General features: G+C 66.2%; 49 protein-coding genes, 2 tRNA genes and 1 pseudogene (2 of these 52 only partly in view). 28 read left to right on the top strand and 24 right to left on the bottom strand.

What is annotated here, in order from left to right; all coding sequences use genetic code 11:
* Positions 1–210 carry the end of a glycine zipper 2TM domain-containing protein gene (locus OF829_RS10795; protein WP_264940020.1) on the top strand. Its footprint begins 339 nt before the window's first position, so the window shows 210 of its 549 coding nt (coding positions 340–549); its start codon lies beyond the left edge, outside the window; it ends in the stop codon at positions 208–210.
* Between the two features lie 98 nt (positions 211–308).
* Here the strand turns inward: OF829_RS10795 and OF829_RS10790 are convergent, their stop codons facing one another.
* A complete protein-coding gene (locus tag OF829_RS10790; protein ID WP_264940019.1) occupies positions 309–677 on the bottom strand; it encodes a WYL domain-containing protein in 369 nt (122 codons plus the stop codon).
* Positions 678–922: 245 nt separating this feature from the next.
* Positions 923–2,647 carry a DUF885 domain-containing protein gene (locus OF829_RS10785; protein ID WP_264940018.1) on the bottom strand — a complete coding sequence of 575 codons (1,725 nt, stop codon included), beginning with the start codon at positions 2,645–2,647 and terminating at the stop codon, positions 923–925.
* A gap of 129 nt (positions 2,648–2,776) precedes the next feature.
* On the opposite strand from OF829_RS10785, the gene OF829_RS10780 reads away from it, so the two are divergent.
* From OF829_RS10780 to OF829_RS10765, 4 genes are all read left to right on the top strand, one after another.
* Complete coding sequence (locus tag OF829_RS10780) at positions 2,777–4,066, top strand: MFS transporter (protein ID WP_264940017.1); 1,290 nt, start codon at positions 2,777–2,779, stop codon at positions 4,064–4,066.
* Positions 4,063–4,983, top strand: coding sequence for a cysteine synthase A (cysK, locus tag OF829_RS10775; protein ID WP_264940016.1), 921 nt, complete (start codon positions 4,063–4,065; stop codon positions 4,981–4,983). Before OF829_RS10780 ends, cysK begins: the two co-directional genes overlap by 4 nt.
* 77 nt (positions 4,984–5,060) lie before the next feature.
* Positions 5,061–5,372 carry a hypothetical protein gene (locus OF829_RS10770; RefSeq protein WP_264940015.1) on the top strand — a complete coding sequence of 104 codons (312 nt, stop codon included), beginning with the start codon at positions 5,061–5,063 and terminating at the stop codon, positions 5,370–5,372.
* 176 nt (positions 5,373–5,548) lie between these two features.
* Positions 5,549–6,961, top strand: a complete 1,413-nt coding sequence (locus OF829_RS10765; RefSeq protein ID WP_264940014.1) for a cell wall hydrolase — start codon at positions 5,549–5,551, stop codon at positions 6,959–6,961.
* 151 nt (positions 6,962–7,112) lie between these two features.
* On the opposite strand, the gene OF829_RS10760 is transcribed toward OF829_RS10765, so the two are convergent.
* The 4 genes from OF829_RS10760 to hisI are packed head-to-tail and all read right to left on the bottom strand — an operon-like array spanning position 7,113 to position 10,256.
* Positions 7,113–8,915 carry an acyl-CoA dehydrogenase C-terminal domain-containing protein gene (locus OF829_RS10760; protein WP_264940013.1) on the bottom strand — a complete coding sequence of 601 codons (1,803 nt, stop codon included), beginning with the start codon at positions 8,913–8,915 and terminating at the stop codon, positions 7,113–7,115.
* A gap of 9 nt (positions 8,916–8,924) precedes the next feature.
* Positions 8,925–9,353, bottom strand: a complete 429-nt coding sequence (locus OF829_RS10755) for a MerR family transcriptional regulator (protein ID WP_264940012.1) — start codon at positions 9,351–9,353, stop codon at positions 8,925–8,927.
* A gap of 43 nt (positions 9,354–9,396) precedes the next feature.
* Positions 9,397–9,906 carry a hypothetical protein gene (locus OF829_RS10750; protein WP_264940011.1) on the bottom strand — a complete coding sequence of 170 codons (510 nt, stop codon included), beginning with the start codon at positions 9,904–9,906 and terminating at the stop codon, positions 9,397–9,399.
* On the bottom strand, positions 9,903–10,256 hold the full coding sequence (gene hisI, locus OF829_RS10745) for a phosphoribosyl-AMP cyclohydrolase (protein ID WP_264940187.1): 354 nt from the start codon (positions 10,254–10,256) through the stop codon (positions 9,903–9,905). Before hisI ends, OF829_RS10750 begins: the two co-directional genes overlap by 4 nt.
* 132 nt (positions 10,257–10,388) lie before the next feature.
* Here hisI and purF point away from each other — a divergent pair, with 132 nt between their 5' ends.
* The gene (purF, locus tag OF829_RS10740; RefSeq protein WP_264940010.1) at positions 10,389–11,852 is read left to right on the top strand and encodes an amidophosphoribosyltransferase; all 1,464 of its coding nucleotides are present in this window, start codon (positions 10,389–10,391) and stop codon (positions 11,850–11,852) included.
* A gap of 10 nt (positions 11,853–11,862) precedes the next feature.
* Entirely contained in the window at positions 11,863–12,579 is a 717-nt protein-coding gene (locus tag OF829_RS10735; protein ID WP_264940008.1) for an SDR family NAD(P)-dependent oxidoreductase, read from the top strand.
* Positions 12,580–12,590: 11 nt separating this feature from the next.
* Here the strand turns inward: OF829_RS10735 and OF829_RS10730 are convergent, their stop codons facing one another.
* From OF829_RS10730 to OF829_RS10710, 5 genes are all read right to left on the bottom strand, one after another.
* Positions 12,591–13,745 carry a serine hydrolase domain-containing protein gene (locus tag OF829_RS10730; protein WP_264940007.1) on the bottom strand — a complete coding sequence of 385 codons (1,155 nt, stop codon included), beginning with the start codon at positions 13,743–13,745 and terminating at the stop codon, positions 12,591–12,593.
* Positions 13,745–14,998, bottom strand: coding sequence for an SAM-dependent methyltransferase (locus tag OF829_RS10725; protein ID WP_264940006.1), 1,254 nt, complete (start codon positions 14,996–14,998; stop codon positions 13,745–13,747). The genes OF829_RS10730 and OF829_RS10725 overlap by 1 nt, the downstream gene beginning before the upstream one ends.
* Positions 14,999–15,083: 85 nt before the next feature.
* Positions 15,084–15,317: a hypothetical protein gene (locus tag OF829_RS10720; RefSeq protein ID WP_264940005.1), complete on the bottom strand. Its 234-nt coding sequence runs from the start codon at positions 15,315–15,317 to the stop codon at positions 15,084–15,086.
* A 36-nt stretch (positions 15,318–15,353) separates the two neighbouring features.
* Positions 15,354–16,382 (bottom strand): 2-oxoacid:ferredoxin oxidoreductase subunit beta, encoded by a 1,029-nt coding sequence (locus OF829_RS10715; RefSeq protein WP_264940004.1) that lies wholly within the window; start codon positions 16,380–16,382, stop codon positions 15,354–15,356.
* A gap of 40 nt (positions 16,383–16,422) precedes the next feature.
* Positions 16,423–18,366, bottom strand: coding sequence for a 2-oxoacid:acceptor oxidoreductase subunit alpha (locus tag OF829_RS10710; protein WP_264940003.1), 1,944 nt, complete (start codon positions 18,364–18,366; stop codon positions 16,423–16,425).
* A gap of 264 nt (positions 18,367–18,630) precedes the next feature.
* Here OF829_RS10710 and OF829_RS10705 point away from each other — a divergent pair, with 264 nt between their 5' ends.
* The 13 genes from OF829_RS10705 to OF829_RS10645 all read left to right on the top strand — a co-directional run bounded on the left by OF829_RS10705 (position 18,631) and on the right by OF829_RS10645 (position 33,346).
* Entirely contained in the window at positions 18,631–19,122 is a 492-nt protein-coding gene (locus OF829_RS10705) for an RNA pyrophosphohydrolase (RefSeq protein ID WP_264940002.1), read from the top strand.
* 45 nt (positions 19,123–19,167) lie between these two features.
* On the top strand, positions 19,168–20,064 hold the full coding sequence (locus OF829_RS10700; protein ID WP_264940001.1) for a DUF481 domain-containing protein: 897 nt from the start codon (positions 19,168–19,170) through the stop codon (positions 20,062–20,064).
* A gap of 46 nt (positions 20,065–20,110) precedes the next feature.
* A complete protein-coding gene (locus tag OF829_RS10695; protein WP_264940000.1) occupies positions 20,111–21,319 on the top strand; it encodes a hydrolase in 1,209 nt (402 codons plus the stop codon).
* On the top strand, positions 21,316–22,326 hold the full coding sequence (locus tag OF829_RS10690; protein ID WP_264939999.1) for an arginine N-succinyltransferase: 1,011 nt from the start codon (positions 21,316–21,318) through the stop codon (positions 22,324–22,326). Before OF829_RS10695 ends, OF829_RS10690 begins: the two co-directional genes overlap by 4 nt.
* Complete coding sequence (locus OF829_RS10685) at positions 22,313–23,569, top strand: N-succinylarginine dihydrolase (RefSeq protein WP_264939998.1); 1,257 nt, start codon at positions 22,313–22,315, stop codon at positions 23,567–23,569. Before OF829_RS10690 ends, OF829_RS10685 begins: the two co-directional genes overlap by 14 nt.
* A 66-nt stretch (positions 23,570–23,635) precedes the next feature.
* Positions 23,636–23,848 (top strand): hypothetical protein, encoded by a 213-nt coding sequence (locus OF829_RS10680; RefSeq protein WP_264939997.1) that lies wholly within the window; start codon positions 23,636–23,638, stop codon positions 23,846–23,848.
* An 88-nt stretch (positions 23,849–23,936) separates the two neighbouring features.
* Positions 23,937–25,238, top strand: a complete 1,302-nt coding sequence (locus tag OF829_RS10675; RefSeq protein ID WP_264939996.1) for a sensor histidine kinase — start codon at positions 23,937–23,939, stop codon at positions 25,236–25,238.
* A 65-nt stretch (positions 25,239–25,303) separates the two neighbouring features.
* Entirely contained in the window at positions 25,304–25,534 is a 231-nt protein-coding gene (locus OF829_RS10670) for a hypothetical protein (RefSeq protein WP_264939995.1), read from the top strand.
* Positions 25,535–25,600: 66 nt separating this feature from the next.
* The gene (locus tag OF829_RS10665) at positions 25,601–27,196 is read left to right on the top strand and encodes a pectate lyase (protein WP_264939993.1); all 1,596 of its coding nucleotides are present in this window, start codon (positions 25,601–25,603) and stop codon (positions 27,194–27,196) included.
* 32 nt (positions 27,197–27,228) lie between these two features.
* On the top strand, positions 27,229–30,744 hold the full coding sequence (locus OF829_RS10660; protein WP_264939992.1) for a hydantoinase B/oxoprolinase family protein: 3,516 nt from the start codon (positions 27,229–27,231) through the stop codon (positions 30,742–30,744).
* Complete coding sequence (locus tag OF829_RS10655; RefSeq protein WP_264939991.1) at positions 30,744–31,415, top strand: DUF969 domain-containing protein; 672 nt, start codon at positions 30,744–30,746, stop codon at positions 31,413–31,415. The genes OF829_RS10660 and OF829_RS10655 overlap by 1 nt, the downstream gene beginning before the upstream one ends.
* Positions 31,412–32,362, top strand: a complete 951-nt coding sequence (locus OF829_RS10650; RefSeq protein ID WP_264939990.1) for a DUF979 domain-containing protein — start codon at positions 31,412–31,414, stop codon at positions 32,360–32,362. The genes OF829_RS10655 and OF829_RS10650 overlap by 4 nt, the downstream gene beginning before the upstream one ends.
* Positions 32,363–33,346 (top strand): DUF2891 domain-containing protein, encoded by a 984-nt coding sequence (locus OF829_RS10645; RefSeq protein ID WP_264939989.1) that lies wholly within the window; start codon positions 32,363–32,365, stop codon positions 33,344–33,346. It abuts the gene before it with no gap.
* 107 nt (positions 33,347–33,453) lie between these two features.
* On the opposite strand, the pseudogene OF829_RS10640 reads toward OF829_RS10645, so the two are convergent.
* A pseudogene (locus OF829_RS10640) lies at positions 33,454–33,714 on the bottom strand (TrbC/VirB2 family protein); the annotation flags it as partial.
* A 298-nt stretch (positions 33,715–34,012) separates the two neighbouring features.
* Between OF829_RS10640 and OF829_RS10635 the strand changes: the two are divergent.
* The 3 genes from OF829_RS10635 to OF829_RS10625 all read left to right on the top strand — a co-directional run bounded on the left by OF829_RS10635 (position 34,013) and on the right by OF829_RS10625 (position 39,665).
* Positions 34,013–34,255: a hypothetical protein gene (locus OF829_RS10635; RefSeq protein ID WP_264939988.1), complete on the top strand. Its 243-nt coding sequence runs from the start codon at positions 34,013–34,015 to the stop codon at positions 34,253–34,255.
* Positions 34,256–34,304: 49 nt separating this feature from the next.
* Complete coding sequence (locus OF829_RS10630; protein WP_264939986.1) at positions 34,305–38,465, top strand: RHS repeat-associated core domain-containing protein; 4,161 nt, start codon at positions 34,305–34,307, stop codon at positions 38,463–38,465.
* Positions 38,466–38,990: 525 nt separating this feature from the next.
* Positions 38,991–39,665, top strand: coding sequence for a transposase (locus tag OF829_RS10625; RefSeq protein WP_264939985.1), 675 nt, complete (start codon positions 38,991–38,993; stop codon positions 39,663–39,665).
* A gap of 271 nt (positions 39,666–39,936) precedes the next feature.
* Here OF829_RS10625 and OF829_RS10620 read toward each other — a convergent pair.
* Positions 39,937–40,013, bottom strand: a tRNA-Arg gene (locus tag OF829_RS10620).
* Positions 40,014–40,129: 116 nt separating this feature from the next.
* On the opposite strand from OF829_RS10620, the gene OF829_RS10615 reads away from it, so the two are divergent.
* Complete coding sequence (locus OF829_RS10615) at positions 40,130–40,630, top strand: hypothetical protein (protein WP_264939983.1); 501 nt, start codon at positions 40,130–40,132, stop codon at positions 40,628–40,630.
* Here the strand turns inward: OF829_RS10615 and OF829_RS10610 are convergent.
* Genes OF829_RS10610 through hemB form a run of 4 tightly spaced genes read right to left on the bottom strand, consistent with a single transcriptional unit; the run spans position 40,617 to position 45,053 of the window.
* Complete coding sequence (locus OF829_RS10610; protein WP_264939982.1) at positions 40,617–42,953, bottom strand: fused MFS/spermidine synthase; 2,337 nt, start codon at positions 42,951–42,953, stop codon at positions 40,617–40,619. The two genes, OF829_RS10615 and OF829_RS10610, sit on opposite strands and share 14 nt — an antisense overlap.
* 53 nt (positions 42,954–43,006) lie before the next feature.
* Positions 43,007–43,543 carry a GNAT family N-acetyltransferase gene (locus OF829_RS10605; RefSeq protein ID WP_264939981.1) on the bottom strand — a complete coding sequence of 179 codons (537 nt, stop codon included), beginning with the start codon at positions 43,541–43,543 and terminating at the stop codon, positions 43,007–43,009.
* A complete protein-coding gene (locus OF829_RS10600; RefSeq protein ID WP_264939980.1) occupies positions 43,540–44,070 on the bottom strand; it encodes a GNAT family N-acetyltransferase in 531 nt (176 codons plus the stop codon). The genes OF829_RS10605 and OF829_RS10600 overlap by 4 nt, the downstream gene beginning before the upstream one ends.
* Positions 44,067–45,053, bottom strand: a complete 987-nt coding sequence (gene hemB / locus OF829_RS10595; protein ID WP_264939979.1) for a porphobilinogen synthase — start codon at positions 45,051–45,053, stop codon at positions 44,067–44,069. Before hemB ends, OF829_RS10600 begins: the two co-directional genes overlap by 4 nt.
* Before the next feature lie 98 nt (positions 45,054–45,151).
* Here hemB and OF829_RS10590 point away from each other — a divergent pair, with 98 nt between their 5' ends.
* Complete coding sequence (locus OF829_RS10590) at positions 45,152–45,931, top strand: SIMPL domain-containing protein (RefSeq protein WP_264939978.1); 780 nt, start codon at positions 45,152–45,154, stop codon at positions 45,929–45,931.
* Positions 45,932–46,371: 440 nt separating this feature from the next.
* Here the strand turns inward: OF829_RS10590 and OF829_RS10585 are convergent, their stop codons facing one another.
* Together OF829_RS10585 and OF829_RS10580 are read right to left on the bottom strand one after the other, a co-directional pair.
* Positions 46,372–47,823 carry an MATE family efflux transporter gene (locus OF829_RS10585; protein ID WP_264939977.1) on the bottom strand — a complete coding sequence of 484 codons (1,452 nt, stop codon included), beginning with the start codon at positions 47,821–47,823 and terminating at the stop codon, positions 46,372–46,374.
* Between the two features lie 45 nt (positions 47,824–47,868).
* Entirely contained in the window at positions 47,869–50,589 is a 2,721-nt protein-coding gene (locus OF829_RS10580) for a valine--tRNA ligase (protein ID WP_264939976.1), read from the bottom strand.
* Positions 50,590–50,752: 163 nt separating this feature from the next.
* On the opposite strand from OF829_RS10580, the gene OF829_RS10575 reads away from it, so the two are divergent.
* Entirely contained in the window at positions 50,753–51,100 is a 348-nt protein-coding gene (locus tag OF829_RS10575) for a cupin domain-containing protein (RefSeq protein ID WP_264939975.1), read from the top strand.
* 4 nt (positions 51,101–51,104) lie between these two features.
* Here OF829_RS10575 and OF829_RS10570 read toward each other — a convergent pair whose 3' ends face one another.
* Complete coding sequence (locus OF829_RS10570; protein WP_264939974.1) at positions 51,105–53,138, bottom strand: S9 family peptidase; 2,034 nt, start codon at positions 53,136–53,138, stop codon at positions 51,105–51,107.
* Positions 53,139–53,243: 105 nt separating this feature from the next.
* On the opposite strand from OF829_RS10570, the gene OF829_RS10565 reads away from it, so the two are divergent.
* Positions 53,244–53,639 (top strand): hypothetical protein, encoded by a 396-nt coding sequence (locus OF829_RS10565; protein WP_264939973.1) that lies wholly within the window; start codon positions 53,244–53,246, stop codon positions 53,637–53,639.
* 11 nt (positions 53,640–53,650) lie between these two features.
* Here OF829_RS10565 and OF829_RS10560 read toward each other — a convergent pair whose 3' ends face one another.
* The 3 genes from OF829_RS10560 to OF829_RS10550 are packed head-to-tail and all read right to left on the bottom strand — an operon-like array spanning position 53,651 to position 56,435.
* Positions 53,651–54,154 (bottom strand): DUF2497 domain-containing protein, encoded by a 504-nt coding sequence (locus OF829_RS10560; protein WP_264939972.1) that lies wholly within the window; start codon positions 54,152–54,154, stop codon positions 53,651–53,653.
* Positions 54,155–54,191: 37 nt separating this feature from the next.
* Positions 54,192–55,727: a TolC family outer membrane protein gene (locus tag OF829_RS10555; protein ID WP_264939971.1), complete on the bottom strand. Its 1,536-nt coding sequence runs from the start codon at positions 55,725–55,727 to the stop codon at positions 54,192–54,194.
* A 15-nt stretch (positions 55,728–55,742) separates the two neighbouring features.
* Positions 55,743–56,435, bottom strand: a complete 693-nt coding sequence (locus tag OF829_RS10550) for a protein-L-isoaspartate O-methyltransferase family protein (protein ID WP_264940186.1) — start codon at positions 56,433–56,435, stop codon at positions 55,743–55,745.
* Positions 56,436–56,628: 193 nt separating this feature from the next.
* On the opposite strand from OF829_RS10550, the gene OF829_RS10545 reads away from it, so the two are divergent.
* A tRNA-Cys gene (locus tag OF829_RS10545) sits at positions 56,629–56,702 on the top strand.
* Positions 56,703–56,875: 173 nt separating this feature from the next.
* On the opposite strand, the gene OF829_RS10540 is transcribed toward OF829_RS10545, so the two are convergent.
* Positions 56,876–56,891, bottom strand: the end of a protein-coding gene (locus OF829_RS10540; protein ID WP_264939970.1) for a glycine zipper domain-containing protein. The gene runs 542 nt beyond the window's last position; only the last 16 of its 558 coding nucleotides appear in the window; its start codon lies off the right edge, out of view; it ends in the stop codon at positions 56,876–56,878.

Here is a 56,891-nt window from a genome sequence, read left to right as displayed (position 1 = left end):
GAGCGCGTCTATCGCGGTCGCGACGGCCGTTATTATTGCAAGCGCAGCGACGGCACCACCGGCCTGATCGTCGGCGCGATCGCTGGCGCGACGCTGGGTAACCTCGTCGACGGAGGCCATTCGCGCAGCGCCGGAACGCTGATCGGCGCATTGGCGGGCGCGGTTGTCGGAAACCAGATCGATCGGAACAGCCAGCTTCGCTGCCGCTGATCCTGTCGCGGTTTGGGGCGCGGTCTCGAGAGGCTGCGCCCCCGACTGCTTCACGCGGAAGCGTGATCGCGGCCTATCCGAAGCCTTGGGAAATGGCCTCAGGCGGCCTCGGCTGCCGCTTGGGGCTCGACCACCAGGATCGTCTCGCCGATATATTTCTCGGCCTCGGGCTCGAACAGCTCGGCATTGATCTCGAACTCGCGCTCGAGCACCCGCAGCTCGCTCAGGCCATCGAGCTTGAAGGTGGCAAGCTTGATCTCGCGCGGGATCATATTCTCCCGGCTGACCGTGACCGCATCGACGTGCAGCCCGCCATGGCGCGTGTAAAGGATGTGCGGAGCAAGGACCATGCGGCTGCGGTTATAGGTCGCCGATATGCAGCGGCGGCAGATGATCGCCTCGAACAGCATCATCGTCGGGGTGGGCGCGTCGGCCTGCTCGCGGTCCTGATCGGTGGTCAGCTTCATCCCCCCGTTATAGGGATTTTGTTGCGCTGCAGCAAGAACCCTCGAACGCGGAAATGTCTCGCCCGGGGATGTCTGGTCCCCGGGCGCGAACTCAGTGCCACAAGATCAGCAACAGGATGATGATCGGGATCGGAATCCCCAGCAGCCAAAGCAAAATGCCCTTGCCCATACGCCATGCTCCATCATGTTGATTTTGTTGGCGTTAGAACCCGCAGGAGCTCCCGCGGGTTCCCAGGAGCATCAAATCAGAACACCGCCTTGGCGGTCGGCTCGCCCATCATCCGCTGGCGGACCAGCGGGATCGGCGGGCCGCCGAACGACAGGAACTGGTCGTGGAAATCCTTCCACGCCGCGCGGCCGCCATGCTTGGCGGTCCAGTCGTCGCGCAGGCGCCGGATCATCAGCTTGCCCAGCGTGTAGTTGAGATAGGCCGGGTCATAGGTGCCGCGCGCCGCCTGCTGCCGGGCATTGCCCGAGTCCTGATAGCATTGCTCGCGGAACATGGTTTCGGACTGCTCCTGCGTCATCTTCCCCGTGTGCAGCCCGATCGCCGAAAGGAAGCGGCAGTTGCGCAGCAGCGCGTTGGAGAGCTGGCCGATATGCGTGGCGCTGTCGCCCGCATGGAGGCCGGCCTCCCACATCATCTCCTCGCTATAATGCGCCCAGCCCTCGGCGAACGCATAGCCGACGAAGAGCTGCCCGAACTTGTACTTCGACCGGTTCGAATGGAGGAACTGGAGGAAGTGGCCCGGCATCACCTCGTGCACCGTGGTGAACAGCAGGTCGTCCTCGCCGGGGATATAGGCGGCCTGCTCCTGCGGGCTCCAGGACGGATCGGGCGGCGAGATATAGTAGATCGACGCGACCCCGGTCTCGAGTGGCCCCGCCGGATCGATATAGGCCGAGTTCTGCCGGTTGTAGGGCGGGCTCTCGCGCACCAGCGCCTGTTCGGTGCCGGGGATCGTCACGATGTTATTCTTGACGATGAAGTCGCGGAGTTCCGGGATCTGATCGGTCGCGGCCTTGACCGGGCCGCCCTTGGGCTTTTCCGAATTCATCTTGGCCATGCAATCGACCACGGTCGCGCCGGGCGCATATTTTGCGCATTCGGCGACCAGCGCGTCCTGGTTGCGCTTGAGATCGGCCTTGCCGACCGCCTCGAGCTGCTCGAGCGGCATATCGACGCCCTCGGTCGCCATCAGCATGTGCGAGAAACGCTCGGCGCCCAGCGCGAAATCCTGCGTGGCGCCCGCCTGCTGTCCCTTCATCCAGACGGCCAGCTCGCTCATCGCCTTGCTCGCCGCCTCGCCGGCATCCTTGAGCGCCTTTTGGAGCGCGGGATCCTTGACCGAGGCGAAGGCCGCGACCGCATCGCCCTTGTAATAGCCCTCGAAGCCCTCGAACGCCGCGAGGCCGTATTTGACGAAGCTCGCCGGCATCGGCGTCTTGAGGTTGGCCTTGATGTTGGCCGCGGCCGCGGGGACCGCCTTGAGGAAGGCGGTCATCGCCTTGATGCGGACCTCGGGCGGGGCATATTCGCGCGAGACATAGGTGTTCGGATCGAGCCCGCCGCCGACATAGAAGGCGGGGTTCCGGTGCGGCGAATCGGCTTCCTCGAGCCAGAAAAGCTGCCCCTTGGCGACCTGGACCATATAGTCGCGCTCGAACGCCTCATCGGGGTTGAGCCCGGTCATGGCGCTGGCCTTCGCGATCGTGGCGCGCAGGAAATCGCCGCGCGTCTTCAGCCCCGCCGCGCTCCAATCGGGCAGCTGGCCGTCAAATTCATGCTTGCCTTCATAGACCGCGAAGGACGGATCGACCTTGAACCATTTGTCGATCGTCGCGTCGCGGAACCCAGCCCAGCCCTGCGTGGTCGGCGCCTCGGCCATGCTGTTGTTGCTCCCGCCGCTGCCCGACGAACAGGCCGCGAGCGCCAGACAGGCTGCACCCAGGAATAAAGCGACGCGCATAAGACTCTCCGATTCGTTTGATATGATGAATCGCACCATGCGCCCGCCCCGCCCGCGCGGCAACTTTAGCGCGCCCAAGCCAATCGAGCGTTGCCTCTGAGGCGAAGTCCCGCCTAGAGGCGGTCCCAGATGTCCGAACACCCCTTCCGCATCGCCAATTTCCGCGCCTATTGGGCGGCGCGCTTCACGATGACGATCGCGCAGAATGCGATGATCATCGTCATCGGCTGGCAGACCTACACGATCGCGCGGATGACGATGAGCCCGGCGGCAGCGGCCGCGCAGCTCGGGCTGATCGGGCTGCTCCAGTTCCTGCCGCTCTTCTTCACCACGCCGATCACGGGCTATCTCGCCGACCGGCTGGACCGGCGCTGGATCACGCGGATCACCGTCTCACTCCAGCTCGGCTGCACGCTGATCCTCGCCCTCGCCACGTGGCAGGGATGGATGTCGCTGCCCGTGCTGTTCACCGTCGCAGTGCTGCTCGGGCTGGCGCGTGCCTTTGCCGGGCCGGCGTTCAGCGCGCTGACGCCCAATCTGGTGCCGCGCGAGGTGCTGCCGACCGCGATCGCGCTCAGCTCGATCTCGTGGCAGGTGGGCACGATCATCGGCCCGGCGATCGGCGGTTTCGCCTATGCCCACGCCCAATCGGGCGCCTATTGGCTGGCGAGCGGACTGTTCGCTGTGGCGCTGGCCAGCCTGATGCTGATCGGCAAGGTGCCGCAGCCGCCGCGATCGAGCGCGCACCCGCTACGCCAGATCATCGATGGCATGGCCTATGTCTGGCGCAACAAGCTGGTGTTCGGAACGATCACGCTCGATCTGTTCGCGGTGTTCCTGGCCGGCACCACTGCGCTGCTGCCCATCTATGCGCACGATATCTTCAAGGTGGGCCCGCAGGGATTGAGCCTGCTCGCGGCGGCGCCGGCGGTGGGGGCCTCGGTGGTGGCGCTGTTCTTCTCGGTGCGGCCGCTCAAGACCAATGTGGGCCCCAAGATGCTGGGATCGGTGCTGATCTATGGCAGCGCGACGGTGGTCTTCGGCGTCGCCCATCTGATCGTCCCCGCCTTCGCCTTCGAAGTCGGCATCGCCGCGCTCGCGATCGCGGGCGGGGCGGACATGTTCTCGGTCTATATCCGCCAGTCGCTGATTCAGCTCTACACGCCCGACGCGATGCGCGGCCGCGTGGGCGCCGTCTCGCAGCTCACCATTTCCGCGTCCAACGAACTGGGCGAAGCCGAATCGGGCTTCCTCGCCTCGCTGCTGGGGCCGGTCGGCGCGGTGCTGGTCGGCGGCGGCGGGGCGATTGTCGTGACGATCCTGTGGACCTATCTATTCCCCGCAATCCGCAACGCGCGGACCTTCGATCCCTCGCCCGAGACGATCAAGGCCGCAACCACTCCGGAGGCCCAGACATGAAGGCGAATTCGATCCTCGAGACGATCGGCAACACCCCGCATATCCGCGTGGCCAAGCTGTTCCCCGGTGCTGAGGTGTGGATCAAGTCCGAGCGCTCGAATCCCGGCGGATCGATCAAGGACCGCATCGCGCTGTCGATGGTCGAGGCGGCCGAGAAGGACGGCAGCCTCAAGCCCGGCGGCACGATCGTCGAGCCGACCAGCGGCAATACCGGCGTGGGCCTGGCGATGGTCGCCGCGGTCAAGGGCTACAAGCTGATCCTCGTCATGCCCGAGAGCATGAGCCTCGAGCGCCGGCGCCTGATGCTCGCTTATGGCGCGAGCTTCGACCTGACCCCGCGCGAAAAGGGCATGAAGGGCGCGATCGAACGCGCGATGGAGATCGTCGCCTCGACCGAAGGCGCCTGGATGCCCCAGCAGTTCGAGAATCCCGCCAATATCGACGTCCATGTCCGCACCACCGCGCAGGAAATCCTGAGCGACTTCGCGGACAGCCCGATCGACGTCGTCATCACCGGCGTCGGCACGGGCGGGCATATCACGGGGGTCGCCGAAACCCTCAAGAAGAGCTGGCCCAATGTGAAGGTCTATGCCGTCGAGCCCGAGCTTTCCCCGGTCATTTCGGGCGGTCAGCCGGGGCCGCACCCGATCCAGGGCATCGGCGCGGGCTTCGTGCCGCGCAACCTCCATACCGACGCGATCGACGGGGTGATCAAGGTGGACGCGGGGGTCGCCAAGGAGTTCGCCCGCCGCGCCGCGCGCGAGGAAGGGCTGCTCGTCGGCATCTCGTCGGGCGCGACTCTGGCGGCGATTTCGCAGAAGCTGGCGGACCTGCCCGCGGGCAGCCGGGTGCTCGGGTTCAATTATGATACAGGTGAGCGCTATTTGAGCGTTCCGGACTTCCTTCCGGAGAGCTGAAAGACTCGCATGAACCCCAAATTAACGGTAGGATCATCGAGTCGGGGTTAAGTCGATCTTTCCGGGGGGAATTCGGCGTGCGCAACATGATGATCTGCGTCAGCGTGATGCTGGCAGTGTTTCTGGGCTGGCCGCTCGCATTTGGCGGAGGCGAGGCGACCGTCTTGCAACCGAGCCGCGCCGAAGCGCGTACCGTGGCGGTTGCCGCGACGGTGCCCGCGACCGCGGCCGCAGTGCAGGCCACGCCCGCCACCCCCAAGGCCGAGAGCTGCTACAAGCGCTATCAGCGCGAGGTGCGCCAGTGCAGCGGCGGCGCGGGCGCGGCGTGCCGGCTCAAGCAGGCCGATCATTGGGACATGTGCGAAGCCACCGGCTTCTGGCCCGAATAACCCGCCCGGCAACGCCTGACGGCGATCATTCGCAGGCGTAATGGTTCCAACTGACATGCTTCTGCGTTATGGGCGGCGGCCCCCGCCCCCATGGAGCAGTTTGTGTACCCTCGCCCGACCGCATCGTTCCCCTCCCCGCGCCCTCGGGCCGCGTGCTGAGCCCGGACGCGCGATCCATGCCCCAGATCAAATTTCCGTCGTTCGAGTCTGACGTGCCGCGTCCGATCCTTGCGATACTCGCGGCGATCGCGCTGGTCGCGGTGGTGGTGCCCGCGCTGCTGGTCGCGATCACCCCGCGCGTGGTCCAGGCCAAGGTGGTGATCGCCACCCGCGTGGTGCCCAAGACCGAGCTTCCCAAGGTCGATCCGGTCCAGCTCCAGGCGGTGAGCGTCCAGGACGCGACGACGATCAACGCCTCGATCCCCTTTTCGACCGAGCCCAATATCGCGGCGCGCGCCTTCCACCTGACCGGGGCCGAGACGACGCAGACCCGCGCGGTCGATTGCCTCGCCGCCGCGGTCTATTACGAGGCGGGCGACGACAGCGATGGCGAGCGCGCGGTGGCGCAGGTGATCCTCAACCGCACGCGGCACCCGGCCTTCCCCAAGACGGTGTGCGGGGTGGTGTTCCAGGGCTCGGAGCGTTCGACGGGGTGCCAGTTCACCTTCACCTGCGACGGCTCGATGCTCCGCCGCCTGCCCAGCGCCGAGGCCTGGACCCGCGCGCGCGCGGTCGCCCGGATGGCGCTGACCGGATCGGTCGACAAGCGCGTCGGGCTCGCGACGCATTATCACACCGACTGGGTGGTGCCCTATTGGAGCGCCAGCCTCGAAAAGATCAGCGCGATCCGGGGGAGCTACGGCACGCACCTCTTCTTCCGCTGGGCGGGCTGGTGGGGCACGCCCGCGGCCTTCAGCCGCGGCTATGCCGGGTTCGAGCCCAATATCCCGCAAATGTCGCGGCTCTCCTCGGCGCATTTCGGCGATCCGAATGCGCCCGAGACGCTGGCGGGGGCGCCGAGCGACGCGCTCGCAGTCGACCCGTCCAAGATTCCCGAGAGCCAGGTCCCGCCAGCGATCCCTGCGGACGCCAATTCCTTCCTGGTCACGCTTCCCAAGGGGATGAGCGCCAACGACTTCGCCAGCCTGGCGATCCGGACCTGCGGCGAGCGGACCTACTGCAAGTTCATGGCCTGGACCGACGGGTCGAAGACCCCCGCGCGGCTGCCGCTGAGCAGCGCGCAGGTCGCGTCGATGTCCTTCTCCTATCTGCGCGACGAGCGGCAGGGCTTCTCCAAGGCGCTGTGGAACTGCGCCCAGTTCATGCGGCCGAGCCCGGTCCAGTGCATGCGCGCCCAGCCCTTGGCGGGCCCGCCGCCGGCTCCGGCTTCGGTCGAGGCCGCGCCGGTGGATGCGAATGGGAAGCCCGTGGGACCGGCGGGGCTGACGGGCGTGCGGCGGCGGGGTGAGACCCAAGCCGCTTCGCCCATGGGCGGCACCGGCCCACGCCAGACGATGACCCTGCCGGTTGCGAGGCCCTCGACGCCCGCGCCGAGCCCCAAGCCGACGCCAACGGCGGTACGTCCCTAATCTCCTTCTCCCCCTGTGGGAGAAGGAAGGGGCCCGCCGCGAAGCGGTGGGAAGGATGAGGGGGACTCACTTGCCATCGCCCGACTCGCCCTCACCCTTCCGCAAGCTGCGCTTGCTCCCTCCCTCTCCAACAAGGGGAGAGGGAAAGAAGTCATGCCGCCCGGAACATCTCAGGATCCAAGGCCATCAGCGCGTCGCTGCCAGCTTCGATCTTGCGGCGGAGCGCGCCTGCGTCGGGGAGGATGCGTTCGGCGTAGAAGCGGGCGGTGACCAGCTTGGCTTCGTAGAATTTGGCGTCGTCGGCGCCTTCGGCCAGCGCCTGGGCGGCAGCCTTGGCCATCCGCAGCCACATCAGCCCGAGCGCGACCGTGCCGGTCAGCTGCATATAAGGATAGGCCGCCGCGCCCGCGTCGTTCGGATTCTTGAAGCCGTTGGCCGCGATCCACAGGGTCGCGGCCTGCATCTGCCCCAGCGCCTTTTCCAGCGCCTCGGCGAACGCCGCGAGCTTCGCGTCCCCCTTCGCCGCGGCGACTTCCTCGGTCACGGTCTTGAAGAAGAGTTGGACCGCGCGGCCGCCATTCAGGCCGAGCTTGCGCCCGACCAGGTCCATCGCCTGGACGCCGTTGGTGCCTTCGTAGATCATCGAAATGCGGGCATCGCGGACATATTGCTCCATCCCCCATTCGGCGATGTAGCCATGCCCGCCATAGACCTGCTGCGCGTCGGTCGCGGTCTTGTAGCCGATATCGGTGCCGAAGCCCTTGATCACCGGGGTCAGCAGCCCGACCAGATCGGCGGCAAGTGTACGCTCCTCCTCGGTGGGGGCGCCATGTTCGAGATCGACCTGGAGCGCGGCCCAGAGGCACAAGGCGCGCAGGCCCTCGGTCAGCGCCTTGGCCTCCATCAGCATCCGGCGGACATCGGGATGGACGAACAGCGTATCGGCCTTCTCGTTGGGCTCGGCCGGCCCGGTCAGCGCCCGCCCCTGCCGCCGGTCCTCGGCGTACTGAACCGCGTTCTGGAGCGCCGTCTCGCCCACCGCGAGCCCCTGCAGCCCGACGCCCAGCCGCGCGACGTTCATCATGATGAACATCGCGGCGAGGCCCTTCATCTCCTCGCCGACCAGCCAGCCCTTGGCGCCGTCATAGTTCATCACGCAGGTCGAATTGGCGTGGATGCCCATCTTGTGCTCGATCGAGCCGCACGACACCGCGTTGCGCTCGCCGAGCGAGCCGTCGTCATTGACCAGGAATTTGGGCACCACGAACAGCGAGATGCCCTTGGTGCTCTCGGGCGCGCCGGGAGTCTTGGCGAGGACGAGGTGGATGATGTTGCTCGTCAGGTCGTGCTCGCCCGACGAGATGAAGATCTTGGTGCCGGTGATGCTGTAGCTGCCGTCCGCCTGCGGCTCGGCCTTGGTCTTGATCAGGCCGAGATCGGTGCCGCACTGGGGCTCGGTCAGGTTCATCGTCCCGCCCCATTCGCCCGAAACCATCCGCGGCACGTATTTCGCCTGCTGCTCGGGGCTGCCCTTGACCAGCAGCGAGGCGATCGCGCCATGGGTGAGGCCGGGGTACATGGCGAAGGCCATGTTCGAGGAGATCATATATTCCTCGAACGCGGTCGAAACGAGGTGCGGCATCCCCTGCCCGCCGAACGCCTCGGGCGCGCCGAGCGTGCCCCAGCCGCTTTCGACATATTGGGCATAGGCTTCCTTGAAGCCCTTGGGCGTTGTGACGCTGCCATCCTCGTGGCGGGTGCAGCCCTCCTGATCGCCGCTATGGTTGAGCGGGAAAAGCACCTCGCTGACGAACCTGCCGCCCTCTTCGAGCACTGCGGTCACCACGTCGGGTGTGGCGTTCTCGAAGCCCGGCAGATTGGCGTAGCGATCGATCCCGATCACGCGATCGAGGATGAAGCGCGTGTCGCGCACGGGCGGCGTGTATTTGGGCATTTCAGGTCCTCAGTGTTCGGAATCGCTGTTCTTCATCATCGCCACGAACTGCTGCAGTTCGGCGATATGCGCATCGATATCGTGCTTCTGGTGCTCGAGCGTCTTGATCCGGTCGAGGCAGCGTTCGAGCGTCACCTGACGCTGGGTGCTGCGGCCGTCGCCGATATCGTAGAGGTCGATCATCTCGCGGATCTCGCCGAGCGAGAAGCCGACGCGCTTGCCGCGCAGGATCCAGGCGAGCCGCGCGCGGTCGCGGTGCGAATAGATGCGCTGGGTGCCGCGCCGCTCGGGCCCGATCAGCCCCTCATCCTCGTAGAAGCGCAGCGCCCGCGCGGTGACGCCGAATTCGGCGCAGAGATCGGAGATCGAGAAATGGTCGCGATCGGGGCGCGGCTCGATCGGTGCGAGCGCTTCGATGGGGAAAACCGCGGCTGGCATGGTGCGAACCTACCTTCCCTTTACGTTAACGTCAACCCTCTCGTCACTTGCCGGCGCAGAGCTGGCGCCCCTGAGAATCGCGCATTGCCGAGGCTTCGGCAACCGATTCGCTCATCCGCGCGACTTCGAGCCCCGCATAGGAGGCGCGGCGCGCGCAGAGCTTGGCGCAGGCATCGGGGACGTTGCCGGGGAAATAGATCTTGTCGCCGTCGAATTTCGCGTCGAACCCGCAGCGTTCGTCGCCCTCGCCGCCCAGATCGATCCGCAGCGTCTCGCCCGCGCGGCTGACGGTACCCTTGCCGCTGCAGGTGATGCGGTCGCCATAATCGACGAAGGCACCGATCCTGTACCCCTGCCCATCCGGCACGATGCAGACCCGGTCGGTGTCGCGCGCATAGAGGCCGGCGATCTCGGTATCCTTGGGATCGCGCACCATCCCGCGCTCGATCGCAGCGGATTCGAGGTCCTGCGGCTGGGCCGCGTTCTCGACCGGCGCGTTGCCGCCCTTGCAGGCCGACAGGACCAGCAGCAGCGCGAGCGCGGTGCGCCTCATACGCGCACCAGCCGCCCGTCCTCGGCGCGGCGATAGAAGCAGCTCGGCTCGCCGGTGTGGCACGCAGGGCCCGCCGGATCGACGATCAGCCACACCGCGTCCTGATCGCAATCGACCCGAAGTTCGCGGACCTTCAGGACATGCCCCGAAGTCTCGCCCTTCTTCCAGAGCCTGCCCCGGCTGCGCGACCAGAAATGCGCCTCACCCGTCGTTAGCGTCGCCGCCAGCGCCTCCGCGTTCATATGCGCGACCATCAGCACCGAATCGCCGTGCGTCGCAACCGCGGTGATCAGCCCGTTCGCGTCATATTTCGGATCGAGCGTGAGCCCGGTTTCGCGGTGGTTTTCGATCTTGGGGGCCATGATTTTCCCTTTACGGCGTCACCTGCCGACACGCGAACAAAAGATTTATGACGGACGGGCGACAAAACCGATCGCAGCCCCTATAGGGCCTCATCTGTAACCCGAACCCGCAGGGGTAGGATGATTACCACCAATCCGTACGACGACGACAAACTCCGCGAGGAGTGTGGAATCTTCGGTGTGTCCGGCGCGGATGGCGCCGCTGCCCTGGTCGCGCTGGGGCTCCACGCGCTCCAGCATCGCGGCCAGGAAGCCGCCGGCATCACCAGCTATGACGGCGAGCATTTCCACACCAAGCACGCGATGGGCCTGGTCGGCGAGACTTTCAACGAGAAGAACGAGACGGTAATGCGCGCGCTGCCCGGGCGCACTGCCTGCGGCCATGTCCGCTACGCCACCACCGGCGAAACCTCGCTGCGCAACGTCCAGCCGCTCTATGCCGAACTCGCCGAGGGCGGCTTCGCGGTCGCGCACAACGGCAATATCTCGAACGCGATGCGGCTTCGGCGCGACCTGATCAAGGGGGGCTCGATCTTCCAGTCGACCTCGGACACCGAGACGATCATCCATCTCGTCGCCATGTCGACCTATCATGGGCTGCTCGAGAAGATCATCGATGCGCTGCGCCGGGTCGAGGGCGCCTATTCGCTGATCTGCATGACGCCCGAAGGACTGATCGCCTGCCGCGATCCGCTGGGGGTACGCCCGCTGGTGATGGGCAAGCGCGGCGATTCGATCCTGTTCGCGAGCGAGACGGTGGCGTTCGACGTGGTCGGCGCCGAATTCGTCCGCTCGATCGATCCCGGCGAGCTGGTGATCGTGCGGGACGGCCAGATCGAATCCCACCGCCCCTTTCCGCCGCGGAGCCCACGTCCCTGCATCTTCGAATATGTCTATTTCTCACGCCCCGATTCGATCGCCGAGGACCGCTCGGTCTATTCGGTGCGCAAGGCGATCGGCGCGCAGTTGGCGATCGAGGCGCATGTCGATGCCGATATCGTCGTGCCGGTGCCCGATTCGGGCGTCCCCGCGGCGATCGGCTATGCGCAGGAATCGAAGATCCCGTTCGAGCTCGGCATCATCCGCTCGCACTATATGGGCCGCACCTTCATCCAGCCGACCGACCAGGTCCGCCACCTTGGCGTCAAGCTCAAGCACAACGCCAATAGCGAGGTGGTGAAAGGCAAGCGCGTCGTGCTGATCGACGATTCGATCGTGCGCGGCACCACCAGCCTCAAGATCGTCCAGATGATGAAGGATGCCGGCGCCGCCGAGGTCCATATGCGGATCGCCAGCCCGCCGACCACCGATCCCTGCTTCTACGGCGTCGACACGCCCGAGAAATCGGGGCTGATCGCGGCGAACCACAGCCTTGACGAGATCCGCGACATCATCAAGGCCGACAGCCTGGCCTTCGTCTCGATCGACGGTCTCTATCGCGCGCTGGGCGAGGCGGCGCGCGCCGCGGACAAGCCGCGCTACTGCGACGCCTGCTTCACCGGCGAATATCCCACCACCCTGACCGACCGCGACGAACGCGCGACCGGCGAGCAATTCTCGCTGCTCGAACGCGCCGTCGGCTGAACGAGATACCATGACCGACAAGTCACTTTCCGGGCGGATCGCGCTCGTCACCGGCGCGAGCCGCGGCATCGGTGCCGCCACCGCGCGTGCGCTGGGCGCCGCCGGCGCACACGTCATCCTCACCGCGCGAACCGCAGGGGGCCTCGAGGAAGTCGAGGAAGCGATCCATGCCGAGGGCGGCAGCGCGACCATCGCGCCGCTCGACCTGACCGAGAATGACAGCATCGCGCGGCTTGCGGGAGCGATCCAGGGGCGCTGGCCTGCGCTCGACATGCTCGTGCTCAACGCCGCGACCCTGGGCGATCTCAGCCCGGTGCCCGCGTTCGACTTCAAGGATTTCGCCAAGGTGCTGACGCTCAATGTGAGCGCGCAGGCCGCGCTGATCGCCGCGTTCGATCCGATGCTCCGCAAGGCGGCGGCCGGGCGCGTGCTCGGCGTGACCAGCCGGGTCGCCCGCAGCCCCCGTGCCTATTGGGCGATGTACGGCGCCAGCAAGGCCGCGTTCGAGCAGCTGCTGCTGAGCTATGGTGAGGAGGTCCACCAGATCTCGAACATCCGCGTGGGGCTGATCGACCCGGGCCGCACCGCCACCCGCATGCGTGCCCGCGCCTATCCCGGCGAGGACCCCGCAACGATCCAGCAGCCCGAAGCCGCCGGCGAACGCATCGCCGCTTTGCTCATGGCCGATTTCGAGAACGGCTATTACGAGGCGCCCGAGGGGGCCTGACCCGTTCCGCCCTAGCGCGCAGTCGCCGCGAACAGCCGGTCGAGAAAGGCATTGCGCGCGAGCGAATAGTCGCGGTCGGTCGCCTTGGCAGCTGCGGCGGAAATGACGATCACCGTGCGGGTCCTGGGATCGACCCGGATCGTCTGGCCGAAAATCCCCTGCGCGCCATAGCGGCCCTGGGGATAGGTCCACCATTGATAGCCATAGCCGAAGCCGGGATTGCCGATATCGGCGTGCGAGCGGGTCGCGTCTGCAAACCAACCATCCGGCACGACTCCCTTGCCGCCTTCGAGCACGAATTGCCCCATCCGGGCATAGTCGCGCAGGCTTACCGACAGGCAGCAGCCGCCAATCTCGAATCCCGAGGGATCGATCATCCACAGCGCGTCGCGTTCCATGCCGAAAGGCATCCAGATCTTCTCGCTGAGATATTCGGCGAGTCCCTTGCCCGTCGCACGGCGGACCAGCACCCCGACCAGATTGGTCTCGCCAGTCTTGTACACCCATTTGGCGCCCGGCACGCTCTCGCGCTGGAGTGTTCGCATATAGGCGACGGTTGCATCCTCGCCCGGTTTCAGCGGCATCAACAGCATGCGCGCGACGTCCGAGTTCGGATCGGTATAGTCCTCGTTCCACTTGACGCCGGAGGTCATGGTGAGCAGCTGCGCTACGGTCACGCCGTCATATCCACTACCCACCAGTTCGGGGATGTAGCGGGTCACCGGATCATCGACCGATTTGATATAACCATCCCTGATCGCCGCCCCGACCAGCGTTGAGGTAAAGGATTTCGCCACCGAGAAGCTCGTCCAGCGCCCCTCGGGTCCATAGCCTCGCGCATAACGTTCGAGCCGGACCTTGCCGTCCTGGAGCACGAGCAGGCCGGCGACATTCTGCGCAGCCATGAAGCTCTCGATATCGGCGTCCGGCACGGAAAGCGCTCTGCCCGAAGGCAGCGCGCGGACCCGCCCGCCCGCCGCAACTATATGTGTGGGGAAGAGCTTTTCCATCGCCGGAAAATTGGCGTCGCGTTGCGGCTGGCTCCAGAACAGCACCTGCGCCGCCTGCACACGCACGCGTTCGGCGTCGGCGGGACTCGGCGCTACCTGTGCCAGCGCGGGGCTGGAAAGCAAAATCGCGGCCGCGCAAATCAACTTCCTGAACATTACCCCTCCTTGACCAAGGTCACCTGCGCGACATCGATCCCGCCCCCGCGGAATCCTCCCTCGCAATACATGAGGTAGTAACGCCATAGATTGTGGAATTGGATGCGGAAGCATTCCGGCAAGCGTCCGCTCCCCACCGCAGCGTCGAAGTTCAGCCGCCATTGGCGGAGCGTCTCGGCATAGCTGAGGCCGAAATTGGCCTGATCCTGCCAGCGGAGCCCCTTCGCCTGGGCGATCGCGCGAAACTGGCTTTCCGAGAGCAGCAAGCCGCCCGGGAAGATATGGGTCTGGATGAAGTCGACGTTGCTCGCATAATCCTCGAACAACGTGTCGTCGAAGGCGATATACTGGATCGCGGCGCGGCCGCCGGGCTTGAGCACGCGCGATATGGTTTCGAGATAATGGGGCCAATATTCGCGCCCCACCGCCTCGACCATTTCGATGCTCACCACCGCGTCATAAGTCCCGGTGACGTCGCGATAGTCGGTGAGCGCGAAATCGACGCCTTCGATGCGCTGCTCGGCGATCCGGGCTTCGGCCCAGGCCTTTTGTTCCTTCGACAGGGTGATGCCGTGGAGGCGCCGCCCTGCCTTGCCCGCGGCCTCGGCGAACGAGCCCCAGCCGCAGCCGATTTCGAGGATCGTGTCGCCGGGCCCGGTGCCCGTCCGCGCCAGCATCGCATCGAGCTTCGCCGCCTGCGCCGCGTCGAGCGGCTGGCCGGGACTCTCGAAGATCGCGCTCGAATAGCTCATGCCGGGATCGAGCCAGGGCGCGTAGAAGTCGTTGCCCAGATCGTAGTGATATTCGATGTTCCGCCGCGCCCCGTCGCGATGGTTGCGCCGCAGCCAATGGGCGAAGCGCTTGACCAGCAGATGATAGCCCGAAGCCCGCGCGCCCCGCGCCAGCGTCGCGCGGTTGCGGCTGAACAGCGCAAAGATCTGGACGGGATCGGGGCTGGTCCATTCGCCCCTCGCCCAGGCCTCATACCAGCCGCCCGATCCGCCCGTTGCGAGCCGGAGCAGCGCGCGCCAGCTGTGGAGATGGACGATGGCGATCGGCCCCGCCCCGCGCCCGCCGAGCATCCGCCGCGTGCCATCGGGCAGGGTCGTTTCGAGGCTGCCGGCCTCGATCCCGCGGTCGATGCGATCGATCATCCGGCGGAAAACGGGTGCAAACAGGCCCAGCAGTCCGCCCGGGCCCCCACCCCTGCGTCCCCCCGCGACCTCGCCCGTGTTTGCCATCGGCGCGTTCATTGCGGAACGTCATGCACCTTGGCGCAACGGGAGCAAGCGCGAATCTCGGCCTGGCCGATCTCCCGTAGGCGAACGGGGTTGCACCCTAGCGCGGGGCATCCTTCGGGAGCCCGTCTTCCACCGCAACGCAGCGATAGCGGATCGGCGCCCTCATTCCCTCATGGAGCTTGTCGATCGCGTAGGTGGCGGCCTTCCGGCACGCCGCCTCCGAGTCGAACGGCGTCTCGACCAGATGGGTCATCCCGAACGTCCAGGGGCCGTTCCAATTCACGGCATCGTCCGGCGCGGCGTAGATCACCAGGATCAGCAGCCATTTCATGCGGCAAATCTCCCCAAGCCCATCGGCGCTGCAGTTTCACTCCACCCGGGGCTGCTTGTCCACCATCCAGGTCTGCCCCTTGGCGACCAGCTTCTGCAGATCGGGGGTCTTGCCCTCGCTCGCCGCCTTGTTCTGCGCGACCACCGCGCTTTCGAAGGTCGGGGCGGGATCGTCGTAGAGCACGCCGAGCGCCATCGGGAAGGGCCCAAACGGCATTTCGACCAGCATGTGCGCGATCGCGCGGTTCTTCACATTGTGGACGATCACCCCCGAGACGTCGCCATCGACCACGTCGATCACCTTGAGGGTCAGCCGCTCCATGTCGAGCGCGAGCCCCTTGGTGCCGCCCGCGAACAGCAGGGGCTGGCCTTCCTCGCACCAGAGCTGGTTAGCGAGGGCGTTGGGCTTGGCGGTAAAGGGCTCGAACACCTCGTCATTATAAACGATGCAGTTCTGGAAGATCTCGACGAACGCCGCCCCCTGGTGCGCGTGCGCGGCCTTGAGGACGCTCGGCAGGTTCTTGTTCACATCGATCCCGCGCGCGACGAAGCGCGCACCGCTCCCGAGCGCGAAGGCACAGGGCTTGACGGGGTGATCGACCGAGCCGAACGGCGTCGAGGGCGAACGCGTGCCCTCGCGGCTGGTCGGCGAGTATTGCCCCTTGGTGAGGCCATAAATCTCGTTGTTGAACAGCAGCACCTGGCAGTTCAGGTTCCGGCGCAGCAGATGCATCGTGTGGTTGCCGCCGATCGACAGCGCGTCGCCGTCGCCGGTGATGATCCACACATCGAGCTCCGGGTTCGCCAGCTTGACCCCCGTCGCCACCGCCGGCGCGCGGCCGTGGATCGTGTGGAAGCCATAGGTCTCCATATAATAGGGGAAGCGCGACGAGCAGCCGATGCCGCTGACGAACACCGTATTCTCCGGCGTCCCGCCGATTTCGGGCATGGTGCGCTGCACCGCCTTGAGGATCGCATAGTCGCCGCAGCCCGGGCACCAGCGGACCTCCTGATCGGTTTCCCAATCCCTGGGCGTGCTCGGGCGGACCGTCGTCATCTCGTTCATGGCCGGGCCTCGAAAGTTACGAAAGTTAGGGGGTCGCGCATCATGGGTTCACCGCCTCCGGGCTGGGCAGCTGGCTATCGTCGGGGCCGAGTTCCTCGGCCTTGTCACTGCCGAGGTGGCGCGTGATCGCGGCTTCGATCTCGGCGATGGTGAAGGGCTGGCCGCTGATCTTGTTGAGCGGGACCGCGTTCACCAGGAACTGGTCGCGCAGCACCGTCTTGAGCTGGCCGGTGTTCATTTCGGGTACGAGGATGTGCTCGTAACTCCTCAGAATATCGCCCAGGTTTTTCGGGAGCGGCCAGATGTGGCGGATATGGATGTGGCTGACATCCACGCCCTTCGCACGCGCGCGGCGAACCGCGGTGGTGATCGGGCCATAGGTCGAGCCCCAGCCGACCACGACGAGCTTGCCGCCCGCCTGACCTGCTTCGACCACCTGATCGGGCACATCGATATTCGCCACCTTGTCACGGCGGATATCGGTCATCGCCTGGTGGTTGCCCGGCGAATAATCGATATTGCCCGAATTGAGCGCCTTCTCGATCCCGCCGATGCGGTGGAGCAGGCCCGGGGTGCCCGGCTTGACCCAGGGGCGCGCGAGCTTTTCGTCGCGCGCATAGGGCATGAACTTCTCGCCCTCAGGGGGCAGCGCCGTGTGATGCGTCACCGGGAAGGGCTTGTAGGTGCTCATGTCGGGCACCTTCCAGGGCTCGGCGGCATTGGCGATATAGCCGTCGGTCAGGATCATCACCGGTGTCATATATTGGGTCGCGATCCGCACCGCCTCGATCGCGACATCGAAGCAATCGGCGGCCGAGCGCGAGGCGATCACCGGCATCGGCGCGTCGCCGTTGCGGCCATAGACCGCTTGATAGAGGTCCGACTGCTCGGTCTTGGTCGGCAGGCCGGTCGAGGGCCCGCCGCGCTGCGAGTTGATGATGACGAGCGGCAGCTCGGTCATGATCGCCAGCCCCATCGCCTCCCCCTTGAGCGCGATGCCCGGACCCGATGACGAGGTGACGCCCAGCGAACCCGCATATGATGCGCCCAGCGCCGAAGCGATCGCGGCGATCTCGTCCTCGGCCTGGAAGGTGGTGACGCCAAATTCCTTGTACCGCGACAGGCTGTGCAGGATCGCCGAGGCCGGCGTGATCGGATAGCCGCCGAAGAACATCGGCAGCCCGGCCAGCTGCGCCCCGGCGACCAGGCCCAGCGAGATCGAGTCGGCGCCCGTGACGGTGCGGTACAAGCCCGGCTCCGAAGGCGCGGCGGCGACGTTGCGCTGCGAGATGCCCAGCGCGCCCAACTCGGCGGTCTCGCCATAGGCATGGCCCGCATTGAGCGCGGCGATATTGGCCTCGGCCAGCTCCGGCTTCTTGGCGAACTTGTCCTTGAGCCACTGCACGAGCGGCGCGCGGTCGCGGTCGAACATCCAGAGCGCGAGCCCCAGCGTCCACATATTCTTGCAGCGCAAAGCTTCCTTGTTGCCGAGGCCGAAGGGCTTCACCGCCTCGACGGTCAGCGCCGAGATATCGAGCTTCAGAACCTGCCACTTGCCGAGCGAATCGTCCTCGAGCGGGTTGGCGGCATATTTCGCCTTGTCGAGGTTGCGCTGGCCGAATTCGCCGGTGTCGGCGATGATCAGCCCGCCGGGCTTGAGCGCATCGACATTGGTCTTGAGCGCGGCCGGGTTCATCGCGACGAGCACGTCGGGCTGGTCGCCCGCGGTCTCGATCGAGGTCGAGCCGAAATTGATCTGGAAGGCCGAGACCCCGAACAAAGTCCCCTGCGGCGCACGGATCTCGGCGGGGAAATCGGGGAAGGTCGCAAGGTCGTTTCCGGCCAGCGCGGTCGAGAGCGTGAATTGGCCCCCGGTCAGCTGCATGCCGTCGCCGGAATCTCCGGCAAATCGAACGACCACAGCTTCAGATACGGGGTTGGCCGAAGCCTCTTCGGGCGTCAGCTGATGCACGGCACTCGCCATTTAGGATGTTCCTGCTGTCACGGGTCTTTTGGTTTTATCGTTATGCGGCCCCTCTACGCCCCCCTCGGGCGACTCCCAACCTAGAAAAAAACACCGCAGTTGCAATGCAAGCTTTGCACGGCGCGCACCTTGGCTGTCCCAGGACCCGTAGTTTCACGGGCCGTCATCCCGGCGAAAGCCGGGACCCAGGAGTCACGCAGGACACCGCTTGCGACTCCTGGGTCCCGGCTTCCGCCGGGATGACGATTGGAGTAGGGCGCCGCGATGACCGACCACGCCTCCCTCCCCTATCGCCCCTGCGCCGGCGTGATGCTGGTCAACCGCGAGGGGCAGGTCCTTGTCGGGCAGCGGCTCGATTCGACGCTCGAGGCCTGGCAGATGCCGCAGGGCGGGATCGACAAGGGCGAGACGCCCTATGACGCGGCGGTGCGCGAGCTGTGGGAAGAGACCGGGGTGCGCGCCGATCTGGTCGAGCTGGTCGCCGAGGCGCCCGACGAGCTGTTCTACGACCTGCCCGACGAGCTGATCGGGGTGATCTGGAAGGGCAAGTGGCGAGGGCAGCGGCAGCGCTGGTTCCTGTTCCGCTTCCTGGGCGAGGATGAAGACGTCAACATCGCCACCGCCGAACCCGAATTCCGCGCATGGCGCTGGGCCGATCCCGCCGACCTGGTCGAGCTGATCGTCCCCTTCAAGCGTGAGCTCTATGCGAACGTTCTTGAGGCCTTTGCGGAACATCTCGCCCCGGAATCGAACTAACCCGGCCCTTTTCCAGCCCGATTGATACCGTTATCAGCGGCATTCATGCGCGCGCTGCTCCTCGCCCTCCCGCTGTTGCTCGCCAATGCGCCGAGCGATCCGGACACGATTCCGCCGCCGATCAAGGCGATGCTCGATGCCGCAATGGCCTCGGGCAACGAGAATGACGTCGCCACCGTCGTCAAATATGCCCGCGCCGCGGCGCCCGAATCCGCCGACCAGATCGCCCGGCTCGCCTCGGACTGGCGCGCCGACCGGCGCCGCAAGAACGAACAGCGCATCCGCGAGGCGGGACTGTTCGACCTCGTCAAGGGCCGCGCCGAGCTGGGCGCCTATGTCACGCAGGGCAACAGCAACAATATCGGGCTGACCGCGGTGATCGAGCTGCGGCGCGAGGCGCTCGAATGGCGGCACAAATTGCGCTTCCAGGCCGATTATCAGGAAAGCCGGGGGGTCGTGACCCGCGAGCGCTATGTCGCCGCGTACGAGCCCAACTGGAAGTTCGGCGAGCGGGCCTATATGTATGGCGCGGCACAGTTCGAGGCCGACCGGATCCTCGGCTATCGCGACCGTATCTCGGTCTCTTCGGGCATCGGCTACAGCGCGTTCAAGCGGCCGGGGCTGCGGCTCGATCTCGAGCTGGGACCGGCCTATCGCTACACCGACTTCACCGACGGGCGGACCGAGAGCAGGCCGGCGATCCGCGGCTCGGTCGATTTCGAGTGGAAGCCGGTGACGGGGATCACCATCCGCCAGAACGCATCGGCCTATGTCCAGCAGGACGCGACCAGCACGGTGACGTCGAAATCGGCGGTGCTGTCGCGGCTGATCGGGCCGCTTTCGGCGCAGCTCTCCTATACGCTCCAATATGAGAGCATGCCGCCCGCGGGCCGCAAGACCACCGACACGGTGAGCCGCGCGGCCTTGGTGGTGGATTTCTGACGCGGCGGAGATTGAGGGAAGTCGTAACCCCCGTTACGACCCCTTCATGACCTCGCTTTCCCCGATCGAAGCCGATGCGGTCGCCCGCATCACCACCGCACCGATCCTTGCGCGGACCGAGGCGTGGGTCGCGGTGAACAGCGGCACGCGCAATCTGGCGGGGCTCGGCACCATGGCCGGGATGCTGGCGGACAGTTTCTCGGTGCTGCCGGGACATCTGGCGCTGATCGATCCGGCGCCGGTGGAGACGGTGACCGGTGCGGGCGAGGTGCAGATGCTGGCGCATGGCAAGCACCTCCATCTCGCGGTGCGGCCCGAGGCGCCGGTGCAGATCCTGCTGACCGGGCATATGGATACGGTCTATCCCGCCGATCATCCGTTCCAGACGGGCGTCTGGCTGGAAGACGGGGCGTGGAACGCCCCCGGCGCGGCCGATATGAAGGGCGGACTGTCGCTGATGCTCGCGGCGCTGGAGGCCGTGGAGGCGAGCCCGCTCGCCTCGCAGATCGGCTATGAGGTGCTGATCAATTCGGACGAGGAGACGGGCAGCTTCTCCTCCGCGGCGCTGATCGCGGGTGCGGCGCAGGGCAAGGCGGCGGCCCTCACCTATGAGCCTGCCTTGCCCGACGGCACGCTGGCGGGCGCGCGGGGCGGGACGGGCAATTTCTCGATCGTCGTGCACGGCCGGAGCGCGCATGCCGGGCGCAATCCCGAGGAGGGGCGCAACGCCATCGTTGCCGCCGCCGACCTGGCATTGCGGCTCGCCGAGGCGCGCGCGCCGGGGCTCGCGGTCAATCCCGCGCGGATCGAGGGCGGCGGGCCCAACAATGTCGTTCCCGACCTCGCGATCCTGCGGGTCAATTTCCGGCCCAGGGATGCCGAGGCGATCGCGAAGGCGCAGGTCGCGATCGATCAGGCGATCGCGGTGGTCGCGGTGAAGCACGATGTGCGCATCCACCTCCATGGCAGCTTCAACCGGCCGCCCAAGCCGCTCGATGCCGGTGCCGAGAAGCTGTTCAACCTCGTCAAGCAGGCCGGCGCCGATCTGGGCCTCCCGATCGCGTGGAAGGCGACCGGGGGCGTGTGCGACGGCAACAATATCGCGGCGTGCGGGGTGCCGGTGGTCGATACGATGGGTGCGCGCGGCGGCGCGATCCATTCGTCGGACGAGTTTCTGATCGCCGAAAGCCTGCCCGAGCGCGCGGCGCTCTCGGCCTTGACCATCCTCCGCATCGCGCAGAAGGGCGGGTTATGAGCTTCCGCATCCGCGCCGCGCGCGACACCGATCTTCAGCATCTCTATGAAATGGCAAAGCTAACCGGCGGGGGTTTCACCAATCTCCAGCCCGAGAAGAAAGTGCTGCGCGCCAAGCTCGACCGCAGCCGCGCCGCCTTTGCCCGCGAGGAGGACGCGCATCAGGAAGAGCTGTTCGTCCTGATGCTCGAAAACGCCGCGACGGGCGAGGTGCGCGGCACCTGCCAGATCTTTACCTCGGTCGGCGAGCGCGTGCCCTTCTATTCCTACGCGCGCAGCACCGAGACGACGCGCAGCGAGATGCTCGACAAGACCTTCCACCTCGAAACGCTGACCATGGTGAGCGACCTGAAGGGCAGCAGCGAGGTCGGCGGCCTCTTCCTCCATCCCGGCGAGCGCGCCGGCGGGCTCGGGATGCTGCTCGCGCGCAGCCGCTACCTGTTCATCGCCCGCCACCGCGCGCGCTTCGCCGACCGCATCCTGGCGGAACTGCGCGGGGTAATCGACGAGGGCGGCGGATCGCCCTTCTGGGACGGGATCGCGGGACGCTTCTTCGGGATGAACTTCCAGGAGGCCGATGCCTTCAACGCCGCCAATGGCTATCAGTTCATCGCCGATCTGATGCCGCGCCATCCGATCTATGTCTCGATGCTGCCCGAAAGTGCGCGCCAGGTGATCGGCCTGCCCCACCCCTCGGGGCGCGCGGCGATGCGGATGCTCGAGAATGAGGGGTTCGCCTGGGAAGACTATATCGACATTTTCGACGGCGGTCCGACCATGACCGCGCGCACCGACCAAGTGAAGGCGATCCGCGAGGCGACGGCGGCGACGGTGGTGGCCATCGAGGATGGCGGTGAGGCAGCGTTAGTCTCGACGGGACGGCTTGCGGCGTTTTTGTGCGCGCAGGGGCGCGTATCGGTACGCGAGGGCGGCGTGGCGATCGATGCGATCTGCGCCGAAACCCTGGGCGTGGGCGTGGGCGACGAGGTAATGCATGTCGCGCGTTGAAATCAATTTCGACGGCATCATCGGCCCCAGCCATAATTATGCGGGCCTGAGCCCGGGCAACCTCGCCGCGATGAAAAACCGCGGGGCCGTCGCTTATCCCAGGGCCGCGGCGCTGCAGGGCATCGCCAAGATGCGCGCCAATATCGCGCTGGGGCTGGCACAGGGCATCCTGGTGCCGCATGCCCGGCCGGATCATCGCTGGCTGGCGCAGCTCGGCCTCACCTATGCCGAGGCGCAGCCGCACCTCCAGGCACAGGCGCTGAGCGCCTCGGCGATGTGGGCAGCCAATGCCGCGACCGTCTCGCCCGCGCCGGATACCGCAGACGGCATCTGCCACCTTTCCCCCGCCAATCTCGTCACCATGGCGCATCGCAGCCACGAATGGCCCGAAACGCTGGCGCAGCTCCGCCTCGCCTTCGCGAACCCGGCCTTTGCGGTGCACGAGCCTGTCCCCGCCCCCTTCGGCGACGAAGGCGCCGCCAATCACATGCGCCTGTGCGCCGCGCATGACGCGCCCGGCGTGGAAGTGTTTGTCTATGGCGTGTCGGGCGGTCCCTTCCCTGCCCGTCAGCACCGCGAGGCGAGCGCCTCGGTCGCGCGGCATCACCGGCTCGATGCGGCGCGGACCCTGTTCGTCCAGCAATCCGAGGAGGCGATCGCCGCGGGCGCCTTCCACAATGACGTGGTCGCGGTCGCGAACGAGCGGGTGCTGTTCGCGCACGAACTGGCCTTTGCCGACAAGGGCGCGTTCTACGCCGATCTCCGCCGCGCCTTCCCCGAAGTCGAGATCGTCGAGGTGCCCGATGCCGAGGTGCCCCTGACCGATGCGATCACCTCCTATCTGTTCAACGCCCAGCTGGTGACGCTCCCGGGCGGGGAAATGGCACTGGTGGTGCCCGAGGAAGCTCGCGAGACGCCCAGCGTGTGGCGCTGGCTAGAGGCGCATGTCGCAGGCAACGGGCCGATCCGCCGGCTGGAAGTGGTGGATGTCCGCCAGTCGATGGCCAATGGCGGCGGCCCCGCATGCCTGCGCCTGCGCGTCGTCGCCGATCCCGCGACGATCGACCCCCGCTTCCTCGTCGGCCACGCCAAGCTCGACCGGATCGCCGCGGTGATCGAGGCGCATTGGCCCGAACGCATCGGCCAGGACGAGATCGCCGATCCCCCGCTCATCGCCCGCATCGAAGCCGCACGCCGCGCGCTTCTCGAAACCCTCGGCATTGTCGAATTAATTGACAGGTAACCATAAGCGTTAACATGGGAATCGCGGTTTTCCGGGGTTGGCCCGGCGCTTGCTTTACATTCGCGCATGATCCGCCGCATCTCTCGCCTGTTCGTGATCAAGTCCAAGTTCGAGGCTTTCCTCGTCATCTACGGGCTTGGCACCGGGGCGGTGGAGCGGGGGGTCCATTATCTCGATCGCTTCCCGGGCATCGGCGGGTGGATGCTGTTCATGCTCTGCCCGATCGCGGTGTTCATGGCGGGGGTCAAAATTCTGGATAGTTTCGATGTCGGGGGTTGAAGCGCGATTGTGCGGCATGAGCGGGCGGGCTAGTCACCGCGCGGCCATGCCTGCGGGCGGAGGATTTTAAGTGCGGCTTTTCCCCGGAATGTTCCTTCCCCTGGCCGGCCAGGCGCTGCTCGCGGCGGCGGTGCCCGGCGGGCTGCTCGTGTGGAACATGCATATGGGCCAGGAGATCCAGCTCGCCCAGCGCGACCGCGAACGGCTCGAGGCCTTTGCCGACGCCGCGTCGGTCGCGGCCACCGCGGGCAAACCGCTCGACCAGCTCGTTCCCGAGCTCGATCTGCGCGATCCGCAGCGCCTGGGGGGGCGTGTCCAGCTCGTCCGGCCCGATGGCGCGCCGATCTCCGGACCGACCAGCACCGAACCGCCCCGTGCCGAGCGTCCCGTGAAGGTCGGCGGGCAGACCGTCGCGCTCGCGCGGATCGTGCGCGAACCCAACCTCACCGACGACGATCGCCGCTATCTCGCCGCGCAATATCTGGGCATCGGCGCGATTATCACCGGGCTGTTCGTGCTGTTGCTGGTGACCGCCTATGAATTTGCGCGCCGCTGGTCCAAGCCGCAGCAGGAGCTGTACCGGCTGAGCCGCGAGGTGGTGCATGGCGATCACGACATCGATTTCGACGAGCGGGGGCCGAGCGAAGTCGTCGCGACGATGCGCAACCTGCGCCGCATCGCCAGCCAGTTCAGCCGCCTCGAAACCGCGCGCCGCACCTGGCTGGTGTCGATCGCCGACGAACTCAAGCGCCCGACCGCGAGCCTCAGCACGCATCTCGACGCGCTCGCCGCCGCGCAGATCCCGATCGATGCCGAGCTGACCGCGGGCCTCGAGGACGATCAGCGCCGCCTGAGCCAGATGGCCGAGGATCTGAGCGCGGTCGCGCTTGCCGATCTCGGCCGGCTGCCGGTCAACTTCAACCAGGTCGATCCGCGCGCGCTGATCCACAATGCGATCCACGATCATTCGAAGCGCGCCCTGGCGAACGGCGTCCGGCTCGAGACGAGCACGCTGCCGGGCTACACGATCCTGGTGAAATGGGACGGCGCGCGGATCGAGCAATTGTTCGGCGCACTGATCGAGAACAGCCTGCGCTACACGCCCAGGGGCGGGCAGATCGTGCTCGGCCTGGAAAGCTCGCGCGACGCGTGGCGGCTGATCATCGACGACAGCGCGCCGGGGATCGACGTGATGCTGGCGCAGCGGCTGTTCGAGCCCTTTTTCCGCTCGTCGGACCGGCCCGAGGATTCAGCCGCCGCTTCCGGCCTGGGCCTCGCCACCGCGCGCGCGATCGTCGAGGCGCATCACGGACGGATCGAGGCGAGCCGCTCGCCGATCGGCGGGCTGCGCGTCACCGTTATTTTGCCGACCGAACCGCCGCGCGCGTGAGGCACGTGGAACTTCTCGGCCTCTCGCGCGTCCCGCTGCCGGAATAGCGCGGCAACGGAGAAATCATGGGCGGACACGTGTTCGATTCGACCGAGACGCTGATCGCGACCGCCGTTGCCGCGGTCGCGTTGCTCATCGCGCTGTTCGCGGGCGGAAAGCCGGCAGACCTTGGCCGAATGGGCTGGCAGATCTGGGTGGTGGGTGGACTTGCGCTGCTCGGGCTGATCTTCGTCCTCAGCCAATCGCTCGACACGATGAACGCCCGGGCCTGCGCCGCCCGATATACCAGATGCTGATTCTGCTACCGGTGTCATAAGCCTTTTGCTACACCCCCGGCCAAACGGGTCTGGAGAGGTGGCGCTATGCGTAAGGCGGTGATCGTGGCGTGGCGTCTGGCAATGGCTGCGCTGGTGGCGATGGCGCTCATCGCCCCCGCCCAGGCCGCCGACTCGCAGCCCAGCCGCGGCAAGATGCTCGACACGATGAAGCGCGCGACGCGGTTCATGGTCGAGAAGGTCGCCTATAATGGCGGCTATGTCTGGTCCTACCTCCCCGATATGTCGCGCCGCTGGGGCGAGATGGAGGCCTACCCCACAATGGTGTGGGTCCAGCCGCCGGGCACCGCGACGATGGGGCATTTGTTCCTCGATGCGTACCACGCCACCGGCGACCCCTATTATTACGACGCCGCCGAGCAGGCCGCGTCCGCGCTGATCGCGGGCCAGATGGACAATGGCGGCTGGAATTACTTCATCGATTTCGGCGGCGAGGCCTCGAAGACGCAATGGTATGCCACGATCGGCAGGAATGCGTGGCGGCTCGAGGAATTCCAGCACGACTGGGGCAACGCCACCTTCGACGATGCCGGTACGTCGGAATCGATGCAGTTCCTGCTGCGCCTCTATGTCGAGAAGCATGATCCCAAATATCTGCCGCCGCTCAAGAAAGCGCTGAACTTCGTCCTCGACAGCCAATATCCGATCGGCGGCTGGCCCCAGCGCTGGCCGGTCCGCCACGCGTTCGAGGGCGATTATACCGGCTACATCACCTTCAACGACGATGTCGCCGGGGAGAATATCCGCTTCCTGATCTACGTCTATCAGGTCCTCGGCGGCGATGCCCGGGTGTACGACGCGATTGTCCGCGCGATGAACGTCTATCTGGTGACCCAGCAGGGCCAGCCCCAGCCGGGCTGGGCGCTGCAATATACGCTCGACCTCAAACCCGCCGCGGCCCGCAGCTACGAGCCGCTGGGCCTGGCGACACACACTACCGCATCGAACATCCGCCAGCTCTTCTGGTTCTACCGGCTGACCGGCGACACCAAGTTCCTCGCGCGCATCCCGGAGGCGCTCGACTGGCTCGAGTCGGTGCGGTTGCCCGATAATCTGATCAAGGGCGGGCGAGCCTATCCGACCTTTGTCGAGCTCGGCACGGGCAAGTTCCTGTGGCTGCACCGCCGCGGATCGAATGTGTTCAACGGCGAATATTATGCGGACACCAATCCCGACGGGCTGATCACCCATTACAGTTCGACCCGCGCGATCGATGTCGCGGGCATGCGCCGCGAATATGCGGCGCTGCGCGCGACCGACCCGGCCGAGATCGCCAAGGATACGCCACTCCGCCCCGGCCGCGCCCACCCGCTGCCGCGCTATTTCCTGATCGACGAGGCCGCAACCTCGGACCTCAACACCGCGGACGGCAAGCGCAATCCGGATGTTTTGGTACGCACGCTCAACCCGCAAGGCTGGTGGCCGACCGAGCTGCGCGCAACCAGCAATCCCTATACCGGCGACGGACCGCGCACGCCGGTGCCGGGCAATTTCACCGGCACCCGCGTCGGCGATCCCAGCGACACCTCGCCCTACATCACCGACAAGCCGGTGATCGGGATTTCGACCGGCACGTACATCGACAATATGAAGGTGCTGATCGGACGCGTTTCGCAGCCTTGACCTGAGAGCTTGCCCCCCGCATCGCTCAGCCGATGGGCAGCTGGCATTTCTGGGTCGATCGCGGCGGGACCTTCACCGATGTCGTCGCGCGGACGCCCGATGGCGGCATGGTGACCGCCAAGCTGCTCTCCGAGGACCCGGAGCGCTATGACGACGCCGCGGTGGCGGCGATCCGGATGCTCACCGGCTGCCCGGAGGGGCCCTTGCCCCCCGCCGAAATCCGCATCGGCACCACCATCGCGACCAACGCGCTGCTCGAGCGCACGGGCGAGCCCGTATTGCTGGCGATCACCCGCGGCTTTCGCGACGCGCTGGTGATCGGGACGCAGGACCGGCCGGATATCTTCGCGCGCCACATCGTCCGGCCGCCGCCGCTCCATGCGGAGGTCGCCGAGATCGACGAGCGGGTGAGTCATGAGGGCAAAGTCTTGCACCCGCTCGATCTCGACGCCGCCCGCGTTGCGTTCATCGATGCGCATGCGCGGGGTCTGCGCGCGGTCGCGATCGTGCTGATGCACGGCTACCGCCACACCGCGCACGAAGCGGCGCTGGCAGCGCTGGCGCGCGAGATCGGCTTCACCCAGGTTTCGGTCAGCCATGAGGTCGGCGCGCTGATCAAGCTGGTCGGGCGCGGGGATACCAGCGTGGTCGATGCCTATCTGTCACCGGTGCTGCGCCGCTATGTCGAGGGGCTGGAGACCGCGCTGGAGGGCAAGACGCCCCTGTTCATGCAGAGCAATGGCGGGCTGGCGCCGGGGCGCGGATTTCGCGGCAAGGATGCGATCCTGTCGGGTCCGGCGGGCGGGATCGTCGGCATGGCCGAGACCGCAAAACGGGCAGGGTTCGACCGCGTCATCGGCTTCGACATGGGCGGCACCTCGACCGACGTGTCGCTCTATGCCGGCCAGTATGAGCGCGACAATGAGACGATCGTCGCGGGCGCGCGCATCCGCGCGCCGATGCTGCGGATCCATACCGTGGCGGCGGGGGGCGGATCGGTTTGCCGATTCGATGGCGGGCGGCTGCTGGTCGGCCCGGCCTCGGCGGGCGCGGTACCCGGGCCAGCCTGTTACCGGCGCGGCGGACCGCTGACCGTCACCGACTGCAACGTCGCGCTCGGCAAGGTGCAGCCGGACTTCTTCCCGAGGGTATTCGGAGCGGAGGGAAACCAGCCGCTCGACCGCGAGGCATCGCTGGCGCGGCTGGGCGAGGTGGCGGCGCAGGCCGGGCTTTCGCCCGAAGCCTGTGCCGAGGGGCTGGTCGCCATCGCGGTCGCGAACATGGCCAATGCGATCAAGTCGGTCTCGATCGCCCGCGGGCATGACGTCACCCGCTTTACCCTCGCCAGCTTCGGCGGCGCGGGCGGGCAACATGCCTGCCTGGTGGCGGACGCGCTCGGGATCGAGACGGTGATGATCCACCCGCTCGCGGGCGTGCTCTCGGCCTATGGCATCGGCATCGCCGCGCGGCGCGAGGTGCGCGAGCGGACGGTGGAGCTGCCGCTCGACGATCCCGGCCTGGGCGCGATCGCGGACGCGCTGGGGCTGGAGGCGCTCGATGCGCTGGGCGAGAATGCGCGACTGGAGATGACCGCGCACCTGCGCACCCAGGGCAGCGATTCCCCCATCGAAGTTCCGCTAGGCGATCCCGAGGCGATGCACGCAGCCTTCGCCGCTGCCTATCGCCAGCGCTTCGGCTATTCGGCAACGAGCGCACTGATCGTCGATATGCTCCGCGCCGAGGCGATTGCCGATGCCGGCGCGGCGCTCGCCCTCCCCGCTCCACCGGCGACTAGCGCGCCGCCGGTCGCGACGGTCGAGACCTTCATGGGCGGCGCACACCACGCCACGCCGGTATATGACCGCGCCGGGCTGGCCGAGGGGGCGGATATCGCGGGCCCGGCGCTGATCACCGATCCCGTCGCCACCACCGTGATCGAACCCGGCTGGCGTGCCACCATCGACGGCGAGGGCAGCATCCTCCTCACCCGCGCCGTACCCCGGGCGACCGCGGCGCTTGGCACCGAGCTCGATCCGGTGCGGCTGGAAATCTTCTCCGGCCTATTCATGGCGATTGCCGAAGAGATGGGCGCGGCGCTCCGCCACAGTGCCTCCTCGGTCAACATCCGCGAACGCCTCGATTTCTCCTGCGCGGTGTTCGATGCCGAGGGCAACCTCATCGCCAATGCGCCGCACATCCCGGTGCATCTGGGATCGATGGGCGAGAGCATCCGCACGATCCTCACCCGCCGCACGAGCGACGGGCGCGGCATCCGCGAGGGCGATGTCTACGCGCTCAACGCGCCCTATGATGGCGGCACCCATCTGCCCGACATCACCGTGATCCAGCCGGTGTTCGTGGGTGGCACGCTCGCCTTCTTCACCGCCGCGCGGGGGCATCATGCCGATGTGGGCGGGATCAGTCCGGGGTCGATGCCGCCGAACAGCAGGGATATCCGCGAAGAGGGCATCATCTTCGACAATGTCCTGCTGGTCGAGGATGGCGAGCTGCTGGAGACGGAAACGCGCGCGCTGCTCGCCTCGGAACCCTATCCCGCGCGCAATATCGATATGAACATCGCCGATCTCGCCGCCCAGATCGCCGCCTGCGCGCGCGGGGCCGAGGGGCTGCGGAGCACGTCCGACGATTACGGGGTCGCGGTGATCCAGGCCTATATGCGCTACGTCCAGGACCATGCCGAACAAGCGGTCGCCCGGCTGATCCCTCGCCTGACCTCGGGCAGCTTCGCCTATGAGATGGATAGCGGCGCGGTGATCCGGGTGGCGGTGACCGTAGGAGACGGCGCCCTCACCTTCGATTTCACCGGCACCAGCGCGCAGCAGCCCGACAATTTCAACGCGCCCCTCGCGGTGGTCCGCGCCGCCGTCCTCTACGTCATGCGCACGCTGATCGACGCGCCGGTGCCCCTCAACGACGGCTTCCTGCGCGCGGTGACGATCATCGTGCCCGAGGGCTGCATGCTCAACCCGCGCTATCCCGCGGCAGTGGTTGCCGGAAATGTCGAGACGAGTCAGGTTGTCACCGACGCGCTGTTCGGCGCGCTGGGGGCATTGGCGGGGTCGCAGGGCACGATGAACAACTTCACCTTCGGCAATGCCCGCCACCAATATTATGAGACGATCGCGGGCGGATCGGGCGCTGGCCGGGGTTTCGACGGTACCGCTGCGGTGCAGACCCATATGACCAATAGCCGGTTGACCGATCCCGAAGTGCTGGAGGCGCGCTTCCCCGTGCTGGTCGAGGAATTTGCGATCCGTCGGGGCTCCGGCGGGCAAGGCACATGGCATGGCGGCGATGGCGCGGTGCGGCGGATCCGTTTTCGCGAGGCGATGACCGCCGGCATCCTCTCGAACCGCCGCCGGGTGCCGCCCTTCGGACTGGCGGGCGGCGACAGCGGTGCACCGGGCGTCAACCGGATCGAGCGCGGGGACGGTAGTGTCGAGACGCTTTCCGCCACCGCCTCGGCCGAAATGGCGCCGGGCGATGTCTTCGTGATCGAAACCCCCGGCGGCGGAGGCTTTGGCTGATGCACTATCTCCCCCTGCTCGGTATCTTGGTCGTCGTCGCGGGCTTCGCGCTGCGGCTGAACCCGATGCTGGTAGTCACCGTCTCGGCCTATGTCACCGGGTTGCTGGCGGGGATGGACCCGATCGAGGTCACCAGGGCATTCGGCAAGGCGTTCAACGACAACCGGATCATCGCGATCGTCTGGATCGTGCTCCCCGCGATCGGGATGCTCGAGCGCTATGGGCTCCAGCAGCGCGCCCGCGCGGTGATCCTCGGCTTCCGCAACGCAACGGTGGGCAGGCTGCTGCTGCTCTATCTGGTCTACCGCCAGATCACCGCCGCGATCGGGCTGCATTCGACTGCGGGCCACCCCCAGACCGTCCGCCCGCTGGTCGCCCCGATGGCGCTCGCAGCCGCCGAGAAGCAGCATGGCGAGCTCGACGAAGCCACCGCCGAACAGGTCAAGGCAATGGCCGCCGCGACCGACAATATCGGGCTGTTCTTCGGCGAGGACATCTTCTTCGCGATCGGATCGATCGTGCTGATCCAGGCGACACTCGCCACCTACAAGATCGACCTCACCCCGCTCGAACTCGCGGTCTGGGCGATCCCGACCGCGCTCGCCGCCTTCCTGATCCACGGGGCCCGCCTGCTCCTGCTCGACCGCAAGCTCGGGAGGAAGCCGCGATGATAACGCTCGAATGGCTCTACGCCCTCGCCGGCGCGATGTTCGCGGCCTTCGCGCTGCTGGGCGCGGTGGACCGAACCAATGCCAAGCGGCTCGGCAATGCCGGCTTCTGGGGCCTGATGGCGCTGAGCCTGCTCGGCGGTTCGTATCTCGGCGACCTGGGCAATGGCGTGCTGGTCCTGGGCCTAGCGGGACTCGCCGGGTTCGGCTTTGTCGGCCGCGGCAATCCGCCGACGACCAGCGACGATGACCGCGAGGCGTTCAGCGCGAGGCTCGGCAACAAGATCTTCCTCCCCGCGCTGATCATCCCGCTGACCGCGCTGATCGGGACTTTGCTCTACAACTACTCTCCGCTGGGCCAATCGGGGCTCTTCCAGCCCAAGCGCGAGACCTACATATTGCTCGGCCTCGGCGTGCTGCTCGCGCTGATCGTCATCTATGCCTGGCTCAGGCCCCCCGCGATCGCGCCGCTGCAGGAAGGCCGCCGTCTGATCGATGCGATCGGCTGGGCCGCGGTGCTGCCTCAGATGCTCGCCGCGCTCGGCGTGGTGTTCGCGGCGGCGGGGGTCGGCACGATCATCGGCGACACCACCAGGGCGCTGATCCCCGAGGGCAGCATCTTCCTGACGGTCATGGTGTTCGCGCTGGGCATGGCGCTGTTCACGATGATCATGGGCAACGCCTTCGCCGCCTTCCCGGTGATGGCCGCGGCGATCGGGGTGCCGCTGCTGATCCACGGCTATGGCGGGAATCCGGCCGCAGTGGGCGCGATCGGGATGCTCGCGGGCTTTTGCGGGACGTTGATGACCCCCATGGCGGCCAATTTCAACCTCGTGCCCGCTGCCCTATTGGAGCTCAAGGACCGCAACGGCGTGATCAAGGCGCAGATCTTCACGGCCCTGCCCCTGCTCCTCGTAAATATCTGTCTTCTCTACTTTTTGGCGTTTTAGATGACCACGGTCACCTTTGAATTGGCCAGCCGCTTCGCCCGGCTGACGCTCGGCCATCTCGAACAGCAATATCCCTACAAGATGGATCACGTCCTCGGCGGCCCCGAGGATGCGCGTCCGCCGATCCACTTCCACCCGATCTTCCATGGCAGCTTCGATTGGCACAGCTGCGTCCATGGCTGGTGGCAGGTGATGACGCTGCTCCGCCGCCATCCCCGCCTCCCCGAGGCGAGCGCGATTCGCGCCAAAGCGGACCGGATGCTGACCGCGGAAAAGGCGGCCGGCGAACTGGCCTATCTCTCGCGGCCCTACGCCACGGGCTTCGAGCGGCCCTATGGCTGGGGCTGGCTGCTCTCGCTCCATGGCGAGCTCGCGCGCCACGAGGCGCCCTGGGCTACAGCCCTCGAGCCCCTCGCCCGCGCCTTCGCCGCGCGCTTCCGCGACTATTTGCCCAGGCTCACCTATCCGATCCGCGTCGGCACGCATTTCAACACCAGCTTCGCGCTGATCCATGCGCGCGGCTGGGCGTTGGAGCACGAACCCGAACTGGCGGCGCTGATCGACGCCCGCGCCCGTGACTGGTTCGGGCAAGACCGCGATTGCCAGGCCTGGGAGCCCGGCGGCGACGAATTCCTCTCCTCCGCGCTCACCGAGGCGCTGCTGATGAGCCGCGTCCTGCCCTCGTCCGAATTCGCCGCCTGGTTCGACGCCTTCCTCCCCCGCGCCGCGCAGGGAGAGCCCGCCACGCTCTTCAACCCCGCCACCGTCTCGGACCGCAGCGACGGCAAGATCGCGCATCTCGACGGCGTCAATCTCAGCCGGGCCTGGTGCTGGCGCGCACTGGCCAAGGCGCTGGATCGCCCTGCGCTGGCAGAGGCCGCGGACGTCCATATCGCCGCCAGCCTCGGCCATATCGACGATCATTATATGGGCACCCACTGGCTCGCCAGCTTCGCGCTGCTCGCGCTGCTTGAGGCGGGCTAACGCTGCGGCGGCAGCGACGCGCCGGCATAGGGATCGCGCGGCGGCTGCGGCGGGATCACGACGGGCGGCGCTTGCGCGATCGGCAGGGCTGGCGCCTCGGCTCCACCCCCTGACGCTGCCGACTGGATCCCCGCGACAATGCTCGACGCGCCGAACAGGATGAAGCAGCCGCCGATCACGGTCGCACCATATCGGATATTCACCCGCCCGGTCAGCATCAAGAACCCGACCGACGCCACCGCGAGAATCCCGACGGTCAGCGCGACCGTGCCAAGTAACGTATCCTGCAGCCAATGCATTGCTGCGACGAGCGGGCTCGACCCGAGCGGATCGGACAAAGATCCGGAAATTGATATCGTCACAATCATGAAATCAAATTGCCATGACACAGCGCACGCCGCTTCCCCCAATTGACCGTTAGCGCTGCGGACACCGTCAGTTCCTGTGGATAACTCCGAATCGGAGATTGACCGCATCCGTATTTTACGAGAGTTTGTCCACAGGTCGCAGCCTATATAAGCCGGCGGACGCAACCAGCGCCAAGCCGGAATTTCCCGAAAAGTCCGATAGATAACTGCCGATTCCGCAGCATTTGCGTTGTTGGATTTGGATTGTTCTTATTATGTTCCGTCGGAAGAGACCGCCGGGACTGGAGGGGATTGGGGCATGGACAAGGGCATACGTCAGATTGGTTGGCTGCTCGTGATCGCGGCCGGAACCGGGGGCCTCGCGATGGCCGCCTCCGCGCCTGCCGAAATGGGCAATGAGACGATCACCTACACCTATGACGCGCGCGGGCAGCTGACCAATGTCAGCCACGCAGGGAGCGTCAACAACAACGTCCAGACCAACTACACCTACGACAAGGCCAATAATCGCGGGACGGTGAACGTCACCGGCGCGCCCTGACACGCAGCACGCGATTCCTGATCAGCACGCATTTCGGAAGGGGAATTCCATGAGCAATCCTGGTAAAGGCCGCGTGCGCGGCCGCATGATGCGCCGCGTCGCGCTTTCGCTGACGACGATCCTCGCGGCCGGTTTCGTCGCGCCGGCGATGGCGCAGCAGAGCCCGCACCCGAACCTCGATTCCAACGGGGTCGATCTGACCACCGGCAAGTTCGATCCTCATCTGCCGATCGCTGCGGTCGGCTCAGGCCAAGCCAGACTGCCGCTGATTATCAGTGACGGCCAGCGTGACAATTGGTCCGACATCGCGCTCTACCAGACCGTGTCGGGCGGCGTGACCAGCTACTCCGTATATCTCGGCCAAGCGTACGACAATTTCACGAGTGCAAGCGCCAACTCGACGCGCGGGACCAACGCCACGCTGACCAGCGACGGGCTCGGGGGTCTGATCTATCGCACGAGCGATGGAATGGAGATCCTGTTTAACAGTCCGATCGCCACTCAGGGCGGCGATTCGAATCTTTGCGACGAGAATAATTCGAACAATTGCTGGCTGCTCGCCTCGACCGCTACCGGCAAGGCCGGGATGGAGGTCACCTTTGAATGGGATCTGCTCAGCGACTGCGTCGATGTTCCCTTTCCCGATCCGGACCGCGACTGTGTCCATCAGTGGCGGCTTAACAATGTCAGCAATGGCGCCGGCTATTCGATCAACTGGACCTATGCGTCGGCCAGTTCGGGTCCGAACTGGTATCGCCGCACGAGCGCAGCGCTGAAGAACGCCGCCACCACGGTAAGTACGGTCAGCTACGCTAATCCCTCGACTGGCATCTATACGGTCACCGCACCCGGCGGCAGCACGTACCGCTTCACGGGCGGCAACAATGGCGGCTCGGCAGTGACCGGGCTTCGCCGTCCGAGCGCGGGCAGCGACACGATGACCGTCAGCTCCTCGAGCGGCTATGTCAGCTCGGTCACCCGCGATGGCATCACGACCAATTACAGCTATTCGGTATCGGGCTCGACGGGCACGATGGTGGTGACCGACGCGCAATCGCACAGCACCACGATCGTTTCGGACCGCAACAAGTTCCGCCCCACCTCGGTCACCGACGCGCTCTCGCGCACCACCAGCTACGCCTATGACAGCGTCGGCCGGATCACCGAGATCACCTTCCCCGAGGGGAACAAGATCCAGTACACCTATGACAGCCGCGGCAATGTGACCGAGACGCGGCTCAAGCCCAAATCGGGGTCGGGCCTGTCCGATATCGTCATGACGGGAAGCTATCCGTCGAGCTGCTCGACGCCTTCGTGCAACGACCCTGATTCGACGACCGACGCGCTCGGCAACGTCACGAACTACAGCTATGACGGCACCACCGGCCTGCTGACCGCCGCCACCGCGCCGGCCGCGACCGGCGGGGCCAAGCGGCCCGAGGTGCGCCATAGCTACACCACCACTTCGGGCATCGCGCTGCTGACCGGCGTCTCGGCCTGCCAGACCGGCGCGACGTCCGATTCCCCGAGCTGCGTCGGCACCGCGGACGAGGTGAAGAGTACCGTCGCCTATGACGGCAATCTCAATACCACCAGCGTGACGACCGCCGCGGGCGATTCGAGCCTGAGTGCGGTGACCGCCTTTACCTATAGCGCCGCGGGTGATGTGCTCACGGTCGATGGCCCGCTCTCGGGCACCTCCGACACCACCACCTATCGCTACGACGCCGATCGCCGGCTGATCGGAATCATCTCGCCCGATCCCGATGGCGGCGGCTCGCTCAAGCGGCGCGCCGAGAAGCGCACCTATGATGCCGACGGCAATCTGACGGTGGTCGAGATCGGCACCGTCAACGGCACCACCGACACCGACTGGGCAGCCTTCGCCTCGGCGCAGCAGGTCACCGCCACCTACGACGCCAACGGGTTCAAGACCAAGGAAGTGCTGACCGCGAGCAGCACCACCTATCAGGTGACGCAATACAGCTATGACGCGGTCGGCCGCCTCGAATGCGTCGCACAGCGCATGAATCCCTCGACCTGGTCGTCGCTGCCCTCTTCGGCGTGCACGCAGGCGACGACGGGATCGTCGGGGCCCGACCAGATCACCAAATATACCTATGACGCGGTCGGGCAGGTCACCAAGGTCCAGACCGGCTATGGCGTGAGCGGTGTCCAGGCCGACGAGGTGACCACCACCTATACCAACAACGGCCTGGCCGCGACGATCACCGATGCCGAGGGCAACAAGACCACGGCGGAATATGACGGCTTCGACCGTCAGGTGAAGCTCCGCTATCCCTCCAGCACCAAGGGAGCGGGGACCAGCTCCACGACCGACTATCAGGAACTGACCTACAATGCCGGCAGCCTCGTCACGAACCGGCGCCTGCGCGACGGCACGTCGATCGCCTATAGCTATGACTATCTCGGTCGGCTGACGACCAAGAACCTGCCGGGCAGCGAGCCCGACGTCACCTACACCTATGATCTGCTCGGCCGGATGACCGGCGCCAGCAGCTCCACCGCCGCGCTGACCTTCGGCTACGACGCGCTCGGGCGCAACACGAGCCAGGGCACGCCGCTCGGCACCGTTTCCTATCAGTATGACCTGTCGGGCCGGCGCACGCGGATGACCTGGCCCGACAGCTTCTACATCGACTATGATTATCAGGTCACCGGCGAGGTCACCGCGGTCCGTGCCAACGGCGCGACCTCGGGCCTCGATGTGCTCGCCAGCTACGCCTATGACGATCTTGGCCGCCGCACGACCCTCACCCGCGGCAACGGGACGGTCACGACCTATAGCTTCGACAATGCGTCGCGGCTGGCGTCGCTGTCGCACAATCTCGACGGGTCGGGCACGACCTATGACAGCACCACCAGCTTCAGCTACACCCCGGCGAACCAGATCGCGAGCCTGACGCGCACCAATGATCAGTTCGCGTTCGGCGGCCACGCCAATGTCGCGCGCAGCTATACCTCGAACGGTCTCAACCAGCTCACCGCCTCGGGCGGCACCAGCCTGGGCTATGATTCGCGCGGCAACATCACCAGCTCGGGGAGCGACAGCTACAGCTACAGCTCGGAGAACCTGCTGACGGGTTCGACGGTCTCGAGCGTGAGCGCCAGCTATGAATATGATCCGATGCTGCGGCTATACCGCATCAATGCCAGCCCGGACCTCAAATATCTCTATGACGGTGGCGAGACGATCGCCTCGTACAACAGCAGCGGGACGCTGGTGAAGCGCTTCGTCTACGGTCCCGGCACCGACGAGATCGTCGCCGATTATAACAGCGCGACCGCTTACCCCGTCTTCACCATCGCCGATGAGCGCGGCTCGATCGTCGCGCGCTCCAGCCGCCTTGCCGTGACCAGTCTGGTCACCAGCTATGACGAATATGGCATTCCTTCGAACAACGGCTCGGCCGGGCGGAACCAATATACCGGCCAGGCGTGGATCCCGTCGCTCGGCATGTATTACTACAAGGCCCGCATCTACTCGCCGACGCTGGGGCGGTTCCTGCAGACCGATCCGATCGGGTATGGGGACGGGATGAACATGTATGCTTATGTGCGGAATGACCCGGTCAATTTTTCGGACCCTCTTGGAAGGTGTCGCGATGGCCAATTAGAAATGCTGATACCTGCTCCGGAGAATCCAGCAGAGGGAGAGGAGATACGCGTTACAGGACCGACAAAATTCTGCGTCGATATGCCAATCCCCGGTGTTGGCGGCGCGGATTGGGCTAGCCGGGAAATCGGAGGAGGAGAAGACCCGACGGGACCTTGCCGCTCGGTGCTTAGCCAAGAGGGGCTGACTTGGATTAGCTTTGTCGATGGCTCGCTTATCCCAGGCTACGGGGGCTCAGGTGCCGTTGGTGTATTTCTCAATCTGAAGACGGGCAGTCGAGGTTTTTTTGCTACCGGTGGGTTCGGTTTCGGGTTGGAGGCTGGCGCAAGTATTAAGGGAGGATTTTATAGACGAACCGCCGATTTATTTGGCTTCAATGCTAACATCGGACTATCTGCTGGGGAGTGGAGCTTCTCTGTAAACTTTGACAAGGACCTAAATTTAGTAGGCGGGGCCATGGGCCCCGCCATAAAAGTTGGCGTTAAGCTCCCGATCAGGGCTCCGAAACGCGGGGGCTCAACAACAGTTTCCAAAACAATAATATTCTGGTGCGTTGACGGAACTTCACAATGAGAAGAAATCTTGCAATATTGGCATTTTTACTGATATTAGGTATTCTTGCCCTCATACCTAGGACGGATAATCGGTCCAATTTGAGTCGCGTTGCGGGATGCTATCGCGGCCCAGCATGGATATTGTCTCCTACTATCGATGTTCGCAATGATGGCAAACTGTACTTCAACAGAGGTTCTGTAAATGTATCAACGACATTCGACAATATTGGATGGTCACTCCGGACGGATAGAAACCTTGTAATAATGAGTCAGAGTAATTCATTCATATCGACTAACAATGACTCTCCGAAACTCTTGCGTATTACCGAGGATTACGGCGGATTATATATTTTTGATACTAACGGAAATACGATCTTGTTTAGTAGAGTGAAATGCAACGGATTAAAGTGACAGCGAATTAGAATTAAGGATTACTAAGGATTACTGAATGACAGGATTACGGTGACAGGGATTACGGTGACAGGGGATTACGGTGACAGTGCACTAATTTGACTCGCCCCACGGCGCGGCGTAGCCTTTCCCCATGGCTCGCCTCGCCCGCGCGGTCTTTCCCGGCCTCCCTCATCATGTCACCCAGCGTGGCAACGGTCGGACGCAGACCTTCTTCTGCGACGAAGACTATGCCCTTTATCGCGACCTGCTCGCCGAACATTGCCTCGCCGCGGGCGTCGATATTTGGGCCTGGGTCCTCATGCCGAACCACGTCCACCTCGTCCTTGTCCCCAGCGACGCCGACGGCATCCGGCGGGCATTGGCAGCCGTTCACCGACGCTATGCCGGCCACATCCATGCCCGCCTCAGACGAACCGGGCATTTCTGGCAGGGCCGCTTCGGCTGCGTCGCGATGGATGAGACCCATCTCGGCGCCGCGCTGCGCTATGTCGCGCTCAATCCGGTGCGGGCACGATTGGTCGATCGGGCGGCGGACTGGGCATGGTCGAGCGCCCGAGTCCATCTTGGCGAACACGAGGATGGCGTTACCGATCCCGAGCCGGTCCGCACGCGTTATCCCGACTTTGCGGCGCTGCTCGCTGCCGGCGAAGACGCGGAGCTTTCGATGCGGCTGCGTAAGGCCGAAAGCATCGGCCGCCCTTTGGGCGATGCCAGCTTCATCACCGGACTGGAGGCCACTAGCGGTCGAAAGCTCGAAGCGGCCCGGAGGGGGCGGAAACGTGGAATTAGTGCACTGTCACCGTAATCCTGTCACCGTAATCCCACCGTAATCCTGGGCGGTCGCTCCGGCCGCTCTTGGACCTGGCGATCCTCACAGGGCAAACCCGGCGCACGCCTGGCACCGTGCCGCGAAAAACATGCCGGGCAGTGTCAAGTTCGTGTCAACTTTCACATTCTGGGACGGCTCGGATCCGAGTGTTACAGAGTCGCCGACCTGAACTTCCGCAGCCCCGCCCGCGCGGAGCCGATCCCCGCAACCGGCGTTGCAGGCCCATGGCTCAAGCGATGTGGGAAAATGGCGCACCCGGAACGATTCGAACGTCCGACCCTCAGATTCGTAGTCTGATGCTCTATCCAGCTGAGCTACGGGTGCGCGGGAGTTGGGCTGTTAGACGCGTCTCTTCGGGAGCGCAACCCCGTTCCGCAACCTTTTCCGGGGTTTCTGAAGCCCGTTGCGCCGCTAGCCCCCTCGGCATAGAGCAGGCTGCGATGCGTCGCTTCGCCCTTCCCCTGCTTGCGCTGATCCTGCCGCTGGCGGGGTGCGTGCAGAGCGACAGCAAATATCCCTCGCTCCTGCCCCGCCCGGCCGAATCGCAGGGCACCGCCGAGCCCGATCGCCCCGTCCCCGTAGCCGCTGCCGATCCGGCGCTCGACAAGCGGATCGCCGAACTCTCCGCCACGCTCGACAGTGCGCAAAAGGCCTTCGCCAAGGCCGCGCAGGATGCCGAGGCCAGGATCGCGGTCGCGCGTGGGCTGCCCGAGGGATCGGAGCCGTGGCTCGACGCACAGGTGGCGCTGGGCGCGCTCGATGCGGTGCGCGGGCAGACCACCGATGTGGTCGAGGCGCTCGAGGCGCTCGCGATCGAGCGCGGCCGGACGGGCATGCCACCCTACCCCGCGCTCAGCGCCGCGATCGCGCGCGCCAATGCGCTCGCCGCGGATCAGGCCAAGCGGATCAAGCTGCTCGAGAGCGCCCTCACCAGCCCATAAGCGAATCTAGGGGCGTCCGCGCCCGGCGAAGCACCGGCACGATCGAGGCATAATCGTCGGTCCAACCCGCAAAACCCGGCTTGGGCTTCAGGGGAATCCAGTTGGTGTCGCGGCTCACGATCCGGTCGAACATCGCCTTGTCGTGCGAAAGCACGATCCAGTCCGACGCGCTCTCCCAATCGGGCACCTCGCTGCGGACGGCGGTCTTGCCCTCCCGGGTCCGGCTGGCGATGAAGGTCGTGGTCGGGTTGTAATGGAGCATCGCCGCGTGCCAGCCGCCGCGCGCCGCCGCCCCTGCCACCACCGGATCGAGCGCCATGTAGCGGTTCGAGATATGGACGAGCAGCAGCCCGTTGGGCGCGAGCACGCGGGCGTAGGTCTGGAAGGCCTCGGCGGTCATCAGGTGCATCGGCACCGCGTCCGAGGAGAAGGCGTCGAGCGCGAGCAGGTCGAGGCTGCCGGGAGGCTGCTCGGCAAGGCGGAGGCGGGCGTCGCCGATCACGATGTCGGCATCCGGCAGGCACAGTTTCAGGAAGGCGAACTTGCCCGAATCGCGCGCGATGCTGACCACGGCGGGGTCGATCTCGAAAATCTTCCAATGCTGGCCCGGCCTGGCGTAGCAGCTGAGCGTTCCCGAACCGAGCCCGACCACGCCGATCCGCGCGCCCTCCCCGAACAGCTCGGGCGCGGCGAGCATCGCCTGGCCGACGCCCGATCCGTTGACATAGTAGGTGGTTGGCTGGCGCGGATCGGCCTTGAGCTCGACGCCGTGGAGCGTGGTGCCATGGGTGAGCACGCGGCGCGTGGGCGTATCGCTGACGGTGTAGACGCCGAAATAGCTCCGCGTCCGCGCGCCATCCATCGACATCAGGATCGCGCGATAGCCGCCGAAGATGAAGATCGCCCCCGCCAGCGTGATCACGAACCCCCAGCGCGTCCCCACCGCGACCAGCCCGACCAGGGCCACCGCCATGAAGGCGAGATTGGCCTGCTTGGCGCCGAACCATGCGCCAACCTCGGGTCCAAACCAGGCGTAGACCCGCTGGTAGACATCGTCGCTAAGCCCGGCGAACGCGATCAGCGTCACGACCAGCGCGAGCGAAAGGATCCTGATCCGCACCCATTGCGCGTCGCCCTGCCACAATTTGCCGATCACGGGGACGAGGTATGTCTGCGGCACCAGCGCGCCGGCGGCGAGGATCAGCAGCGGATATTCATAGGTCCAGTCGAACAGGATCGGCGCGATCAGCCCCGAAAACATGCCGCCCAGCGCCCCGCCGACCGACATGGCGAGGTAGAAGCCCGTCAGCCGGTCGGGCTCGGGCCGGTTGGCATACATATGCGCATGGAGCGAGACCGAGACGAGGAACAGCAGCGCCAGTGCGATGAAGGCGTTGAGATAGGCATAGTCCTGGTTGCCCGCGATCAGCGTCGCACCGAACATGATCAGCGTGACCGGGGTGATCTTGGCGAGCGCGCTCACGACCGTCTGATTGCCCGAAAAGGCGACGCTGAAGCTCAGCAGATAGAGGCCGAGGGGCAGCACCCACAGCATCGGCACCGCGACGATATCGGTGGTGAGGAAGGTCGTGGTCGCGAGCATCAGCCCCGATGGGACGAAGGCGAGCAGCACCCAATAGCCGACGCGATGCCAGCCCGGGGCGGGGCTGTGATGCTGGACATGCGGCGTATCGTCGTCCGCGGCGCGCCTGGGCAACAGCAGCGCGCAGGCCGCGACCGCGAGGAAGACGAAGGCATAGCCGCCGGTCCACAGCCAACTCTGGGCCTTGAGCGCCATATTGGGCTCGACCAGCAAGGGATAGGTGAGCAGGCCGCCAAAGCTGCCGATGTTCGAGGCGGCGTAGAGCGCGTATGGGTCGCGGCCATGGGTGGCGACGCTGTACCAGCGCTGGAGCAGCGGCGCCTGCGCGGCGATGGCGAAGAAGAGCGGGCCGATCGAGGCCCCCAGCAGCCAGGGCACCCAGATCGCGGGTTGGGCGTCGGCGGGCAGGTTCATCGCGATCAGCCCGATGGGAAGCCAGAGCGCCGCGACGGCGAGCACGCCGAGATGGATCCAGGCCTGTTGCCTGACCGGCACCCGGCCCAGCCAGTGCGCATAGGCGTAACCGCCCAGCAGCAGCGCCTGATAGACCAGCATCGCCGAGTTCCACACCGCTGGCGCGCCGCCCAGCTTGGGCAATGCCATCCGCGCCACCATCGGCTGAACGAGGAACAGCAGGAAGGATCCGGCGAGGATCGCGACGACGAACAGCTTGTGCGTGATCGCCGGGGGTCCCCCGGCCTCGTCCGCCGCCTGCGTCATTCTGTCCCTCCCCAACCCTGCTCCCGGTCTAGCGGGAGCGGCTTGCCCTGCGATTAACTGGTCGGGCGCATCACCCTGTAAGTGATATGTGGCCGCAGTGCACTCTCCGACGGCAGATTTGGATGATCGAAATCATCTTGCCGAGCACGGACCATGCCGAGCCGTTCCATCAGCCCCCAGCTGCGCGTGTTGCCGCGCGTGGTGATCGCCGCAACCAACGGCGCATCGGTGTTCGCCCAGACCCAGTCGAGCGATGCCTGCGCAGCCTCGCGGGCATAGCCCTGCCCCCAAAAGGCCGAGCCCAGCCGCCAGCCGATTTCCATCTCGCCCTCGATCGGGGTACCCGCGGGGCCCGGCTTTACCCCGCAAAAGCCCAGGAACGCGCCGTCCTCGCGCCGCTCGAGCGCCCAGAAGGTGTGGCCGTGCTGCTTACGCACCCCTTCCAGCCGCGCGATCCCCGCCGCGCACTCGTCGCGCGACATCAGCGGCCCCAGCGTCGCCATCACCTGCGGGTCCTGCGACATCAGGTGAAAGGGATGGAGGTCGTCATCGCGCCAGCCGCGCAGGATCAGGCGCCCGGTCTCGATCATGCAGGCCGCGCGATCGCATAGGTGACGGTGGAACGCAGCCGGTCGCCCTCGGGAAAGAGCGGGTGCTCATAGTCCCCATCCGCGAGCCGCGTCATGCCGAGCCGCTCCATCAGCCGCTGGCTCTTGACGTTGACCGCCGCGGTGATCGCCACGATCCGCGCGACATCGAGATTGGCCCAGGCCCAGGCGAGCGCGGCTTCCATCGCCTCGAACGCATAGCCCTGCCGCCAATAGGGCTTGTCGATGATCCAGCCGGCCTCGATCTCGCCCGCGATCGGATTGTGCGCGTCGCCACGCTTGAGCCCGCAAAAGCCGACCACCGCGCCATCCTCGCGCCGCTCGACCACCCAGAAGCCCAACCCCTCGCCGCGATAGGCGTCGTGCTTGGCGAGCGTCGCGTCGCTGCCCGCTGCGTCCTTCACGGGTGCGAGATCGGCCATCACTTGCGCGTCCGCGAAGATCGCATGGAGCGCCAGCCGGTCGCGCGGCTCGGGCACGCGCAGGATCAGGCGCTCGGTCTCGATCATCCGTTCAGAAGCCGCGCCGCATGCGCCGCGTGATAGGTCAGCACGCCCGAGCAGCCCGCGCGCTTGAACGCCATCAGCGTCTCGAGCACCAGCGCGTCGCGCTCCCCCGCCCCGGCGGCGACCGCAGCCTCGATCATCGCGTATTCGCCCGACACCTGATAGGCGAAGACCGGCACCTGGAACTCGCTCTTCACCCGCAGGATGATGTCGAGATAGGGCAGCCCGGGCTTGACCATCACGCTGTCCGCGCCCTCGGCGAGATCGAGCGCCACCTCGCGCAGCGCCTCTTCGGCGTTGGCCGGGTCCATCTGATAGGTCTTCTTGTCGCCCTTGAGCAGTCCGCGCGAGCCGACGGCATCGCGGAACGGGCCGTAGAAGCCCGAGGCGTATTTCGCCGCATAGGCCATGATCTGGACGTTCGAATGCCCGTTCGCCTCGAGCGCGCCGCGGATCAGCCCGACCCGGCCGTCCATCATGTCGCTGGGCGCGACGATATCCGCGCCCGCCTCTGCCTGCACCAGCGCCTGATCGACCAGCACCGAAGCCGTCTCGTCGTTGAGCACATAGCCGGCGCCATCGACCAGCCCGTCATGCCCGTGGCTCGTATAGGGATCGAGCGCGACATCGGTGAGCACGCCGACATTCACGCCCGATTCCTTGATCGCGCGGATCGTGCGGCACATCAGATTATCGGGATTGAACGCCTCGCGCCCGTCATCGGTGCGCAGATGCGACGGCGTGTTGGGAAACAGCGCGACGCAGGGGATGCCCAGCGCCTCGGCCTCCTTGGCCCGCGCGACGATGCCATTGACCGGCCAGCGCGACACGCCCGGCAGCGTCGCGATCGGCTCCTCGGCATCGCCTTCGGTCACGAACAGCGGCCAGATCAGGTCGGCGGGGGTGAGCACGGTCTCGGCATACATCCGCCGGCTCCAGGCCGAGCTGCGGGTGCGGCGGAGGCGGAGGGCAGGATAGTGACTCATGGCGCGGCTAATGAGCGCGCCGCTCCGCGAGTGCAAGCCGCTTGACTTCGGGGCCTCGATCGCAACAATGATATATTATTACATTATCGAGGAGAGTCATGATGCGCCTAGCCCTGCTCCTGCTGCCGTTCGCGATCGCCGCGCTCCCCTCCCCGGCCCTCGCTCAGACGGGTGAACTTCCGCACGGCATCGTCGTCACCGGCTCCGCCACGATCAAGACCGCGCCCGATCGCGCGACGATCTCGATCGAGCTGCGCGGTGAGGGCACAACGCCCGATGCGGCGACCAGCGACCTCGCCAAGCGGCAGCGCGACGTGATCGGCGGCCTGGCGCAGATCGACCCCAAGCTGAAATTCTATACCGGAGCGGTCGCCACGTCCGAGGTACGCAAGGGCGACTGCCCGAACACGCCAGGCCGGTATGACCTGAGCGAAGGTTCGTCCACCGACGACAAGGGTCCGTGCCGCGTCACCGGCTATGTCGCGACCATCAGCGCGACGGTCGAGCTGACGGCGGTCGACAAGGCCGGCACCGCGATCGGCCTGGCGCAGCGGCTCGGCGCGGCATCGGCGTCGCTCGACGGCTTCAGCCTGCAGGATCCGGAAGCCGCCGAGCGGGCCGCGGCCGGCGCCGCGATGGCCGACGCCCGCGCCCAGGCGCAGACGCTGGCGACGGCCTCGGGCGGACGGCTGGGGCCGATCGTGTCGGTGATCGGAACGCCCAATATCGGGGCGCCGATGGAGGCCGGCGAGAGCCTCAACGCCCTCCCGCAGGCACGGAGCGCGCCGGTCTCTGCGCCACCGGTGCAGATCGACGTCACCCCCAAGCCCGTCGAGACCACCGCGCGCGTGACCGTCGTCTTCTCGCTGGCCAACTAGGGCGTATCGACATTCAATTCATCCTCCCCCGCCAGGGGGAGGTGGCACGCGTAGCGTGACGGAGGGGGAGGACGGGGGCCACATTTGTTTCGTGTCCTCCCCCTCCGACGCCTTCGGCGCCACCTCCCCCTGGCGGGGGAGGATCAACCTCGCTCTCTGAATGTCGATACACCCTAGGGTCCGTATTCAATTGGCATCTGGGCTTTGCAGGGTGCGGTTCGTTGAGTCCGCTCTCCAAGCTCTTGCAATGTAGGATTTCGCCTGCTTGGCTCGCCCGGCCAGTCGCTCCGGCCGCTCTTTGACCCTGTCGATCCGCACCTGGCGAGCGATGCGCCTTCCCCGGAGGCTGCGCGGCGCAAAACATGCGCGGCAGTGTTACCCTAGTGTTACCTTTCACATGCTGGGACGGCCCAGTCTGGTGCGCCAATCGAGTCCGGACCCTAGCCCGTCGGCGTCATCCGCCCTTCGGGCTCCATATCGGCATTGGCCGCCTCGATCGCCGCGTCGGGGCCGGGGCGCGGCGCCATCATCGGCTTGCGCTTCTTCCAGTCGCCCTTGCGGTAGACCCAGACCGCAGCGAGCATCGAGAGCGTCGAGCTGATCGGATAGGCGATCCAGATCGCATCGGCGCCCAGCCAGCCATAGGTGGCGAGCGCTATGCCGAGGCGGATGGGCAGCTGGGTCACCCCCAGGATGATCAGCGGCCACCACACCGAGCCGTTGGCGCGCATCGTGCCGAACAGGGTCATCGCGACCCCCGCCATCACGAAGCTCCAGGTGACGATCAGCTGGATATGCTGTGCGATCGGCAGCGCGGGGCTGTCGCCGCCGATGAACAGCGCGAGCGCGGGCCGGTCGGCGATGGCGAGCACCAATACGAGCGCTCCGGTGATGAGGAGATTATAGGTCACGCCGCTGATGGTGATCCTGCCGACGCGATCCCATTTGCCGGCGCCGATATTCTGCGCCGCCATCGCGCTCACCGCGGCGCCCAGCGCCATCGAGGGCATCTGGATATAGGTCCACAGCTGCAGCGCCACGCCAAATGCAGCCGTCGTATCGACGCCCTCGCGATTGACCATGCCGAGCATCGCCAGCCCCGCGACCGACAGCACGATCATCTGGAGCCCCATCGGCAGGCCCATCGCCATGATCCGCTTCACCAGCGCCGGATCGGGCTTGAGATAGGCGAACTCATGCCCGCGCAGCCGCACCGGCAGATCGCGGAGATAGATGACCGCGAGCAGCCCCAGCAGGCCGACCACATTCGCCACCAGCGTCGCGGTCGCCGATCCGGCAATCCCCAGCCGCGGCAGCGGCCCAACGCCGAGGATCAGCAGCGGATTGAGCCCGCAATCGATCACCACCATCACGATCATGATCCAGAGCGGCGTCAAGGCGTCGCCCGTGCCGCGCAGCGACATGCTGAGCACCACCGTCAACATCACCAGCGGGATGGCGAGGAAGATGACGCGGGTATAGGCGAGCGCGGAGGCCATCGCCTCGGGCGCCAGCCCCATCACGCCGAGCAGCTGGGGCGAGAAGAGCCAGCCGAGCGCGGCGAAGATCACCGCGAGGAAAAAGAAGGCGCCGATGGTGGTGCCGATCACGCGCCGCACCTGATCGAGATCGCGCCGGCCATAGGCCTGCCCCACCAGGATCGTCGCCGCCATGCCGAAGCCGAACACGAAGCTGAGCGTGAGGAACAGGATCATATTGGCGTTCGACGTCGCTGCGAGCGCCGCCTCGCCGAGGAAACGCCCGACCCAGATCGTGTTGATCGAGCCCTGGAGCGACTGGAGGATCGACGAGAACAGCGTCGGCACGGCGAAGGCGAGCAATGCCGAACCGATCGGGCCGGTGGTGAGATCGCGTTTGGGAGGCATGGCCATTCGTCTATCCGATCCCCTCGTCGCCGGCCTTGCCGATAATGCCCTTTACCCCAACCGCGCCAGCGCCGCGCTCAGCCGTTCGGCCTCGGCGGCCTTCTCGGCATGATCCGCGCGCGCCTTCTCGACCGCCTCGGGCTTGGCCTTTTCGACGAAGCTCGGGTTGTTCAAGCGCCCGGCAAGCGAGTCGCGTTCCTTCTCCGCCGCGGCGATCGCCTTGGTGAGGCGGGCCTTTTCAGCTTCGAGATCGATCACGTCGCCAAGCGGGATAACGAAGGTCGCTTCATCGACCACGATCTGGAGCGCGCCGCCTTCCGGCGCGGCCTGATGATGGACGTCCTGCACCCGCGCGAGCTTGCGTAGCGCCGTGTAGAAGGCATTGACCCGCCGCTCGGTCTCCTGATTCGCGCCACGCGAATAAGCCGTCAGCATCACGCCCGGCGCGATGCCCAGCTCATTCTTGGCAGCGCGCACTTCGCCGATCACGCGGATCAACCAGTTGATGTCGGCAGCAGCAGCCGGATCGATGCTGACGGCATCGACGCGCGGCCAGTTCGACACGATCAGGTCCCGATCGCGGGGCCCCATCTTCGACCACAGCTCTTCAGTAATGAAGGGCATGAAGGGGTGGAGCATCACCAGAATCTGGTCCAGCACCCAGCCCGCGACCGCGCGCGTCTCCTCGCCCATCCACGGATGATGAACCGCGTCTTCGTTCAGCACCGGCTTGATCAGCTCGAGATACCAGTCGCAAAAGCGGCTCCAGGTGAACTGGTAGATGGTGTTCGCCGCCTCGTCGAAGCGCAGATCGGCCAGCGCCAGATCGAGCGCCTGCACGGTCGCGACCGTCTCGGCGATGATCCAGCGATTGACCGCCAGCTCGGCGGCAGGCGGCTCCAGCGTAGCCGACGCGCCGATCCCGTTCGACTGGGCGAAGCGCGCCGCGTTCCACAGCTTGGTCGCGAAGTTGCGGTATCCGGCGATCCGCTGCTCATCCATCTTGATGTCGCGGCCCTGACTCTCCATCGCCGCCATGAAGAAGCGCAGCGCATCGGCGCCGTACTGGTCGATCAGCCCCAGCGGATTGACGACATTGCCCTTGGACTTGGACATTTTCTGCCCGTCCGCCGCGCGCACAAGCCCATGGAGATACAAGGTCTTGAAGGGCACATCGCCCATGAAGTGCAAACCCTGCATCATCATCCGCGCATCCCAGAAGAACAGGATGTCGAAGCCCGAGATGAGGACGTCATTGGGATAGCGGCCGAGCGCCTTCACGTCCTCGTCGGGCCACCCCATCGTCGCGAAGGGCCAGAGCGCGGAGGAGAACCAGGTGTCGAGGACGTCGGAGTCCTGCGTGAGCGCAACTTCGTCCGCTTCTTCCCAGCCTTCGCCATATCGCGCAACGCCAGCCTGCGCCTGCGCTTCGGCCTCGCTCTCCGCGACGTAGATGCTGCCATCCTCGGCAAACCAAGCCGGAATCCGGTGCCCCCACCAAAGCTGCCGCGAGACACACCATGGCTGGATATTCTCCATCCAGTTGAAATAGGTCTTTTCCCAGCTCTTCGGGACGATCCTGGTCGCGCCCGAACGCACCGCCTCGATCGCGGGCTTGGCCAGCGTCGCCGCATCGACATACCACTGGTCGGTCAGCCAAGGCTCGATCACCACATTCGAGCGGTCGCCATAGGGCGTCGCGATCGTGCGTGGCTCGGCGTCGTGCTCGCCCCCGTCCTTGTCGACATGCGGGATCAGGAAGCCCTCGGCCTTGAGCCGCGCGACCACCGCCTTGCGCGCCTCGAACCGGTCCATCCCGATCAACTCGGGGGGGATCAGCCCGTCGCTGGTCTGCGCGATCGCCGCCTTGGCATCGAGCATGTTGAGCATCTCGCCGGGCTTGAACCCCGCGCGCTTGCCGACCTCGAAGTCGTTGAAATCATGCCCCGGCGTGATCTTCACCGCGCCCGAGCCCAGCTCGGGATCGGCATGTTCGTCGGTGACGATCGGGATCAGCCGCCCGGTGATCGGCAGCTTGACGTTCTTCCCCACCAGCGCCGCATAGCGTGCGTCGCTCGGGTGCACCGCCACCGCCATATCGGCGAGCATCGTCTCGGGCCGCGTCGTGGCGACCTGGATGAACCCGCTGCCATCCTCGAGCGGGTAGCGCAGATGCCAGAAGCTGCCCTTCATATCGTGCGTCTCGACCTCGAGATCGCTGATCGCGGTGCCGAGGCCCGGATCCCAGTTCACCAAGCGCTTGTCGCGGTAGAGCAGGCCCTGGCGGTAGAGATCGACGAACACCTTGAGGACGGCCTTCGAAAAGCCCTCGTCCATCGTGAATCGCTCGTTCGCCCAGTCCATCGAGCAGCCGAGCCGGCGGAGCTGCTGGGTGATCTCGCCCCCGCTCTCGGCCTTCCATTCCCAGACCTTCGCGACGAATTCGTCGCGGCTGAAATCGGTGCGCTTCTGCTGCTTTTCGTTGAGCTGGCGTTCCACGACCATCTGCGTGGCGATCCCGGCATGGTCTGTGCCCACCACCCAGCGCGCGTCCATCCCCTTGAGCCGCGCATGGCGCACCAGCACGTCCTGCAGCGTGTTGTCGAGCGCATGGCCGATATGCAGGCTGCCGGTGACGTTGGGCGGCGGATTGACCAGCGTCCAGGGCTCGGCGCCCGGGCGCTCGGGGGCGAACAGGCCCCTATCCTCCCAATGGCTGTACCAGCGGGTCTCGATCTCGGCGGGGTCGAAGGTCTTGGGGAGTTCGGTCATGGTGCCGCGCGCTTAGCGCGAACGTTGCACCCACCACAACCGTCATCCCGGCGAAAGCCGGGACCCAGAGCCGCAAGCGTTACGCTCAAAACACCCTGGGTCCCGGCTTTCGCCGGGATGACGGCGTGATAACAATGGCTCCCGCCACCCACGGAGGCCGCACATGGACCCCAATGCCCGCAGCGGCGTGATCCGCCTTGCCGACGCCGAAGCCCGCATCCCGACGCCCGAGGGCGAGCGATCGGCGCTGGTGCTCCGCCGCGGCACGCTCGACATCCGCCTCTCGATCCCGCTCCCGCCCAACGAACAGACGCCGCACGAGCAGGACGAAATCTATGCGGTCATCCGCGGCAACGGTGTGCTCGTCCATGGCAGCGAACGAACGCCCTTCGCGGCCGGCGACCTGCTGTTCGTCGCCGCCGGCGTCGAGCATCACTATGCCGATTTCAGCGGCGATCTGGCGCTGTGGCGAATCTTCTATGGCGCGGAGGGGGGCGAAGTGCCGGGGTGAGCCGTCACTTCTTCCCCGTATAGGTCCCCAGCCAGCCGAGCACCTCGCCATACCATTGCATCGAGTTCTTGGGCTTGAGCACCCAGTGATTCTCGTCCGGGAAGTTCAGGAACTTGGACGGAATCCCCCGCCGCTGGAGCGCGGTGAAGGTCGCGATGCCCTGGGTCACCGGGATGCGGTAATCCTTGTCGCTGTGGATCACCAGCATCGGGGTGCGCCACTTGTCGACATGGTTGACCGGGTTCCATTTCTCGAACGCCGCGGGGTCCTCGTAATAGGGGTGCCCGCCATGCTCCCATTCGTCGAACCACAGCTCCTCGGTCTCATAGGCCATGGCGCGCGCGTCGAACACGCCGTCATGCTGGACGATGCACTTGAAGCGATCGGGCCAGTTGCCCTCGATCCAGTTCATCATGAAGCCGCCATAGGAGGCGCCGAGCGCGCAGGCATTGTCGGCGTCCATCCAGGGGAATTTGGCAGTCGCGGTGGCGAGGCCCTTTTGCAGGTCCTCGAGCGGCCAGCCGCCCCAATTGTTGCGGATCGCATCGGTGAAGGCCTGGCCGTAGCCCGTGCTGCCATGGAAATCGATCGCGACCACCGCATAGCCCGCGCCCGCGAACACCGCGGGATTCCAGCGGTACGACCAGCTGTTATTCATCGTCCCCTGCGGCCCGCCATGGACGATGAAGGCGATCGGCGCCTTCTCGCCGTCCCTGAGCTGGGCCGGCTTGACCGAATAGCCCCACACCGTGTCGTTGTTCGCGCCGGTGAAGCTGAAGCGGGTGATGGTGGGCAGGTCGATGCCTTGCATCTTGGCCGCATTGACCGTGGTCAGCCGCGTCGGCGCCTTGCCGGTCAGGCTGTAGAAATCGTCGGGGCCGAGCAGGCTGTTCATCGAGAAGACGACGCCCTTCTTCGTGGGCACGATCGCGGTGACATTGCCCTCCTGCGTCAGCCGCGTCGGCTTGCCGGTCTTGAGATCGACCTGGAAGATCGGGTTTTCCTGCGTGTCCTCGGCGGTGACGAACAGCTTCTTGCCGTCGGGCGACCAGGCGATCGAACCGACCGAGCGGTCCCACGCCTCGGTCAGCGCGCGCGTTTCACCGGTGGCGAGGTTGCGGAGCATCAGCACCTGCCGGTCGGCCTCGTAGGTCGGCCGCTTCATCGCAAACCAGGCGAGCCATTTGCCGTCGGGCGAGGGCGTCGGGAGATTGTCCATCCCGTCATTGTCGGGGGTCAAATTGACCGGCTTGGCCGAACCGTCGGCGGGCACCGACCAGATATCGAGATTGGTCGAAAGCGGCTCGGTCGTGCCCGCCTCGCGCAGCGCGAAGAAGATCGTCTTGCCGTCGGCGCTCCACGCGACTTCCTCGCCGCCGCCAAAGGGCTTGGAAGGCGAATCGCCATCGAGGCTGCCCGAGACGGGCACCGCGGGCGCATCCTTGCCCAGCGGCACCACGAAAAGCTGCGAGCGCGTGCCGTCGCTCCACGTGTCCCAATGGCGGATGAAGAGCTTGCCGAACACGCGGCCACTGCCGGCATTGCCGTCGCGCTTGATCTCGGCCGGCTCGATCGTCGGCGCGCCGGGGAGGCGATCGGCCCAGACCAGCGCCCGGGTCCCGTCGGGCGAGAGTTCGAATCCGCTGAAGCCGCCCGGCGGCGTCGCCAGCACGGTCTGCGTGCCGCCGGCGACGGGGATCGAGACGATCGCATCCTTGCCGCCCTTGTCCGACTGGAAGATCACCAGGTTGTTCGCGCCGAATTGCGGTCCGGTCTCGTTGACGTCGCCCTCCGCGACCAGCGGCTCGGGAAGCGCGCCCTTGGTCGCCAGATCGAGCCGCCACAGATCGTAGCGGCCCTTGTTCGCGGCGAGATCGGTCTCGCGCTGCTGCCACACCAGCCAGCGCCCGTCGGGCGACACGACCGGCGCGCCGACACGCGAAAAGCCGACAACGTCGTTGATGGTCAGGGGGCGCGCCACCGCGGTGGCTGCGACGGTCGAGGCGAGGGCGATGCTCGCGAGCAGGATGCGCTTCATGGGCGCGGTTTAGAGCAGATGGTGACGAGGGATACAATCGCGACCATGTTTCCGATGCGCCACGAACCTGCTAGTTCCGGCCCTCACCATCCGCAGGAGCGAGCGATGACAACTAGCCAGCCCGAACCGCTACCCGCCCAGGTGAAAGGGGATACCCTCAATGCGGGAACCACGGTTCAGCTTGTCTGGCCGGCAAGCCCGGGGCTCACGCTGGTTTTCGATCTGATCTACAACGCAATCGGAAATTTCAGCAGTGTCACGCTGACCCCGCAAGCGCCCTCCTGGGGTCTTCCTGCGCAGGCAGAAAGCCTCCCGATGCAGATCGAGACAACCAGCAGCACCGGCCAGACGATCGAGATTTCGAGCTCACTGACCGCTGCCCGGAGCCCCTATGCTGGCGCGATCCGGGTGACCGCCAACACGCCGGATTTCGTCTTCGAGGGCGAAGCCGTCGAGTTTTCGGCAAATATCAATGGATTGGATCCTAGTACCGTCTGGTAATCAGCGCGTGCCTAGCGTCCGGTGATCCGCGAAATCTCGCGCGCGACCATCGTTTCGACGATCTGCGGCAGATTGTCGTCGAGCCATTCGCGCAGCATCGGCTTGAGCAGCTCGCGCACGAGCCCCTCGAGCGTGTCCGATCCCGCGACCTCGGGCTTCACCACCATCCGCGACAGCGCTTCGAGCGGCCCGCGCGTGGCTTCGGCCGCGCGCTCGGAAAGGATCGGTTCGGGGGTACGCTGCACAGGCTTGGGTCCGGGAGCAGAAGGAACGTCGGGCGCGCCGATCGGCATCGGCGCGGGAGTCTCGCGCTCCTCGGCCACCGGCTCGCTCAGTTCGAGGACCTCGTCATCCGCATCCATCGCGTCGCTCAGCGCGTCGCGGACCGCGGGGGCCGCAGGCTTGGCCGGGCGGCGCGTACGGGTGCCCGTCGCCGCATCGCCCTCTTCGGCGATGATGCGTTTGATCGAGGAGAGGATCTCCTCCATCGAAGGCTCGGAACTGATATCCCCCATATCAAGCACCTATGCGGTTAATTGCAGCGGGGCTCAATCAGGGATTTGTACCGGTGCTGTCAACAGGGCGTTGCAACAACGGATCGACGCCCGGGGTGACATCGGGGTTCTGATAGGGCGTCTCGTTGGTCCGCGTGCCCGTGGTCGTGGCGTCGGGACCGTCGCTCCAGTCGCTCCAGCTGTGGTTGACCCGGTCATAATGCTCGACCGGATTATAGAGCGGCCCGCCGTCGAGCCCCAGATCCTCCGCCTCGGCCTTGCCCATCACCGCGAGCAGGGTGAAGCCCGCGACATAGGCGTCGCGCTCGGCGGTCACATACTGGACCTGCGAGTTGAGGAATTCCTGCTCGGCGTTGAGGATGTCGAGGATGGTGCGCGTGCCGACGCCATTTTCGGCGCGGACGCCCTCGAGGCTGAGCCGGTTGGCGTCCACCGCGACGCGCGACGATTCGATCACGCGCAGCGACGACTGATAGATGGCGAATTGCGAGCGCGCCTGCGCGATCACGCCGCGCTCGGCAAAGGTCACATTCTCCATCGCCGCCGAACGCCGCGACTGGGCCTGGCGGACCTGCGCGGCGGGGCGGCCGCCCTGGAACAGCGGCACGGTGAGGTTGACGCCCACCGAGGTCGCGAAACCGTCGCCGCCGAAGCCGGCCAGCTTGCCCTGGGGGCTGACCGAGCCGAGATAGTTGTAATAATCGGTGCCCACGCCGACGCTCACCCGCGGCAGCCGCCCGGCACGCGCGACATTGACGTCGAACACGCTGGCATCGCTCTGCTTCTGCGCGGCGAGCAGATTGGGGTTGTTGGCGAGCGCGACCTGCACGGCATCCTGCACGCTGGCGGGGAGCCCCGGCAGCGGCGGCGGCGGCGCGAGCACGCCCGGCGCCACGCCGACGACGCGGATGAAATTCTCGCGGCTGCCGATCAGCCGCGCCTCGGCGCCGCGCAGCTGCGCCTGCGCCAGCGCGAGCCGCGCCTCGGACTGGGCCACGTCGGTGCGGGTCAGATCGCCCACCTCGAACCGGTCGCGCGTCGCCTGGAGGTTGACCTCGAGGACATGGACGTTCTGCTGGTTGAGCCGCACGATCGCTTCGTCGCGGATCACGTCGACATAGACGGTGACGACCTGGACGAAGAGCTCGGACTCGGCCGCGCGCAGCGCCGCCCGGCCCGCCTCGACGCGGGTTTCCGCGCCGCGCACCGAATTGCGCACCGAACCGCCCGAATAGACCGGCACCGACAGATCGGCGCCGATCGTCCCGCGCCGGCTGGGGCTGATGCCCTGATCGGTGTTGTACAGGCTCTGGTTCACCCCGCCGGTAGCGCTCACGCCGGGCAGGCCCGAAGCGCGCGCGATCGGCACATTCTCGTCGGTGGCGCGCAGATTGGCGCGCTCGGCGGCGAGATCGGGGTTGGTGTTATAGGCCAGCACCATCGCCTCGCGCAGCGTCATCGTCGGCTGCGGCGCGTCCGGCATGGTCGTGCTGGTGGTCGCGGTCGTCTGCGCCATGACCGGGTAGGCCAGCGCTGCCAGGCTCACGCCAATGATCAGATGGGGAAGTCGCATGGGCCTCTTCTGCTTTCAGAACTTGAAGGTCGTGGGGCGCGCGAAGCCCGGAAGGGTCGCGCATTCGAGATCGGCGAAATCGACCAGGCCGAAGCCGCCATCGGTGCGGCGGCCCGATGCGAGCCGGGTCACGCCGCGATCGGCGATCCCCGCGGTCACCCGCGCGCCCGGACGGAGCTGGGCGACCAGCGCGTCGGGCACATGCTCGACCGCACCGTCGATGATCAGCACGTCATAGGGAGCGCCGTTGGCCGAGCCCGCGGCGAGCGGCCCCTGGACGAGGGTAACCCCCTGCCCCGCCAGCGCGGCCGTGGCGAGCGCGAAGAGCGATTCGTCTTCCTCGACCGCGGTCACCGACGCGCCGAGCTTCGCCAGCACCGCCGCGGCATAGCCGCCCGCGGCACCGATCAGCAGCACCTTGTCGCCGGCTTCCACCCGCGCCTCGGTGATCAGGCGGCCGGTCGCGAGCGGCGAATTGTGCCTGCGCCCGCCGTTCAGCGGCAGCAACGTGTCGCGATAGGCGATGCCGCGATGGGCCTCGGGAAGGTAATCCTCGCGCGCCACGTCACGCATGGCATCGACCACGCGCGGATCGTTGACCGCGTTGGTGCGCAGCTGGTTCGAGACCATTGCACTCCGCATCGCATCGAAGCGCCCACTCACAACAGGGGCGCCCTCGACGGGCGTGGGGTCGACCGAAAGGGTCATCATCACTCCGCTTTTCGCACAACCGTATTAGTCGTGCAACACAGTTGTTGGCGTCCGAGCGCCGAATATCGCGGTGCATGTATCGTGGTGAAACGAGAACGCCAAGCGACCGAACGTGCTATTTTCACACGCATGTTGCCGCGATGTGTTGACAGCGCGCGCGCCGCCTGCGCATTCCCCCCGCTCGCTCCGAGGCCCGATGGCGGAGTGGTGACGCAGCGGACTGCAAATCCGTGCACGCCGGTTCGATTCCGGCTCGGGCCTCCACACGTTTCGAGAGACACTGTCCACAAACGGACGCTCCTGTCCGGAAACGGACAGTCTGCCGGGCAAATCTCGTGCGCGGGGCTTGTCATACCCCGCTAATCGCAAGCGCCGTGCCAACAAAAAGGGCGCCCGGACCGTGATCCGGACGCCCTTTCCTGTTCCTGGGGCTCGCCTCAGCGGCGATAGCCG

It is taken from the genome of Sphingomonas caeni (genome assembly GCF_026013415.1).
Lineage (GTDB): Bacteria > Pseudomonadota > Alphaproteobacteria > Sphingomonadales > Sphingomonadaceae > Sphingomonas > Sphingomonas caeni.
Note: the sequence above shows the minus strand (reverse complement) of the source record. Positions and strands in the feature narration are given on the sequence as shown.

Bases quoted from the DNA above. Each gene is read 5' to 3' on its own strand.
- OF829_RS10790 (WP_264940019.1), bottom strand. From the start codon at position 677: ATGAAGCTGACCACCGATCAGGACCGCGAGCAGGCCGACGCGCCCACC.
- OF829_RS10785 (WP_264940018.1), bottom strand. From the start codon at position 2,647: ATGCGCGTCGCTTTATTCCTGGGTGCAGCCTGTCTGGCGCTCGCGGCC.
- OF829_RS10780 (WP_264940017.1), top strand. From the start codon at position 2,777: ATGTCCGAACACCCCTTCCGCATCGCCAATTTCCGCGCCTATTGGGCG.
- cysK (WP_264940016.1), top strand. From the start codon at position 4,063: ATGAAGGCGAATTCGATCCTCGAGACGATCGGCAACACCCCGCATATC.
- OF829_RS10765 (WP_264940014.1), top strand. From the start codon at position 5,549: ATGCCCCAGATCAAATTTCCGTCGTTCGAGTCTGACGTGCCGCGTCCG.
- OF829_RS10760 (WP_264940013.1), bottom strand. From the start codon at position 8,915: ATGCCCAAATACACGCCGCCCGTGCGCGACACGCGCTTCATCCTCGAT.
- OF829_RS10755 (WP_264940012.1), bottom strand. From the start codon at position 9,353: ATGCCAGCCGCGGTTTTCCCCATCGAAGCGCTCGCACCGATCGAGCCG.
- OF829_RS10750 (WP_264940011.1), bottom strand. From the start codon at position 9,906: ATGAGGCGCACCGCGCTCGCGCTGCTGCTGGTCCTGTCGGCCTGCAAG.
- purF (WP_264940010.1), top strand. From the start codon at position 10,389: ATGATTACCACCAATCCGTACGACGACGACAAACTCCGCGAGGAGTGT.
- OF829_RS10735 (WP_264940008.1), top strand. From the start codon at position 11,863: ATGACCGACAAGTCACTTTCCGGGCGGATCGCGCTCGTCACCGGCGCG.
- OF829_RS10730 (WP_264940007.1), bottom strand. From the start codon at position 13,745: ATGTTCAGGAAGTTGATTTGCGCGGCCGCGATTTTGCTTTCCAGCCCC.
- OF829_RS10725 (WP_264940006.1), bottom strand. From the start codon at position 14,998: ATGAACGCGCCGATGGCAAACACGGGCGAGGTCGCGGGGGGACGCAGG.
- OF829_RS10720 (WP_264940005.1), bottom strand. From the start codon at position 15,317: ATGAAATGGCTGCTGATCCTGGTGATCTACGCCGCGCCGGACGATGCC.
- OF829_RS10715 (WP_264940004.1), bottom strand. From the start codon at position 16,382: ATGAACGAGATGACGACGGTCCGCCCGAGCACGCCCAGGGATTGGGAA.
- OF829_RS10710 (WP_264940003.1), bottom strand. From the start codon at position 18,366: ATGGCGAGTGCCGTGCATCAGCTGACGCCCGAAGAGGCTTCGGCCAAC.
- OF829_RS10705 (WP_264940002.1), top strand. From the start codon at position 18,631: ATGACCGACCACGCCTCCCTCCCCTATCGCCCCTGCGCCGGCGTGATG.
- OF829_RS10700 (WP_264940001.1), top strand. From the start codon at position 19,168: ATGCGCGCGCTGCTCCTCGCCCTCCCGCTGTTGCTCGCCAATGCGCCG.
- OF829_RS10695 (WP_264940000.1), top strand. From the start codon at position 20,111: ATGACCTCGCTTTCCCCGATCGAAGCCGATGCGGTCGCCCGCATCACC.
- OF829_RS10690 (WP_264939999.1), top strand. From the start codon at position 21,316: ATGAGCTTCCGCATCCGCGCCGCGCGCGACACCGATCTTCAGCATCTC.
- OF829_RS10685 (WP_264939998.1), top strand. From the start codon at position 22,313: ATGTCGCGCGTTGAAATCAATTTCGACGGCATCATCGGCCCCAGCCAT.
- OF829_RS10680 (WP_264939997.1), top strand. From the start codon at position 23,636: ATGATCCGCCGCATCTCTCGCCTGTTCGTGATCAAGTCCAAGTTCGAG.
- OF829_RS10675 (WP_264939996.1), top strand. From the start codon at position 23,937: ATGTTCCTTCCCCTGGCCGGCCAGGCGCTGCTCGCGGCGGCGGTGCCC.
- OF829_RS10670 (WP_264939995.1), top strand. From the start codon at position 25,304: ATGGGCGGACACGTGTTCGATTCGACCGAGACGCTGATCGCGACCGCC.
- OF829_RS10665 (WP_264939993.1), top strand. From the start codon at position 25,601: ATGCGTAAGGCGGTGATCGTGGCGTGGCGTCTGGCAATGGCTGCGCTG.
- OF829_RS10660 (WP_264939992.1), top strand. From the start codon at position 27,229: ATGGGCAGCTGGCATTTCTGGGTCGATCGCGGCGGGACCTTCACCGAT.
- OF829_RS10655 (WP_264939991.1), top strand. From the start codon at position 30,744: ATGCACTATCTCCCCCTGCTCGGTATCTTGGTCGTCGTCGCGGGCTTC.
- OF829_RS10650 (WP_264939990.1), top strand. From the start codon at position 31,412: ATGATAACGCTCGAATGGCTCTACGCCCTCGCCGGCGCGATGTTCGCG.
- OF829_RS10645 (WP_264939989.1), top strand. From the start codon at position 32,363: ATGACCACGGTCACCTTTGAATTGGCCAGCCGCTTCGCCCGGCTGACG.
- OF829_RS10635 (WP_264939988.1), top strand. From the start codon at position 34,013: ATGGACAAGGGCATACGTCAGATTGGTTGGCTGCTCGTGATCGCGGCC.
- OF829_RS10630 (WP_264939986.1), top strand. From the start codon at position 34,305: ATGAGCAATCCTGGTAAAGGCCGCGTGCGCGGCCGCATGATGCGCCGC.
- OF829_RS10625 (WP_264939985.1), top strand. From the start codon at position 38,991: ATGGCTCGCCTCGCCCGCGCGGTCTTTCCCGGCCTCCCTCATCATGTC.
- OF829_RS10615 (WP_264939983.1), top strand. From the start codon at position 40,130: ATGCGTCGCTTCGCCCTTCCCCTGCTTGCGCTGATCCTGCCGCTGGCG.
- OF829_RS10610 (WP_264939982.1), bottom strand. From the start codon at position 42,953: ATGACGCAGGCGGCGGACGAGGCCGGGGGACCCCCGGCGATCACGCAC.
- OF829_RS10605 (WP_264939981.1), bottom strand. From the start codon at position 43,543: ATGATCGAGACCGGGCGCCTGATCCTGCGCGGCTGGCGCGATGACGAC.
- OF829_RS10600 (WP_264939980.1), bottom strand. From the start codon at position 44,070: ATGATCGAGACCGAGCGCCTGATCCTGCGCGTGCCCGAGCCGCGCGAC.
- hemB (WP_264939979.1), bottom strand. From the start codon at position 45,053: ATGAGTCACTATCCTGCCCTCCGCCTCCGCCGCACCCGCAGCTCGGCC.
- OF829_RS10590 (WP_264939978.1), top strand. From the start codon at position 45,152: ATGATGCGCCTAGCCCTGCTCCTGCTGCCGTTCGCGATCGCCGCGCTC.
- OF829_RS10585 (WP_264939977.1), bottom strand. From the start codon at position 47,823: ATGGCCATGCCTCCCAAACGCGATCTCACCACCGGCCCGATCGGTTCG.
- OF829_RS10580 (WP_264939976.1), bottom strand. From the start codon at position 50,589: ATGACCGAACTCCCCAAGACCTTCGACCCCGCCGAGATCGAGACCCGC.
- OF829_RS10575 (WP_264939975.1), top strand. From the start codon at position 50,753: ATGGACCCCAATGCCCGCAGCGGCGTGATCCGCCTTGCCGACGCCGAA.
- OF829_RS10570 (WP_264939974.1), bottom strand. From the start codon at position 53,138: ATGAAGCGCATCCTGCTCGCGAGCATCGCCCTCGCCTCGACCGTCGCA.
- OF829_RS10565 (WP_264939973.1), top strand. From the start codon at position 53,244: ATGACAACTAGCCAGCCCGAACCGCTACCCGCCCAGGTGAAAGGGGAT.
- OF829_RS10560 (WP_264939972.1), bottom strand. From the start codon at position 54,154: ATGGGGGATATCAGTTCCGAGCCTTCGATGGAGGAGATCCTCTCCTCG.
- OF829_RS10555 (WP_264939971.1), bottom strand. From the start codon at position 55,727: ATGCGACTTCCCCATCTGATCATTGGCGTGAGCCTGGCAGCGCTGGCC.
- OF829_RS10550 (WP_264940186.1), bottom strand. From the start codon at position 56,435: ATGACCCTTTCGGTCGACCCCACGCCCGTCGAGGGCGCCCCTGTTGTG.